The 52,439-nt window shown below is 65.0% G+C and carries 73 protein-coding genes and 1 tRNA gene (2 of these 74 running past the window's edge); 36 read left to right on the top strand and 38 right to left on the bottom strand.

Translation table 11 applies throughout. The features are described 5' to 3' along the window. The 21 genes from KF796_19350 to KF796_19250 form a co-directional block, all read right to left on the bottom strand. Positions 1 to 392 carry the 5' end (the start) of a phage tail sheath subtilisin-like domain-containing protein gene (locus KF796_19350; GenBank protein ID MBX3588794.1) on the bottom strand. Its footprint begins 1,030 nt before the window's first position, so the window shows 392 of its 1,422 coding nt (coding positions 1–392); it begins with the start codon at positions 390 to 392; its stop codon lies off the left edge, out of view. 74 nt (positions 393 to 466) lie between these two features. Next, positions 467 to 664: a DUF2635 domain-containing protein gene (locus tag KF796_19345; protein ID MBX3588793.1), complete on the bottom strand. Its 198-nt coding sequence runs from the start codon at positions 662 to 664 to the stop codon at positions 467 to 469. Between the two features lie 11 nt (positions 665 to 675). Further along, on the bottom strand, positions 676 to 1,260 hold the full coding sequence (locus KF796_19340; protein ID MBX3588792.1) for a DUF1834 family protein: 585 nt from the start codon (positions 1,258 to 1,260) through the stop codon (positions 676 to 678). Next, a complete protein-coding gene (locus tag KF796_19335) occupies positions 1,257 to 1,709 on the bottom strand; it encodes a DUF1320 domain-containing protein (GenBank protein ID MBX3588791.1) in 453 nt (150 codons plus the stop codon). The genes KF796_19340 and KF796_19335 overlap by 4 nt, the downstream gene beginning before the upstream one ends. Positions 1,710 to 1,726: 17 nt before the next feature. Further along, complete coding sequence (locus KF796_19330; GenBank protein ID MBX3588790.1) at positions 1,727 to 2,065, bottom strand: DUF2190 family protein; 339 nt, start codon at positions 2,063 to 2,065, stop codon at positions 1,727 to 1,729. A 24-nt stretch (positions 2,066 to 2,089) separates the two neighbouring features. Further along, positions 2,090 to 2,371 carry a hypothetical protein gene (locus KF796_19325; GenBank protein MBX3588789.1) on the bottom strand — a complete coding sequence of 94 codons (282 nt, stop codon included), beginning with the start codon at positions 2,369 to 2,371 and terminating at the stop codon, positions 2,090 to 2,092. Positions 2,372 to 2,478: 107 nt separating this feature from the next. Continuing rightward, positions 2,479 to 3,405, bottom strand: a complete 927-nt coding sequence (locus KF796_19320) for a hypothetical protein (protein MBX3588788.1) — start codon at positions 3,403 to 3,405, stop codon at positions 2,479 to 2,481. A 33-nt stretch (positions 3,406 to 3,438) separates the two neighbouring features. Continuing rightward, positions 3,439 to 4,620: a hypothetical protein gene (locus tag KF796_19315; GenBank protein ID MBX3588787.1), complete on the bottom strand. Its 1,182-nt coding sequence runs from the start codon at positions 4,618 to 4,620 to the stop codon at positions 3,439 to 3,441. Between the two features lie 47 nt (positions 4,621 to 4,667). After that, positions 4,668 to 5,207 carry a phage virion morphogenesis protein gene (locus KF796_19310; protein ID MBX3588786.1) on the bottom strand — a complete coding sequence of 180 codons (540 nt, stop codon included), beginning with the start codon at positions 5,205 to 5,207 and terminating at the stop codon, positions 4,668 to 4,670. A gap of 110 nt (positions 5,208 to 5,317) precedes the next feature. Further along, on the bottom strand, positions 5,318 to 6,538 hold the full coding sequence (locus KF796_19305; protein ID MBX3588785.1) for a minor capsid protein: 1,221 nt from the start codon (positions 6,536 to 6,538) through the stop codon (positions 5,318 to 5,320). Between the two features lie 220 nt (positions 6,539 to 6,758). Then, positions 6,759 to 8,291, bottom strand: coding sequence for a DUF935 family protein (locus tag KF796_19300; GenBank protein MBX3588784.1), 1,533 nt, complete (start codon positions 8,289 to 8,291; stop codon positions 6,759 to 6,761). A 193-nt stretch (positions 8,292 to 8,484) separates the two neighbouring features. Continuing rightward, a complete protein-coding gene (locus KF796_19295; GenBank protein ID MBX3588783.1) occupies positions 8,485 to 9,813 on the bottom strand; it encodes a terminase family protein in 1,329 nt (442 codons plus the stop codon). Then, entirely contained in the window at positions 9,813 to 10,013 is a 201-nt protein-coding gene (locus KF796_19290; GenBank protein ID MBX3588782.1) for a hypothetical protein, read from the bottom strand. Before KF796_19290 ends, KF796_19295 begins: the two co-directional genes overlap by 1 nt. A gap of 55 nt (positions 10,014 to 10,068) precedes the next feature. After that, on the bottom strand, positions 10,069 to 10,602 hold the full coding sequence (locus KF796_19285; GenBank protein ID MBX3588781.1) for a DUF3486 family protein: 534 nt from the start codon (positions 10,600 to 10,602) through the stop codon (positions 10,069 to 10,071). A gap of 7 nt (positions 10,603 to 10,609) precedes the next feature. Next, complete coding sequence (locus KF796_19280) at positions 10,610 to 10,921, bottom strand: hypothetical protein (protein ID MBX3588780.1); 312 nt, start codon at positions 10,919 to 10,921, stop codon at positions 10,610 to 10,612. Beyond that, entirely contained in the window at positions 10,921 to 11,265 is a 345-nt protein-coding gene (locus KF796_19275; protein ID MBX3588779.1) for a hypothetical protein, read from the bottom strand. The genes KF796_19280 and KF796_19275 overlap by 1 nt, the downstream gene beginning before the upstream one ends. A gap of 10 nt (positions 11,266 to 11,275) precedes the next feature. Further along, positions 11,276 to 11,869, bottom strand: a complete 594-nt coding sequence (locus KF796_19270; GenBank protein ID MBX3588778.1) for a hypothetical protein — start codon at positions 11,867 to 11,869, stop codon at positions 11,276 to 11,278. Continuing rightward, positions 11,866 to 12,198: a hypothetical protein gene (locus KF796_19265; GenBank protein MBX3588777.1), complete on the bottom strand. Its 333-nt coding sequence runs from the start codon at positions 12,196 to 12,198 to the stop codon at positions 11,866 to 11,868. The genes KF796_19270 and KF796_19265 overlap by 4 nt, the downstream gene beginning before the upstream one ends. A gap of 465 nt (positions 12,199 to 12,663) precedes the next feature. After that, complete coding sequence (locus KF796_19260) at positions 12,664 to 13,338, bottom strand: N-acetylmuramoyl-L-alanine amidase (protein MBX3588776.1); 675 nt, start codon at positions 13,336 to 13,338, stop codon at positions 12,664 to 12,666. Positions 13,339 to 13,703: 365 nt separating this feature from the next. Then, positions 13,704 to 14,285, bottom strand: coding sequence for a hypothetical protein (locus KF796_19255; protein MBX3588775.1), 582 nt, complete (start codon positions 14,283 to 14,285; stop codon positions 13,704 to 13,706). Then, positions 14,282 to 14,647 (bottom strand): helix-turn-helix transcriptional regulator, encoded by a 366-nt coding sequence (locus KF796_19250; GenBank protein ID MBX3588774.1) that lies wholly within the window; start codon positions 14,645 to 14,647, stop codon positions 14,282 to 14,284. The genes KF796_19255 and KF796_19250 overlap by 4 nt, the downstream gene beginning before the upstream one ends. 82 nt (positions 14,648 to 14,729) lie before the next feature. On the opposite strand from KF796_19250, the gene KF796_19245 reads away from it, so the two are divergent. The 25 genes from KF796_19245 (at position 14,730) to KF796_19125 (ending at position 27,265) form a co-directional block, all read left to right on the top strand. Further along, complete coding sequence (locus KF796_19245; protein ID MBX3588773.1) at positions 14,730 to 15,011, top strand: DNA-binding protein; 282 nt, start codon at positions 14,730 to 14,732, stop codon at positions 15,009 to 15,011. Next, positions 15,008 to 15,295, top strand: a complete 288-nt coding sequence (locus KF796_19240; GenBank protein MBX3588772.1) for a helix-turn-helix domain-containing protein — start codon at positions 15,008 to 15,010, stop codon at positions 15,293 to 15,295. The genes KF796_19245 and KF796_19240 overlap by 4 nt, the downstream gene beginning before the upstream one ends. Then, positions 15,292 to 17,409 (top strand): DDE-type integrase/transposase/recombinase, encoded by a 2,118-nt coding sequence (locus tag KF796_19235; GenBank protein MBX3588771.1) that lies wholly within the window; start codon positions 15,292 to 15,294, stop codon positions 17,407 to 17,409. Before KF796_19240 ends, KF796_19235 begins: the two co-directional genes overlap by 4 nt. Positions 17,410 to 17,486: 77 nt before the next feature. Continuing rightward, entirely contained in the window at positions 17,487 to 18,233 is a 747-nt protein-coding gene (locus KF796_19230; GenBank protein ID MBX3588770.1) for an ATP-binding protein, read from the top strand. Continuing rightward, the gene (locus tag KF796_19225) at positions 18,233 to 18,874 is read left to right on the top strand and encodes a hypothetical protein (protein MBX3588769.1); all 642 of its coding nucleotides are present in this window, start codon (positions 18,233 to 18,235) and stop codon (positions 18,872 to 18,874) included. Before KF796_19230 ends, KF796_19225 begins: the two co-directional genes overlap by 1 nt. Further along, positions 18,861 to 19,226, top strand: coding sequence for a hypothetical protein (locus KF796_19220; protein MBX3588768.1), 366 nt, complete (start codon positions 18,861 to 18,863; stop codon positions 19,224 to 19,226). Before KF796_19225 ends, KF796_19220 begins: the two co-directional genes overlap by 14 nt. Then, positions 19,223 to 19,405: a hypothetical protein gene (locus KF796_19215; protein MBX3588767.1), complete on the top strand. Its 183-nt coding sequence runs from the start codon at positions 19,223 to 19,225 to the stop codon at positions 19,403 to 19,405. Before KF796_19220 ends, KF796_19215 begins: the two co-directional genes overlap by 4 nt. Beyond that, positions 19,402 to 19,686 (top strand): hypothetical protein, encoded by a 285-nt coding sequence (locus KF796_19210; GenBank protein ID MBX3588766.1) that lies wholly within the window; start codon positions 19,402 to 19,404, stop codon positions 19,684 to 19,686. Before KF796_19215 ends, KF796_19210 begins: the two co-directional genes overlap by 4 nt. Continuing rightward, positions 19,683 to 20,123, top strand: a complete 441-nt coding sequence (locus KF796_19205) for a hypothetical protein (protein ID MBX3588765.1) — start codon at positions 19,683 to 19,685, stop codon at positions 20,121 to 20,123. Before KF796_19210 ends, KF796_19205 begins: the two co-directional genes overlap by 4 nt. After that, complete coding sequence (locus KF796_19200) at positions 20,120 to 20,749, top strand: hypothetical protein (protein MBX3588764.1); 630 nt, start codon at positions 20,120 to 20,122, stop codon at positions 20,747 to 20,749. The genes KF796_19205 and KF796_19200 overlap by 4 nt, the downstream gene beginning before the upstream one ends. After that, positions 20,746 to 21,033 carry a hypothetical protein gene (locus tag KF796_19195; protein MBX3588763.1) on the top strand — a complete coding sequence of 96 codons (288 nt, stop codon included), beginning with the start codon at positions 20,746 to 20,748 and terminating at the stop codon, positions 21,031 to 21,033. Before KF796_19200 ends, KF796_19195 begins: the two co-directional genes overlap by 4 nt. Positions 21,034 to 21,047: 14 nt before the next feature. Beyond that, the gene (locus KF796_19190) at positions 21,048 to 21,392 is read left to right on the top strand and encodes a hypothetical protein (protein MBX3588762.1); all 345 of its coding nucleotides are present in this window, start codon (positions 21,048 to 21,050) and stop codon (positions 21,390 to 21,392) included. 12 nt (positions 21,393 to 21,404) lie between these two features. Further along, positions 21,405 to 21,923, top strand: a complete 519-nt coding sequence (locus KF796_19185) for a host-nuclease inhibitor Gam family protein (protein ID MBX3588761.1) — start codon at positions 21,405 to 21,407, stop codon at positions 21,921 to 21,923. Continuing rightward, entirely contained in the window at positions 21,920 to 22,201 is a 282-nt protein-coding gene (locus tag KF796_19180) for a hypothetical protein (protein MBX3588760.1), read from the top strand. Before KF796_19185 ends, KF796_19180 begins: the two co-directional genes overlap by 4 nt. Positions 22,202 to 22,218: 17 nt before the next feature. Beyond that, the gene (locus KF796_19175) at positions 22,219 to 22,449 is read left to right on the top strand and encodes a hypothetical protein (protein ID MBX3588759.1); all 231 of its coding nucleotides are present in this window, start codon (positions 22,219 to 22,221) and stop codon (positions 22,447 to 22,449) included. A 117-nt stretch (positions 22,450 to 22,566) separates the two neighbouring features. After that, positions 22,567 to 23,106, top strand: coding sequence for a hypothetical protein (locus KF796_19170; GenBank protein ID MBX3588758.1), 540 nt, complete (start codon positions 22,567 to 22,569; stop codon positions 23,104 to 23,106). Next, positions 23,103 to 23,501: a DUF2528 family protein gene (locus tag KF796_19165; GenBank protein ID MBX3588757.1), complete on the top strand. Its 399-nt coding sequence runs from the start codon at positions 23,103 to 23,105 to the stop codon at positions 23,499 to 23,501. The genes KF796_19170 and KF796_19165 overlap by 4 nt, the downstream gene beginning before the upstream one ends. Then, on the top strand, positions 23,498 to 24,280 hold the full coding sequence (locus KF796_19160; protein ID MBX3588756.1) for a hypothetical protein: 783 nt from the start codon (positions 23,498 to 23,500) through the stop codon (positions 24,278 to 24,280). Before KF796_19165 ends, KF796_19160 begins: the two co-directional genes overlap by 4 nt. Then, on the top strand, positions 24,277 to 24,711 hold the full coding sequence (locus KF796_19155) for a hypothetical protein (protein MBX3588755.1): 435 nt from the start codon (positions 24,277 to 24,279) through the stop codon (positions 24,709 to 24,711). Before KF796_19160 ends, KF796_19155 begins: the two co-directional genes overlap by 4 nt. A 196-nt stretch (positions 24,712 to 24,907) precedes the next feature. After that, the gene (locus KF796_19150) at positions 24,908 to 25,261 is read left to right on the top strand and encodes a hypothetical protein (protein ID MBX3588754.1); all 354 of its coding nucleotides are present in this window, start codon (positions 24,908 to 24,910) and stop codon (positions 25,259 to 25,261) included. A gap of 1 nt (position 25,262) precedes the next feature. Continuing rightward, entirely contained in the window at positions 25,263 to 25,472 is a 210-nt protein-coding gene (locus KF796_19145) for a winged helix-turn-helix domain-containing protein (protein MBX3588753.1), read from the top strand. 2 nt (positions 25,473 to 25,474) lie between these two features. Beyond that, positions 25,475 to 25,864 (top strand): hypothetical protein, encoded by a 390-nt coding sequence (locus KF796_19140; GenBank protein ID MBX3588752.1) that lies wholly within the window; start codon positions 25,475 to 25,477, stop codon positions 25,862 to 25,864. Beyond that, positions 25,861 to 26,388 carry a hypothetical protein gene (locus KF796_19135; GenBank protein ID MBX3588751.1) on the top strand — a complete coding sequence of 176 codons (528 nt, stop codon included), beginning with the start codon at positions 25,861 to 25,863 and terminating at the stop codon, positions 26,386 to 26,388. Before KF796_19140 ends, KF796_19135 begins: the two co-directional genes overlap by 4 nt. Further along, the gene (locus KF796_19130; protein MBX3588750.1) at positions 26,385 to 26,819 is read left to right on the top strand and encodes a regulatory protein GemA; all 435 of its coding nucleotides are present in this window, start codon (positions 26,385 to 26,387) and stop codon (positions 26,817 to 26,819) included. The genes KF796_19135 and KF796_19130 overlap by 4 nt, the downstream gene beginning before the upstream one ends. Continuing rightward, on the top strand, positions 26,816 to 27,265 hold the full coding sequence (locus tag KF796_19125) for a hypothetical protein (protein ID MBX3588749.1): 450 nt from the start codon (positions 26,816 to 26,818) through the stop codon (positions 27,263 to 27,265). Before KF796_19130 ends, KF796_19125 begins: the two co-directional genes overlap by 4 nt. Before the next feature lie 412 nt (positions 27,266 to 27,677). Here KF796_19125 and KF796_19120 read toward each other — a convergent pair whose 3' ends face one another. Next, the gene (locus KF796_19120; protein ID MBX3588748.1) at positions 27,678 to 28,133 is read right to left on the bottom strand and encodes a DUF2177 family protein; all 456 of its coding nucleotides are present in this window, start codon (positions 28,131 to 28,133) and stop codon (positions 27,678 to 27,680) included. A gap of 99 nt (positions 28,134 to 28,232) precedes the next feature. Between KF796_19120 and greB the strand changes: the two genes are divergently transcribed. Next, positions 28,233 to 28,793: a transcription elongation factor GreB gene (greB, locus tag KF796_19115; GenBank protein MBX3588747.1), complete on the top strand. Its 561-nt coding sequence runs from the start codon at positions 28,233 to 28,235 to the stop codon at positions 28,791 to 28,793. Positions 28,794 to 28,795: 2 nt separating this feature from the next. Here the strand turns inward: greB and KF796_19110 are convergent, their stop codons facing one another. From KF796_19110 to KF796_19095, 4 genes are all read right to left on the bottom strand, one after another. After that, positions 28,796 to 31,060 carry a bifunctional (p)ppGpp synthetase/guanosine-3',5'-bis(diphosphate) 3'-pyrophosphohydrolase gene (locus KF796_19110; GenBank protein MBX3588746.1) on the bottom strand — a complete coding sequence of 755 codons (2,265 nt, stop codon included), beginning with the start codon at positions 31,058 to 31,060 and terminating at the stop codon, positions 28,796 to 28,798. Between the two features lie 100 nt (positions 31,061 to 31,160). Then, positions 31,161 to 31,364: a DNA-directed RNA polymerase subunit omega gene (gene rpoZ / locus KF796_19105; protein ID MBX3588745.1), complete on the bottom strand. Its 204-nt coding sequence runs from the start codon at positions 31,362 to 31,364 to the stop codon at positions 31,161 to 31,163. A gap of 22 nt (positions 31,365 to 31,386) precedes the next feature. Beyond that, on the bottom strand, positions 31,387 to 32,007 hold the full coding sequence (gene gmk, locus KF796_19100; GenBank protein ID MBX3588744.1) for a guanylate kinase: 621 nt from the start codon (positions 32,005 to 32,007) through the stop codon (positions 31,387 to 31,389). 17 nt (positions 32,008 to 32,024) lie between these two features. Continuing rightward, positions 32,025 to 32,948 carry a YicC family protein gene (locus KF796_19095; GenBank protein MBX3588743.1) on the bottom strand — a complete coding sequence of 308 codons (924 nt, stop codon included), beginning with the start codon at positions 32,946 to 32,948 and terminating at the stop codon, positions 32,025 to 32,027. A gap of 81 nt (positions 32,949 to 33,029) precedes the next feature. On the opposite strand from KF796_19095, the gene KF796_19090 reads away from it, so the two are divergent. The 6 genes from KF796_19090 (at position 33,030) to KF796_19065 (ending at position 39,227) form a co-directional block, all read left to right on the top strand. Beyond that, entirely contained in the window at positions 33,030 to 34,037 is a 1,008-nt protein-coding gene (locus tag KF796_19090; protein MBX3588742.1) for a serine/threonine protein kinase, read from the top strand. A 7-nt stretch (positions 34,038 to 34,044) separates the two neighbouring features. Beyond that, on the top strand, positions 34,045 to 34,947 hold the full coding sequence (locus tag KF796_19085; protein ID MBX3588741.1) for a serine/threonine-protein phosphatase: 903 nt from the start codon (positions 34,045 to 34,047) through the stop codon (positions 34,945 to 34,947). A gap of 3 nt (positions 34,948 to 34,950) precedes the next feature. Then, a complete protein-coding gene (gene rph, locus KF796_19080) occupies positions 34,951 to 35,679 on the top strand; it encodes a ribonuclease PH (GenBank protein MBX3588740.1) in 729 nt (242 codons plus the stop codon). 42 nt (positions 35,680 to 35,721) lie between these two features. After that, positions 35,722 to 36,321: an RdgB/HAM1 family non-canonical purine NTP pyrophosphatase gene (rdgB, locus tag KF796_19075; protein MBX3588739.1), complete on the top strand. Its 600-nt coding sequence runs from the start codon at positions 35,722 to 35,724 to the stop codon at positions 36,319 to 36,321. A gap of 92 nt (positions 36,322 to 36,413) precedes the next feature. Then, entirely contained in the window at positions 36,414 to 37,622 is a 1,209-nt protein-coding gene (locus tag KF796_19070; GenBank protein ID MBX3588738.1) for an oxygen-independent coproporphyrinogen III oxidase-like protein, read from the top strand. A 69-nt stretch (positions 37,623 to 37,691) separates the two neighbouring features. Then, on the top strand, positions 37,692 to 39,227 hold the full coding sequence (locus KF796_19065; protein ID MBX3588737.1) for a methyltransferase regulatory domain-containing protein: 1,536 nt from the start codon (positions 37,692 to 37,694) through the stop codon (positions 39,225 to 39,227). A 10-nt stretch (positions 39,228 to 39,237) separates the two neighbouring features. Here KF796_19065 and KF796_19060 read toward each other — a convergent pair. The 6 genes from KF796_19060 to ureE all read right to left on the bottom strand — a co-directional run bounded on the left by KF796_19060 (position 39,238) and on the right by ureE (position 43,213). Next, positions 39,238 to 39,327 (bottom strand) — tRNA-Ser (locus KF796_19060). 32 nt (positions 39,328 to 39,359) lie between these two features. Further along, the gene (locus KF796_19055; GenBank protein MBX3588736.1) at positions 39,360 to 40,730 is read right to left on the bottom strand and encodes a hypothetical protein; all 1,371 of its coding nucleotides are present in this window, start codon (positions 40,728 to 40,730) and stop codon (positions 39,360 to 39,362) included. 76 nt (positions 40,731 to 40,806) lie between these two features. After that, the gene (locus tag KF796_19050; GenBank protein ID MBX3588735.1) at positions 40,807 to 41,208 is read right to left on the bottom strand and encodes a hypothetical protein; all 402 of its coding nucleotides are present in this window, start codon (positions 41,206 to 41,208) and stop codon (positions 40,807 to 40,809) included. Positions 41,209 to 41,296: 88 nt separating this feature from the next. Further along, the gene (ureG, locus tag KF796_19045; protein MBX3588734.1) at positions 41,297 to 41,941 is read right to left on the bottom strand and encodes an urease accessory protein UreG; all 645 of its coding nucleotides are present in this window, start codon (positions 41,939 to 41,941) and stop codon (positions 41,297 to 41,299) included. Continuing rightward, positions 41,938 to 42,627 (bottom strand): urease accessory protein UreF, encoded by a 690-nt coding sequence (locus KF796_19040; protein MBX3588733.1) that lies wholly within the window; start codon positions 42,625 to 42,627, stop codon positions 41,938 to 41,940. The genes ureG and KF796_19040 overlap by 4 nt, the downstream gene beginning before the upstream one ends. Beyond that, a complete protein-coding gene (ureE, locus tag KF796_19035; protein MBX3588732.1) occupies positions 42,620 to 43,213 on the bottom strand; it encodes an urease accessory protein UreE in 594 nt (197 codons plus the stop codon). Before ureE ends, KF796_19040 begins: the two co-directional genes overlap by 8 nt. 72 nt (positions 43,214 to 43,285) lie before the next feature. Here ureE and KF796_19030 point away from each other — a divergent pair, with 72 nt between their 5' ends. Next, entirely contained in the window at positions 43,286 to 43,513 is a 228-nt protein-coding gene (locus tag KF796_19030) for an AbrB/MazE/SpoVT family DNA-binding domain-containing protein (GenBank protein MBX3588731.1), read from the top strand. Continuing rightward, positions 43,510 to 43,899 (top strand): type II toxin-antitoxin system death-on-curing family toxin, encoded by a 390-nt coding sequence (locus KF796_19025; protein MBX3588730.1) that lies wholly within the window; start codon positions 43,510 to 43,512, stop codon positions 43,897 to 43,899. Before KF796_19030 ends, KF796_19025 begins: the two co-directional genes overlap by 4 nt. Before the next feature lie 6 nt (positions 43,900 to 43,905). Here KF796_19025 and KF796_19020 read toward each other — a convergent pair whose 3' ends face one another. From KF796_19020 to KF796_19005, 4 genes are read right to left on the bottom strand one after another with little or no spacing between them, the layout of a single operon-like run. Further along, positions 43,906 to 45,732, bottom strand: a complete 1,827-nt coding sequence (locus KF796_19020) for an urease subunit alpha (protein ID MBX3588729.1) — start codon at positions 45,730 to 45,732, stop codon at positions 43,906 to 43,908. After that, complete coding sequence (locus KF796_19015; GenBank protein ID MBX3588728.1) at positions 45,732 to 46,037, bottom strand: urease subunit beta; 306 nt, start codon at positions 46,035 to 46,037, stop codon at positions 45,732 to 45,734. Before KF796_19015 ends, KF796_19020 begins: the two co-directional genes overlap by 1 nt. A 4-nt stretch (positions 46,038 to 46,041) precedes the next feature. After that, a complete protein-coding gene (locus KF796_19010) occupies positions 46,042 to 46,227 on the bottom strand; it encodes a hypothetical protein (GenBank protein ID MBX3588727.1) in 186 nt (61 codons plus the stop codon). Positions 46,228 to 46,247: 20 nt separating this feature from the next. Beyond that, entirely contained in the window at positions 46,248 to 46,550 is a 303-nt protein-coding gene (locus tag KF796_19005) for an urease subunit gamma (GenBank protein ID MBX3588726.1), read from the bottom strand. Positions 46,551 to 46,634: 84 nt separating this feature from the next. On the opposite strand from KF796_19005, the gene KF796_19000 reads away from it, so the two are divergent. After that, positions 46,635 to 50,177, top strand: coding sequence for a response regulator (locus KF796_19000; GenBank protein ID MBX3588725.1), 3,543 nt, complete (start codon positions 46,635 to 46,637; stop codon positions 50,175 to 50,177). After that, a complete protein-coding gene (locus KF796_18995; GenBank protein MBX3588724.1) occupies positions 50,174 to 51,136 on the top strand; it encodes a response regulator transcription factor in 963 nt (320 codons plus the stop codon). Before KF796_19000 ends, KF796_18995 begins: the two co-directional genes overlap by 4 nt. 12 nt (positions 51,137 to 51,148) lie before the next feature. Here KF796_18995 and KF796_18990 read toward each other — a convergent pair whose 3' ends face one another. Together KF796_18990 and KF796_18985 are read right to left on the bottom strand one after the other, a co-directional pair. After that, positions 51,149 to 52,192, bottom strand: a complete 1,044-nt coding sequence (locus tag KF796_18990) for a ferritin-like protein (protein ID MBX3588723.1) — start codon at positions 52,190 to 52,192, stop codon at positions 51,149 to 51,151. A gap of 21 nt (positions 52,193 to 52,213) precedes the next feature. Further along, positions 52,214 to 52,439 carry the 3' portion of a hypothetical protein gene (locus KF796_18985; GenBank protein MBX3588722.1) on the bottom strand. Its footprint extends 1,685 nt past the window's final position, so 226 of the gene's 1,911 nt are visible here — the last part of the coding sequence; its start codon lies beyond the right edge, outside the window; the stop codon is at positions 52,214 to 52,216.

The following is a 52,439-nucleotide window of genomic DNA, read 5'->3' as shown; positions in this document are numbered from 1 at the left end:
ACCGAGCTGTCAGCGACGGTCACGGTCACGGTGCCGGCTGCAGTAGCGGGACCCGTAAAGGTCAGAGTGCCCTCGGCGGCCACGCCGGAGCCGGCGTCAGCCAGCGCCATCACATTGATTCGTGCATAGCGGTACGCCCGGATCGCGGCACGCACCATCAAGTGCCCGATCGAGCCGCGGCCCAGGAGCGTTGCCGCTTGCTCGCTGTCAAACACCAGCGTGAGGGAGTCAGCGGGCGCGGTACCGGTTGTCAGCATCGGCGCCAGGATCAGCAGGCGCTGCGCGTTGCTGGGCAATGTCCGAACCGCCAGCTTGGCGTTGAACTCCATGTACACGCCCGGCTTGCGGATGCTCGACGGGATTTGGTCAAAACTGATATTGGGGCTTGCCATCTCAAGGTTTCCTCATTGGAGCCACAGCGCAGTGCAGTAGCCGGGTGGTGTGTAAAACGCCTTCGCTCCGGGCGTCAGCCCTTGTCGCTCTTCTTGCTGGCGGCGGAACTGGTAGGGCCCGGCGCTGCGGCGGCCACCTCCTGCAACTCGCCGGCCGCAATGCGGCGGATGTAGTAGGCGGTCGGCACGATCTCCACGGCCGCCGAGCCGATGTAGGTGCGCGGGTTCTCCTCGCGCGGAACTTGCAAACCGGGGGCAGCTTTGACAAGCATGGTCTTTTCCTTCATGGATTGGCTTGGGTGGTCATCAAGTCGCTCGCGTCGGCTGTGTTGTCGCCGGGCTTCAGCAAATAGTTCAGTCCAATCGTCACCAGCTCCCCGTCGGGAACGGCGCCGGCCTCGGGCATCGTTTCGCGCCAGCTGGTGCGATAGGTCTGGCTGTACACGTGCACGGCATCGCGGTTCACCTGGCTCTTCATCACCGCTCGTATCTCACCGGGTGTCATCGGCTGGATGGCCAGGTCCAGTGTTTGGTTGGCCAGAAGCAACTTGTTGTCTTCCAGCAGCTGGTACACGCCCACATCGCGCCCGTGCGTGTCATCCTTCAAGCGCCCGGCGTTTTCAACCAGGGCGCGCTGGGCTACCAGCACCTCGAAAGCCGCTTCCACGATGAAGCTCCTGGCGCCGGTACGCTTGATGCGTTCCACGCCGCCAAACGTCACCCAGGTGGCCGGCAATGTGCGGATCCACGCAAAGGTTTCGTCATCCAGCTGGGCTCCATAGCTTTCGCAGGCCACTTTGTACGTCCGCTCCTGGCGCAACCGCGCCAGGATCGCCAGCTCCACCTGAATCAGCGGCGCGGCGCTCACAGCACCTGCCCCAAGTCTGCAAACACCTTGCTGCCAGTGCGCACGGCGGTGCTTCCGCCTGTGGGAGCTGGCCCCCCGGCGCTGGCCAGCGCCAGGCCAGGCAGGGCGATGCTGCCATTCGCAACGCCCGCCAGCCAGCGAACCGCGTCCTTGTAACGGTCCCTGATGGACTCCGTCGCCATGATCTCGGTGCCCGTGCCCAGGTAGCGCGCGATGTCAATCACTGCATGCTTGAGCTTGGCCGGCACCGGTGCCGGCTGGCCACCAGTGGTGATCAGCGGCAGAGCGTAGCGCCGCCCCACGTGGCCGTTGGCCTCATCCTCTGCCTGGCCGAGCAAGCGGGTCAGAACATCCTGCTGCACCACGCCCGTCGCCGCGCGATCGCTCAAAGCCAGCGCTTCGCGCTCGCCGAGTTGGTCGATCAGGTCCTGGGGCGTGGCGTAGGGCATGTCGGTGCCGTTGTGTTTTACGCGGGCAGCCCGCGCAGCACGCGGATCACCTGGCCAGCGGCGCCAGCAGCGTCCAGCGCGCGACCGGCATTCACCCCCGTGTCCAGTGTGATTGCACGGCCCGTGTTATCGGTTTCCACGTTCGCATCAGCGGCGACCACGTCGCCAGCTTCCACCAGCAGAATGCCCAGCACGCCCACGCCGGCCTGCTCGCCCTGGTCATAGTCCGCGTTGGCCACGCCCAGCACCTTGGCCCCGGCCGCGGGCACGGCGCCAGCGGTAGTGACAAAGCGGCGGTTGGTCAGTGCGGCCGCAGCCAGCACGGTGGTCGTCAGAAGAGGCTGTTCAGTTTTCATGGTGCTTCCTTGGTTAATCGAGGCTTACTTCTTTTTGGCGGTCTGCGCCGGAGGGGGCGGCGCCGGGGGCTCCGGGGCCGGAGGGGGCGGCGCCGGGGGCTCCGGGGCCGGAGGGGGCGGCGCCGGGGGCTCCGGGGCCGGAGGCTGCTGCGGCTGCGCCGGAGGAGGCGGAATCTCGAGCTTGTCCGGGCCCAGGTCGTGCGCTTGCTTCATGGTCAGCATCAGCTCTTCGCCCTCTGCGAAGTATTCCCCGTCATGCAGGATGGGAGTCTTGGCCCTGAAGGCCCATTGGCGTCCTTGGTTCACGTATGGCTCCTGGTTGAAATCTGTTTTCAACAGCGTTGAACTCAGCACTGTTGGAAACAGCCCGCCGCAGTGGCGGGCTGGGGCGCGTTGCCCTGGCCTGGTGTTGCTTACGCGTTGGTGTCGCTGATGAGGTAGCCCGCGTCGGCGCCCACGATGTAGGGGCGGTAGTTGTCCGTGGCACGGACCATCTCGATCTTGCCGCCCGAGACCACGTGCTTGTCCACCAGGAGCTTGCCGTTGCGCCGCGGGGTGTAGCCATAGCTGGGCTCCATCACCTCGCGTTCCACGTCGCTCTTCTTCTTGGGCACGTAGGCCAGGATGATGTTGTCACCCCACACGTCAGTGAACACGCCGGCATCGGTGGAATAGATCGCCTCGCCCACCACGATGTTTTCGATCTCGAACAGGTCCCGCATCTGCTCCAGCCGCACCATGCCCTTCTGCACGTACTTGATCTTGTCGACCAGCACCGAGTGGAACTTCAGCGGCCGCAGCGCAGCGGCGCCAATGACCATCGTGTTCGGCCGCTTGCCAATCTTGGCCCGGACGGCTTCCTTGCCGGTCTCGATCACCGAGATCGGGTCCGAGCTCGCGTGCGTGAACTGGCTGGTGCCAGACAGCGTGATCTTGTTGCTGGCGCCATAGTTGGCCGCGTTCTGCGCCATGTCGGCGCACTTCTTTTCACGCCCGAGCTGCAGGCCCTGCATCACGACATGCGTTGCGTGCGATTCCAGCGGGAAGGCCGACTCGGCTTCTTCACGGTAATCGATCGGGTACTCGAGATCGTGCTCGTCGGTCACCAGGTCCATCGAGGTGATGCCTTCCGGGCTGATCGTGTTGCTGCGCGCGCGCAGGGCACGCTCGGTGTTATACAGCCGGAAGGCCTCCTTGCCGAAGATGGGCAGCTTGCTGCGTTCGGCATCGACCGGCACCAGCGGAAAGAGGGTCTCGGCCACATACTCGTTGTTCGAGTAGCCGATCGCCAGGTTGGTCAGCACCGGGTCAACGATGCGCAGATTGGAGAGACGTCCCATGTGAGTTGCTCCTGAAAATTGGGGTTGGGGGGATTACTTCGGTACCTTCGCAGCAGCCGTGGCGTAGTCCACGTTGTGCTTTGCGGCATAGGCCTTGATGCGGCGATCCAGATCCAGGCGATCGGCATCGACCTGCACCTTCTCGTAGCCCGGCTGATCGGCAAAGCTCACCAGCCCTTCGCCTTCACGTGCTTCACCGCGCCGCGTGGCCAGCTCCTGGAACGTCACTTGCACAGGCAGCGCTTCCAGTTGCTCGCGCAGCACACCGGCAAGCGGTTTAGCCGCATCGCCATCGCCAAAGCTGAGCAGGCCCGTGTCGGTGGGCTTGCTGAGCGCGTCCAGGGTGGCAACCAGGACATCCTTGGACCCCGCCGGCCAGCGCGCGTCGGCGACCAGCTTGTCGGCGAAGCTCACGTTGTCGTTGTGGCGCGCGTCGGCCTCGCGCTGCGCTTCGACCTGCGCTTTCTGCGCAAGCTTGGCGAGCGCTTCATCGCGCTCCTTGGTGGCTGCACCCAGCTCGGCTTGCAGCTGTTCGGGGGTCTTCATGGCGGGCTTCTCCTTTGTTGAAGCGGGGGGGTTGAGATTGGGGTCGCGGAAACTGAGCCCGTCGGCATCCTGTGCGTCGGCGCGCGTGCTGATGTCGGCAAGGTGCTGAACATCCCAGTCGGGCAGCACCCTATCGGCTACTTCTTTGCCATCCTTCTCGATCAGCCAGTCGCGCAGGCCGCGGAACATGCGCGCGATGTAGCTGCCGCTGTAGGCCGGAAGGTCTGAAAAGCTCAGCTCGGCGACAAGGACATCCCCGTCATCGTCGGCGAAGCTGTATGCGCGCAAGCCTTTGACTGCCGGCGTCGCCGCACCCAGAAACCCAACGTCCTTCAGGTAGAGCTCGCCCGGTGTAGGGTTGTTCTTGGCGCCCGGCCCGAAGAACCGCGCAGACCACTTCTTGAATTTGCCTTCTTGACGCATCTGGGCAAACGTCTTGTCCACCTGGTGTTCGTCAGCCAACAGGGCGCCATCGGCAAAGCTCAACCCCTTGACCCAGCCGAAGGCCGGAGCGTCGTGCTCAGGGTGGCCGATGATGATCGGAGCCTCGTGCAAATCCGGGTCATAGCGCTCGGCAATGCCTTGGAGCTGGGCGCCTGTGAGCCGCACAGCCGTGCCTTCCATGCTGGTGACGGGCGTGTCCTGCTTGAAGAGTTGGAAAGAGGGCATTGACGTACTTTCGCGGGTTGGTTGAATGTTCGTAAGAGTGACTCGCGTCACCCGGCGGCAGCGCGGCGATCGGCGGCCAGTACGGCGCGCAGTTGCAGCGTCTGCGCCGTCTCAATCACATCGCGCAGATCGCGCGGCGTCAGCCGCATATAAGGCCGTGCAGGGATCACGCTTCCGGGGTGGTTGACCTGGCGCACAACGATGCCGCCGAACGCCAGGGCACGCTTCGTCTTGGGCTTGATGACATGCGGCTTTGTGCGCCCCCCGAAGTTCTGGATTCGTGCATACGGCATGTTCGTGGCCACCTTTGCCACGTCGGCTGTGAAGCTTTGCGTGATGGAGCTGGCCAAGGCGCCGCTGCGCTGCAGGATCTTGCCGGGCCACTTTCCCTCCTTGAATCGGCTGAGCTTGGTCGATGGGGCCAAGTCCTTCCACTTCGGGCGGCCTTCCTGCTCAAAGTTGTCCTCGACGGCGCTCAACATGATCCCGGCGACGGCACGCATCAGCGGCCGGCGATTGGCCATCGCGCCCGCGGCCTCGCGCAAGGCCTGGATCACCGGCTTGTACGCCAGGCGTGCGTCAATCAACGAAAACTCCTAAAATGCAATGGCCAGCGTCGGAATCCTTCCGAGGCCGTGCCCACTGGCACGAGCTCTGGCGGGGCTGGATACCCCGTGCTGGCGTCCAATTCCAGGCATCAGTCATTGCGCTGCAGCCTTTCCCTGATCTCCCGTTGCGCCTTCTCTGGCGACGTGCGAAACAGGCTCAACACGTACAGCTCATCTCGGCCCTTGGTGGCTTTCAGTGCCAGGCGCCAAACCTGGTCGCCCTCGAAAAGGAATACCAGGCGGTTGTGGCCCTGCACGTGCGCATCCCCCTCATCCACGATCTCAGGGATTCGCTGATAGTCCCGCAGCACGACCTCGGGATGACGCTGCGCCTGCTTGGCTACCGTGGCTGAGCTGAGATAGGCCACCGATGTTTCGGCCTGCAATCGCGCCTGGTCGGCCGGCCGTAGAACCGCCACCGGGAAGCTCCCTTGAGTCTGGCCCGCAATGAACCTGCCAAAGGCCGGCCCCTGAACAGCCGTTTCCACATACCGGCGCGACAGCTGCGTGTCGATCGGCTCCAGGCCCGGCTGCCAGGCATTCAGACCGGGGTTGCTGGAAAAGCCAGGATCCGGCTGGAACTTGCCCCCTGGCAGGCTCGTATCCGAGTAGCGGGTGACCTGGGCGCTCCCTCCGCCACGCAGCGGCACCCGAACCTCGCGCAGCTTGCCCTCGGTGTTGCTCAGCGGAATCTTGCGCCGATCGATATCGCGCTGGCTGAAGTTGCGCACCCGGCATCGGCAGTTGTAGCCGCAAGGCGGGTAGAAGGTATTCCACCCGGGATCATCGTAGCGAAACGTCTTGCCGTTCATGGCTCGGTGTGCGGGGCGGGTGCGCCCATCCAGGATTGCCACGTACTGCCAGTACGGACGGTCTTCGGCCTGCTCGACCATCTCGGCGTAGCGGCCCGCCATGTAGGCGCTTTGCATGTTGGTTTGAAAAATCGTTTTAAGCCGGTGTGGCGTCAAGCCCTTGGCGATCTCACCCGTGCCGGCGTCCACACGACCGGCGTCCTGCAGCTGCTGCACCGTCCCCTCGCGCTGCCACCAACCCTTGCGCTGTAACAGCGGCACCAGGCCATCCTTCCACTGCTGCAGCGTTTCACCTTTGCGCAACGCCTCCTTCAGGGACTCGTGGATGTCGTTCACCACATCCAGCTTGGCCACATTTGCAACCGTGAAGGCGCGCGCGTGTTCTCCGTCCAGCCATTCGCGCCACGACCCGGTGACCTGGGCTTGTTTGGCCTGCAGGTGCGCAATCGCCCGCTCTGGCGGGAGCGTGAACGACGCACCAATGTCATCTGCGCTGATGGTCAATCCCGCACTCCCATCTTTCGCTCCACCACACGGCGCGCCAGATCTGTGTTGTGCACCTTGGCAATTTGCGCGGCAATAGGCGTAGGCTCCGTCAGGCCCATGCAATCGCACACAGGCGTGCCACCGTGAGGATCCTCGCTGCCGGCATTGATCCAGGTGCCGTCCCCCCAGGGGGGCCCCACGGGAAACCAAGGCTGGTCAATCACGAGCGTTGTCATTGGGCAGCCTCCTCTTGTACAGAATCGCGGCCAACCAGGTCGGCCACGAAATACGCCTGCTCCATCAACTGCTGCAATGCAGATGAGTCCATCTCGGGCCACGCGTCAGCAAGCGCTTGCAACACTGCGTCGGGGGTCTGGGCTTCCTCGATCGCGGCCAGCGCCGGCCCCAGCAGCTCTTTCATCGCTGCCTGGATCTGATGGCCCGGCAACTGCTCGATCGCCGCGTCCAGCGCGGCCTGGTCGGGCGGCGTGGTCGTATCGGCAAAGCTCAGCTTGTTATCCCGGGCACCTGGGTCTCCGGCTGGATCGCCGGCCGGATCCGGCTCGACCGCAGCCGCCAGATCACCTGGCTCCAGCTTGTAGGTGCGCTGGAAGTACTCGTTCGTGAAATTGGCGCCGGCCTGCTTCAGTGCCTGGTCGCGCTTGGCCTGCACCTCATCGACTTCCTCCTGCTCCCAGAAGGCGAACACCGGTGACGCCGCGCCAGGGTAGTTCACCTCCACAAAATGCCGGATCAGTTCATTGATGCCTGCCGCCACCATTTGCGCGTCGTCGTCACGCAGATCCGCCTCAACGTCCTGGGCGGCCACGGCGCTGGCTCGGTTGGCCTGCATCTCCACGCTCTGGTTGTTGCCCAGTAGCGCGATCGTGATCTCGCTGCGGCAGAACATCAGCAGCTTTTCGTACAGCTCGGCATTGGCCGTGCTGGCCACGGTGAGCAGTTCAACGCTGGCATCGTCGGGAACGACGGCCACCGCATCGCGCACCATCGCTTCCAGCTTGCTGGCCAGTTCATCAACTTCGTTGGGCTGGGCCGACCGGGGCAGCTTGCCAACTGGCCAGGGCATGCCGTATTTTTCGGTGAACGTGACCCAGAACTTCAGCCCGGCCCTCTTGAACGTCACCGGCCAGAAGCAGGCCGCCAGGTCTGGCTCGCCATAGGGGTTCTCCCAGCTGCGCTGCTTGCCCACCACCACGAACTTGCGCGCCGGCACCTCTTCACCTTGCATGGAACCCAGCGGCTTGAACCGTAGCGCGCCGGTCTCTGGGTGAAAGCCAAACCATTCGCTGGGTTTGGCGATCAGGTCCACCGGTGCTGGCACGCCGTCCACGTGGCCCCACATCACCTCGCTGACCCTGTAGCCAAAGAAAGCGCCGTCCAGCTGGTCACGCACAAGGCGCTGCAGATCCAGGCGACCCAGCATCGACTCCACCGCCTTGCGCACGCGGGCGGGACAAGCCTTGCTCAGCTCGGCATCAAGCCCACGCTCCATAGCCAGCACGGCCGCGCCGCGACGGCGCCTGTGCCCCTTGACCAGCGGGTCCACCAGCAAGTCGCGGTACACGGCCACGTCCTTGCCCATGCGCTTGAGGACCGGGTCCGGATTCGGCAGCAGCCCAAAAAACCCGCTGAAATCGCCCGCCGCCGCGCGCGTGGCGATCTGGCCGGCAAGCGGCTCAGTCTGTTGCGAGAATGAGACAAATTCCGTGGGCGAAACCCACAGTCCGTTGTTTTTGGGCTTCATGTGTGTCCTGGCGGTCGGGCCTCGGCGATGCCGATGCCAGTTAAAACCCTCCCGATACTCGCGGGCGGCATTTCTCCGGGCAGTCTGGGGGCTGGGGTGCACCCCCCCAAAAAACCGCCCGCCACGGCCGTTTTTGGGGTGGGTTGACCATGCGGTCGGGGAATCGGCCTTTTCAGGCCTCTAGTAACAAGGGTCACGACAGGTACCCCGCCAGCTGGCTGGCGACCGAGTTCGGCGTCCATATCCGCCGGCTGGCGACGAATGTCGGCCCCACGGCACCATGCGCCGCCAGGCAGGCCAGTGCCTTTGCCCAGAAGCGGTCGGCGTGCCCATTCGCGTCAGAATCGGCATCGAACCGTGGGGCGCCGGTCGGGCTGGGAATCTTGCGTACTCGGTGCAAATCGCCGCGAACCCTGTCATCTGCCATCGGGATCCGGCTCTTTCGGTCCTCAAAGCTCTGCTTGATCAGCGTGGCCAGCTGCAGCTTGTTAGGTCCCGTGAACAAAACGCCTTCCACGCGGTGCCGTCCGTAGCGCTTGCCCGCGTCCTCCACAGGCTTCTCGCCCATGCCGGTCTGGTCCATGCAATACCGAATCACGTTGTAGCGCCGCTCGACGTCGTCCTGCAGCGCGTCCATCTCGGTAAAGCTGATCCGCTTGCGCACGATCAGCTCGCGGTTCCACAGCACATCGCCGACGAGCTCGTCCACCCAGATCACGAAGTTGTCGCTGCGCGTGGCGATATCCACGCCGACATAGCAAGGGCCGCCGGCGTAGTGCTCGGGGATACCGGCATGATCGTGCTCAACGCTGTTGATCAGGTCATAGCTGAGCCAGGCGCTGGCCTCATCCAGCCACTGCAGCATGAATTCCTGCGCCCAGGCATCTTCGTCCATCAACGCCTTGCGCATCTCCTCGGCGTTGCGCGGTAGGCCATCGGCAATTGCCTGCAGGATGTCCACGACGTGAATTGACCAACCGCCATCCATGCTCGTGGCCAGGTCATAGAACTTGTTGCCCTTGCCGTTGGGCGTGCTCGTCACGCGCAGTTTCCAGCCCGCCGAGATCACCGGGAACAACGCCGTCCAGATCTTGCGGCTGTCCTTGTGGAAGGCAAACTCATCCAGGAACACATTGGCGCTGAAGCCCCGGGCAGTGTCCGGGTTCGCGGGCAACGCCGTGATCTTGTTGCCGTTCGGATAGATCAGCTGCAGTGCACGGCGGCGGATGCCGCTCTCCTCGTCATAGAAGTCGGTGTCTTCGCGGGCGATTTTCAACGCGGCGCCGTAGGCCGCGTTGTGCCGCATGATCCCTTCTTCCATAGCCTCGGCCGCCTGGCGCTCGCCGCGGCTGAGCATGACCCAGGGTGATCGCTTCTTGAGGATTTCGGCCTCGTGCACATCGTCCACGATCTCCAGAGTTGTCGTGAACGTTTTGCCGGTTTGCCGCGCGAACTTCCCCAGCTTGAACCGGCTTTTGTCCTGCAGCCAGACCCGCTGGTACGGATAGAGCAAGCCGCCCATCACCGATCCTTGACAGGCACGTGGCCGATGTGCCAACCGCCGCAGAATTTGCAGCTGTAAGCACTCATGAAGCCCTGATAGCCGCGGTTTTGGTGCAGCATGCGCAGCGCGACTTTAGCCGCCACCTCATCAGCGTGGCGGACCTTGCCCTGGCAGGACTTGCGCCGATACTGACGCCGGATTGCGCGTTTGCTGCTCACGTCTCGGCCCACTCCAACATCCCGAAGTCCGCTACGGCACTTTCTGACGCCACCATCACAGCGCCCCCTCATAAACCGCCCTGACCTTGTTCAGCATGGCCAGTGCCACTTCTTCAGTGGTGCCCGTCATCTTCTTGGCCTCTGCCTCAACCACCTTGAGCTTCTCGGCTACTTTGGCGCGAACCTCGGCGGCATAACGCCTGGTGGTCACACTACTGCGTGCCAGATCTGCGATGGAGCGGGTCAGCTTGGTCAGGTCGACAGCCTCCGGGTCCACGTCCATGACCAGCAGCAGGTTGAACAGCTTTTCCTGAGTCAGCCGGATCAGGGCCTCGCTCATGGCGCCTTCATCGTCGGGGCTCGCCTTTACGATGGCCTGCGCCTGGTCGGTTGCCACCTTCAAGGCCGCCATGCGCTGCTCGAGCACCGATCCGTGCCGGTGCACTGAGCTTTTGCTTATCTGGTGGCCCTGTCGCTGCAGCTCGGCCGCCAACTGCTCATAGTTTTGGAAGCCGTTGGTCAGCAAGGCCTGCTCGAGCCAGGTCAGCAGCTCCTTCGGCAGGTCAAGCACCTTGGATCGTTTGGGCATCGGTGCCTCACCCCTGCGTGATGCGCGGCCGGCTGATCCCAGGCTCAGCCTCGATCGTGTACTCCACGAAATCAATACCCGTGCGCGTCAGTTCCACGAACCAGCGATCCATACCGTCACGCTTGATATGAACCATCTGGCGCTCTTCCAGATAGTCCAGCTCGGTGCGCACTTCCAGGTGCGTTGCGTCCTGGTAGTTGGATTGAATGATCGTCAACAGCACCTCCGTGTATGTGCCGTAGGGGCGCGAAAGGTTGATGGCGTAGAGCAGATTCCAGCGCATCGCTTCGCGGCGAATTTTTTGCATTTGCAGATTCATCAAAGCCCCATCCCGTTCTTGTCCAGCGCGCGCTCCATGCGCAGCGCGAAGTTGTCGATGCGCGTGCCGATCGTCCCCACCTCACGCAGGAAGTCGTCGCGGCGCACGTAGTCCCTCGGCAGTTCCGCCTGGAACTTCAGGAATGCGGTTTCCAGCTTTCGCGTTGCGTCCGCCTCCTGGCGCAAGTCGGACCCAAGCCGCCCGAGCGTTTCAGTCAGTGCCCCGAACTTCTCCGACAGGCGCTTCTCCTGTTGGGCCCCTATGACCTTCACGAGCGCCCACAGCGCTGACAGAAAGGCGGTTGCGATGGCGAGCAGACCGGCCAGATTTACTTCGAGCGTCACGCGCTTCCTCCTAGGGTTGTTGATTCGTTGGGATGCGCAGGCCCGGTTCGCCGTCCGGCGTTGACGCATTGCGCGTAGACCGGCACACGGTCAGCGCGTCGTCAAGGAGGCCTGCGGCTTGGTCTCGGATGCGTTCAGCTTCGCCAGCCATCCTCTGATATCGCTCTGCGCAGCGTCCAAATAGCTCCCGCGCGGCAGTGGCTCTCGCAACGAGGGTGGCAACGCGGGCATCTGTGGCGCCCGCGGACAGATCCCGATCACGGGCGTCGAGCTTGGCGAGGGCGTCGCGCAACTGCAAAGCCAAACCACTGGCAGCAGCCAGACGGCGCGCGCGATCCGCGTCAATGCGTGCGTGCTCATCGGCAATCCTTTCTGCGTTGATACGCTGTCGGTTTTCTTCATTGCGGTAGGCTTCTTCCTGCTCACGCGCAGCGGCCAGGGTGACTTGCTTTTCTCGATCCCATTGGTCTTGCACACGTGCGGCGCCCAAGTCCATGAAGTGCTCTGTGAAGGCGTGGTAGCCGTACCAGACGGCCGCAACTACCAGGGCCACGCCTCCCAGTCGCGCCAGCATCTGCAGGCGCAGAAGAATGAGCGGGTTCAAGGCCGCAACCTCATCATTCGGGCTGCGCGCACCGCCGCGTTGGCCAGTGGCAAGGCGAAGGCCACCCAAGCGAAAATGTTTCCTGGCAACACATTGCGCAGCAGGCCCACATGCGCTTCGGCAGCTGCTAGCACCAGCACGCCGGCATTCGCCCAGAAAACACCCGATCGCCACCACGGCAAGGCACCAGGCGGGCGGATGGCCGTCGCCTCCCACCAGGAGTGCAGGTGATCGGGTAACTCGCTCCAAACTGGCAGCGGCTGGCCCTCTGAATTCAGCCCCTCGCGGCGCTGAAAGTAGTCCGAGTAGGCGCGCTCGCCGGGCGTCATGGCTGTAACCACCAGATCCAGATGCCAATCACGGCCGCCGGCACAAGGGCAGCCAGCGCCACCGCCAGGCCCGAGATCGCGCAAATGGTGAAAGCCACCAAAAGGGCGCGGCTCAACACATACTGCAATCCGCTCGCCATACGATTCAGCCTCTGTGCGAAGCGCGATGCCGAGCCCGGTTCCGCTTCTTGGCCGCCATGCGCTGCACGTGGCGATTGGTCCAGCCGGGTCTCGCCCGGCGATTGTTCGCGTGTCCGCTGTACAGGCCACCGCCATAGGCCGCCCGCACGCCAGGCCATTCAACGCCCTTGCCCGGGGGCTGAGTCGTCGCTTTGAGCAGACCGTTGGCCACGCCCCGAAAGCCGAGCGATCCAAACCCGGTCGACACAGACGCCGAGCCGCTGCTGGCGGCCATCCCTGCCATAGCCGCCAGAACCATTCCCGAAATCAGACCCGATCGACGCATCACAGCCCCCCTTCAATGAAATGTTCTGGCATCGGCGTCATGCCGGCATCAAGCCAAAGCTGCACCTCAAAGCCCGGGCAGGTCTTGATCCATTCGCCCGGCTCGATCAAGCCGTCGCCGTCCTTGTCCGGGCTCAGGTCTCGGTGGCCGCATACGCCTCCAACCATGCGATAGCCCAGGTCTGCCGTGCTGTCGCTGATGCGCTGTGGCGCCGCTGCAGGGAGGCCGTATTCGTCCAGCAGCCACTGCACAAGCTCGCGCAGGCTCGTCCACTGAGCATCCGTGTAGCGGCCCTCACGCTCAGCGCCGCCAATCAGGCACACGCCAATCGCGGTTGCATTGAAGCCCGCGGCCTGGGCAGGCACTTCGTCCACGTGGCGCCCTGTCAACACCGTGCCATCCAGGTCCACCACAAAGTGGTAGCCGATCGACGGCAACTGCGGGTTGAAACTGCGCGCGCTGTAGCGCCGGGAGAAGCCGCGCGCGGCGTGCCAGGCGTTGATCACCTGCGCGCAATTGAGCGCGCCAAGCTCTCCGGGCAAGCCTTGGCGCACAACCTTGCCATTCGGCGTCGCGCTGCAGTGGATCACCACCAGGTCAACGGAGCGACGAGTCAGGCCCGGCAGGGCACCGGGCAGTGCGTTGGAGTCGAGAAAATTGGGTGGTGTTTGCATCCCGGCGAGAATGCCGGGGACCTGCCCGCTAGTGCAGAGTGACGCAGGTCACGATGTGGCGTTTGCAATACGCCTAATGCGGCGCTCGCGCGCGCATCGGCGAACATCCTGCCGCGTCTTGGCTCGATGGGCCTCGACTGTAAGCCATTGAAGGTTGCTCACGTGATCAGCTCCGCGGGCGCACAGCGGCTCCACATGGTCCAGCTCGTAGCCTGGGCAACTGCCGCGGCGCAAGCCTGTCGAGGGGCAAGGGTGGTGCCGCTGGAATTCCAGCCGTACTGCTGCGCTGCGCTTGGCGGCCAGCACCGGCGTGCTGCAGGCCAATGCCAGCGCCAGCAGCACCCAGAGCAGCAGCCGGCCTGGTTTCACACGGACGGGTTGATCGCGGCCACAAGCCCCACCCCCGGCACTAGGGTCGAACCAAACCGAAGACCGTTGCGCTGCCGCTCCACGTCGCGCTTGTCCCGAATCGGAGAGATCAACTCCATCATCAGTTCGTTCGCGGTCTCGTCATTCATCGATGGGTCGACCGTTCGCAACAGCACCCCAAGAGCGAACATCATGTCCGCGCCGGACTTGAGCGTGCCGTCGCCGGATCCTATATAAGTGATCGATCGCACCGTCCCGTCAGATCGGTTGGTCATTGCCATCAGCGTCACATGCTTGCTCAGTGGGTACACCCACTGATCAGCCACTTCGCTTGACTTCTTCGTCGACAGATCGGCAATCTGGTAAGGCAGTTTCCGCTGGGCCGCAATGGTATTGAGCCGCTCGCGCAGCTGTACCAGTCCATATCCCATTGACATTGGCTGCGTGTCAACCGCAACGGGCACCGGCGATGCCGGGGTCGCATGCGCCTGGTAGGCACGCTGCAAAAGCACCGACGCGCCTGCGATCGCACCCGTGGCCAGCGGCCAAACGATCCAGAAAATCAATTTTTTGTTCATGCTGCCTTCCTCGCTTTCAGTTCGCCAGGCTTCAGTTCGCCAGGCGTCGGGCGTTTCTTGACCGCAACGCTCGTTTGTTCGATGGCCTTCCGACCATCCTCCGCCGCCGCCCTGTAGTTGTCCAGGAGAGCCGCCTCCCTGGCACTCAATTGCTGCATCGGCATGGGGGCATCGCCATCCACAAGCAACCAGTTCAGGTCCACGCCGCATTTCATCTGCAACTTGATCAGCAGATCCGCTGGCGGCTTTTGCTTGCCGCGCAGTACGTCCTTCACGCGCTGAGGCGTTTCGCCCAGCACCGCTGCGAATTCATCAATCGTGCTGTCTCCGATTACTGCACGGAGACGCGCCTCAAACGTCATCGGGTTGTCCCTAAATAATATTCCACTTGCAACGGTGGAAATATTCCACTATCCTTTAGCCATTCCTAACGGTTCTAAGCGAATGGTAACGCGACGTCAATCCGCAGAAAGTCACAGAAATCAGGCCCTAACCAAGCTGAGAGAGGCCGGCATTTCCATTCCCGAATGGGCCGCCGCCAACAACTTCAGCCCAGCTACCGTCAAGGCCGTTCTGTACGGGCACAGCAAAGCGCTGCGCGGCGAGGGTCACCGCGTTGCGGTTGCGCTCGGGATCAAAGCCGGGCTGGTGGTCTCCGCCAAAGGATTTACGCCGGTTCGCCGGGTGAAGCCCAGGCTCACTGCGGTTCAAAGGGTGGATTCATGAAGCCACGATATAAGCTTCATCTCGACGGCTCGATGACGCGACTCAATCAAGTTCGCAGAACTATCCATCCCGAGCAGATAAAAGCCGCAATCCGAATGAGGGGGAGCTCCCCATCGGCGCTGGCCGACTCGATGAATCGGTCGCGCATGCTGATCAGCAACGTAATCCACGGGCGTTCGGTATCCCGCCCTGTTGCCGAAAAGATCGCTCAGTTCATCGGCTCCAAGCCACATCTTCTTTGGCCCGGCAAATACACGCGCAGGTCCGGAGGGATCACCCAATGACCGCCTACGCCACAGCTGCGGAACTCGCAGCCCTGCCGGGTTTCCCCAGCTCAGAGCGGCGGGCCCGTGAAGCCGCCGCCCGCATGGGTCTTCCCAGCCGTCCTCGCGCCGGGCGCGGCGGCGGCCTCGAATACGCGGTTGACGCGTTGCCACCCCAAGCCCGTCTCGAGTGGGCTGCGCGCTACGCCGCTGCCAACGATGACAAGGCCGTTCAGGCATCCGTTCCCAGCGCCGACGAATCCCGGGTAACGTCCACCCGTTCCGCAGCCTTGGTGACAGGCTGGCAAAAGGACAGGCAGGACGAAATTGCCCGCGTGCTGGTGTTGTTCCAGCGCTTCTGGACAAGCTTTGGCGGCCCGCTCACACCAGCCCTGCACGGGTTCTGTCATGCCTGGAAGCTCGGCCGCATTCAGGCCGAGGCCGCTTCACTGGAGCGGTTCCCATCCATCTCCTTTTCCACGCTCCGGGCGTGGCATCTCGGGGTCAAGGAACGCGGGCTGGCCGCCATCACCCCAGCGGAGCACCACCGGAAGGGACAGTTCACCGCCTTGAGCGGGGAGATCGGCGCGGCCGTACTGTCCAAGCTGATTGCCCGCCCACACCTGAGCGCCCAGGCGATCTACGACGATCTTTCAGAACGGTTTGAACACCTCCCATCAGATCGCGCGTTCCGCCGTGCATTGAGGTACTGGAAGCAGCAGAACGCCCAGCTCCTGGAGGGGATGACCAATCCCGACGGCTGGCGCAACAAGTACATGAGTGCCGCGGGCAACATGCGCGAGGGCATTACCGCGCCAAATCAGCTCTGGCAAATGGACAGCACCGTGGGCGATGTGATGCTCGAAGACGGCAAGCGCCACGCCATCATCGGCGTCATCGACGTCTACACAGACCGGCGCATGTTCATCGTTGCCCGCACCAGTCGTAGCGGCGCCATCATGAGCTTGATCCGCCGCGCCATTCTCGCCTGGGGCGTGCCCCAAGCCATCAAGACCGACAACGGCAAGGACTACACAGCCCAGCAGCTGGAAAACGCCCTGTTGGGTCTTGGCATAGAGCACCCGTTGTGCGCGCCTTTTTCTCCGCACCAGAAGCCTTTCATCGAGCGGGCCATTGGCGATCTGATGCACCGACATTTCGAGCTGCTGGAAGGCTACATCGGCCACAGCGTCGCCGAGCGCAAAGGCATCGAGGCGCGCCGCTCATTCAGCGAACGCCTGTTCGACAAATCCACGCATGTCGAACTCCGGTTGCAACCTGAGCAACTGCAGGCCGGCATCGACGCTTACTGCGACAAGCTGCACAACAGCCCGCGTGAGGCGCTCGGTGACCGGACGCCCAACCAGATGGCAGCGGGCTTCCAGGCCAGCGCTGTGTCTGAGCGGGCGCTGGACGTCCTGCTCGCGCCGAGCGCCGCTGGCGGCGTCCGCACTGTGACCAAGAAGGGCATCAAGATCGACAAAGCGTGGTTCAACCACAAGTTGCTCGGCGGCATGGAGGGGCAGGAGGTCCAGGCAAAGGTGGACGAAGCCAACCTGGGCCGCTGCTGGGTATTCGACATGGCGGGCCAATACATCTGCGAAGCCCTGGATTTCAGTCGTCTCGGTATCAGCAGCGCGGAAGTTGCTGCCACACGCAAGGCACATCAGCGCCAGGTGATGAGCCTTCAAAAGCGCGACCTCATGGCCCTCACTCGCCAATTCGACAAAAACAAGGCGGTGGAAGTCATCCAGCGCCAGCGCACCGACAACGCCATCGCCGCAGCCGCCAACGTGGTCACCATGCCGCGCCAGCCACTCGAGCACACCAACCCCGTCATCTCCTCCATCGAAGCCGCCGACGCGCCGGCAGTCTCTGACCAGCAGATCCAGGCGGTGCAGGCGGCGCTTCAGCAGCGACTGTCAGCACCGGCTGAAGTGGTGCAGCTGCGCGACGAACCCCAGCACCGTTACGCACGGTGGCTGAAGCTGCAGGAACGCGTGCAGCGCGGGGAAGCCTTGCCTGCGGCCGATGCGAACTGGTTTGACGGTTACGCGCAGCGTGACGAGTGGGCGTCCATGCGCAGCTATTTCGAGAGTTTTGGATTGACGGCCGACGACGTGTTGACCGGCTGACCAAAAAGGCGAAAGCCCGGAGGCGACCAACCAGACCGGGCTTTCAAGGACTTCAACAAAGAAGAGGAACGTAGTTTATGACAACCAAGAAAGTTTTGGCAACAGCCTCGGGCGGCGAGATCGCGCCGACCAGCAACGTGGCGCTCATGCACCAGGTCATGGACACGCTGATCAAGCGTGATCCCACTCTCCCGGGCATCGGCTGCTTCTACGGGCCCAGCGGTGTGGGCAAGAGCGCCGCCTCCGCCTTTGCCGCCCATCCCCTGGGCTTCAACGGCGTCTATGTGGAATGCCGCTCCTACGAGACCATGAAGAGCCTGGTTCACAACATCATCAAGGCGCTGGGGCTCAATGTCAAAGGCTCAATCGCCGATCAGATGGACCACGTATTCGAGGCGCTGAGCCTGAGCGAGCGTCCCCTCATCATCGATGAGGCTGACCGTATCGTGGGCACCAAGCGCATCGAGCTGCTGCGCGACATCCATGATCAGTCAGGTGTGCCCGTGCTGATCGTGGGCGAGCAGGATCTGCCTGCAAAGCTGAAGCAGCACGAACACTTTGACAACCGCGTTCTGGTCTGGCAACCCGCATCGCTGTGCTCCATGTCAGATCTCGAGCTGCTGGCCAAAATGTACGCGGTCGACATCGCCATCGCGCCGGAGCTCAAAAAGCGGATCCTGAGCGAAACAGGCGGGATCACCCGGCGCGTCGCCACCACCTTGGTCAACGTCAAGAAATGGTGCGACGCAAATGGCACCACCGAAGCCCCCTCCACCGCGGGCATCACAGTCCACACAGGCGCAGCTCCTGGGAGGCTTCGCTAATGGCACGCAAGCCCATCGAACTGGAGCTTTCAGGCCTGCTCACACCGCGTGAACGGCTTTGGGCTGCAGCACGCAAGCTGCGCACGTTCACCTTGATTGAATGGCAGGACGCGACCAAGCCCGTGGTACGCATCGCCACCTGTGAGACCTACCTGCGTTGTCTGCTGAACGCCGGATATCTTGCGCCAGACTTGACCTGCACCCCGCGCAGGCGGCGGGGCTTCGCTGAGCGGCGCTACCAGATCGTCAAGGATTCCTACGATGCGCCTCGCGTCGCTCGTGACGGCCAGCGCGTTGCGCAGGGAGCCACCACGCTCGCAATGTGGCGCGCCATGCAAGTCCTCAAGGACTTCGACTGGCATGACATCCAGCGCACGGCCAGCATGCCCACCGGCTTGGGACACACCGCCTTGACCGTTCCAGAAGCCACGGCCAAGTCCTACGTCGCCGCGCTCGCTCGGGCCAGCTACTTCACCGTTGTTCAACCCGCCAAACCGGGGCGGGCAGCGCGCTATCGCCTCAAGCACAACACCGGAGCTCACGCTCCAGCGGTCACGCGGCGCAAGGTCGTTTTTGACCGCAATGATGGTCAGTTCAAGTACCAAGAAACTGCGCAGGAGTTGGTCGATGCGATCGAGTAACCAGCCTGCTGCAAAACCCCTGCCAGACGACGCCCTTCAGGCATTGCGCGCCGCCTGCGCTGGCACGCAGCAAGCCGAGGTAGCCCGCCGTCTGAAGGTCAGCGACGGAACCATCAGCAACGCCCTGCGCGGTCGCTACATCGGCAATGTCGAAAGGCTCGCTGAGCGCATCCGCGGGGAGCTGCTCAACACCACGGTCACCTGTCCGATTTTGGGCGCCATCAATGCACGCGTGTGCCAGGACGAGAGGGAAAAGCCCTTTTCTGCCGCCACCAACGGGCAGCGGGTACGGCTGTTCAAGGCGTGCCGGCGCTGCCCCAACAACCCGAAGGCTCAGGGGGCAGCCGCATGAATTGCAAACCCGACTACACCCGCCCCACGCTGGGCTGGATCAAGCGTCGCGCCCGTCGCCTGCAATCGTTCTACGGCATCGCCCGTCGGCTCGCCGTGTTCGACGCGTGGCGTGACTACATGAGCTTCGCAGGCACGCCCGTCAGCCCGCTCACTCTGATTTCCGGAGGAAAGAAATGATCTACGAAACCCCCGAGCTACAAAAAGCCTTTGAGCAGGGCGTTGCAGCAGCTGCAACCGGCCAGCGGTGGGCGGTGAATCCGTATCCCCAGAACTCATTGCGCGCCGTGACTTGGGCCAATGGTTACAACCACGCCCCGGCCAGACAGCCGGCGCCGCTGGTCTTCGCACCTGGCGTCATCGAGCGTCACGTCCCACCTGCCGCGACTACGTGGTGGCGCGTGCTTCTCGCCTTCGGCCTGGTGGCGGTGCTGGCATTCCTGGTCGGAGCCGGTCAATGAAGCTGAGCTACAGCCCAGTGCGTCCGCGCCGATCCCTCACCAGCTCGGCCAACATCGCCATCGTGCAAGTCATCAAGTCCACGTCCGAGGGGCTGACCGCCGACGGCATCCTCACTGCGATTCAGCGAGACCATCCGCAGTTCGTCGCAGAGCTGGCGGTCAAAAAGGAATTGTCCAACCGTCTCTCGCGCCTGACTACCAGTGGCCATATCGAACGCTTCCGGGTGGACAACGCTTGGGCCTGGAAGGCCATCGATCATTGCCCCCGTGTCGCATCTGCTGGCTCTGGGTACGTGGTGCCCCCGCGTCGGCTGGACGTCATGAGCGGAACTTACACCCCGCCTGTCACCGCGCTGCGCCCAGGCGCGATGGACTATGCGGCCGTTCCCAGCTTGCACATGGGGCGTCGGCGCGCATTCCGGAGTGACCTCGCATGAGCAAGCCGGAATTCTGCTGCTGGGCGTGTGGCGCGGAGTTGTCAATCGAGCAGCTCTTCGCCCACGAGCAAGATCGAAATGCGTTCGGCCGCCTTGCCGCCATCAGCATCCCATTGGGCGCTCGCGTCGTCGGCTACATCGCGCTCTTTTCACCGCCCAAAAACCGCATGACGATTGCGCGCAAGGCCAAGCTGATCGAGGAACTGCTGCCAGACCTGCAGCGCGAGCAGATCACGCGCAATGGCCGGGACTGGCCGGCCCCGCTTGCGGCCTGGTCGCTGGCGATCGATGGCATGTTCAGCTTGCGCGACCAGGGCAAGCTGACGCTGCCCCTTTCCGGCCACGGGTACTTGTACGCGGTGTTGCAGGGCATGGCCGAGAAAGTCGAGCGGTCCGACGAGGCCCAGCGCGAGCTCGACCGCCGGGCGCGCAGCACATCGGCGCGCACCACGGGCAGCCTGGATATCGGCGCCGTGCTCGACGAGCTGGGCCCGGATCTGGCGGCCACACAGCGCGCGGTGGCGGCCAGGCCGCCGGCCCCCGCGGCCACGCCTGGCACCAGCTACCTGGTGCGCCAAATGAAGGCCGCCATCAAACCCCATCAACCACCACAGGAGCAACCATGAGCGGAACCACGCCCAAGGGCTACACGCCCGAAGATTTGCGAGCCGCCAGCATGCTGACCGACCAGCTCATGGAGCTGACCGCGCAGTACCACCCAAAGGTGGGTATGTCGGCGCTTCTGTCGGCCTACATGCGCCATGCCGTCAACACTGGCACTTTGGTCGGCGCGGCCGAACACCTTGTCTCGGTCGGCGGCGGGGTGCTGATGACCAACATGCTCGCGGCCGCCTCGGCTGAAAAAGAGCACCGCGCCCAGGTCCTGCCGGCCGCCGGGCGGATTCAATAACCGAGGCGCCCGCCATGATGCAGATCACCGCCGCCGCTGTCTTGAGTGAATTGCAGCACCACATCGGCCAAGAAAAGGGCATTCACGTCCGCGAGCTGGTGCAGCGCATCACCGGCCAGATCGCGGCGACCGAGCACATGGAGCGCAAGGTGCGCGAGGTGGTCACCGAGCTGCGGATGCAGGGTGAGCACGTGTGCGGGCACCCGGCCACGGGCTACTTCATGGCGTCTGACGCCGCCGAGCTGCAGGCGACCTGCAATTTCCTCTACGCGCGCTCAATGACCGGCCTGCAGCAGGTCGCGGCCATGAAGCGCGTTTCCCTGCCCGACCTGCGCGGGCAGCTCCATCTCCCGACCTGATGAAAGGTTCTCATGACTACCATTGAAGCAATCACCAAGCGCGCGGAGGTCTACGCCTCCTTGCGCTCGCTCCTGGCCGACAAGGTCAACGCTCTTGAAGACGCGATTGCCGCGCTGCGCAAGGATCATCTGCCGGACATTCGCCGCGCCGTGGCCCGCGCTGCCGATGCGGAGGCCCAGCTGCGCGCGTTGGTCGAGCAGAACCCCGACCTCTTCGAGAAACCGCGCACCCACACCGTGGCCGGTGTCAAAGTCGGTTACGCCAAGGGAAAGGGCTCTATCAGCTTTGACGACGGGGCGGCCGTGGTGGCGCGCATCAAGCGCGTGATGCCGGAACAGGCGGAGCTGCTCATCAACACCACGGAGGCGCCGAACAAAGCGGCGCTGGCGGGCTTGTCCGTGGCCGACCTGAAACGCCTGGGCTGCAGCGTCGTCGAGGCCGGCGATCAGGTCATTGTCAAGCCCGTCGACAGCGAGGTCGACAAGCTGGTCACGGCGCTGCTCAAGGGCGCCAGCGAGGAGGCAGCATGAGCGCGCCGACCCCCGAGCAAGTCCAGGCCGAGATTGAAGAGCTGCGCCGACTCGTAGACAAGGTCCGGCCCCGCAGCTTCTTCGGCGACGACAACCGCGCGTGCATCCAGGCGCAGATCAAGGTGCTTTCCGAGCCGATCCGCACCGTCGAGGGATGCGAAGAGCTGTATGAGGGCTACGTGCTGGACGGCGCGCTCTCAGCACGTGACTGGATGGCCGGCGAGCTTTCTGACGAAGAAGAAACGCCGGCTCTCAGCTGGCAGTGCCTGGTGCAGTAATGGGCTCCATCGCGTCCATGAAGTACTCGATGGGCTACCGCTTTGGCGGAACACCCGGGCTGTGCGTCGGCTGCGCGCATCACGTCAAACAGCACGATGGTCTGCGTTGCCAGATAGGCGGCTTCTGGGTTCAAGCCGGTGCCGGCTGCAAGGAGTTTGCACCCGAGGCCTCGGGAGCCACTGACACCACGACCGGTAATGAACCGATCCCAGAGAACCTCATTCAGATCGGCCCGACCGATGTCTAACGATGTCTAAGTTTCCTCCTAATCAGGCAGCTCCGACCAGAGGCCGCTTGATCACTCGTACCCGGCCGGGCTTCGGCCTGGCTGGGTACTTTTTTTAATTCCACCGTGGAGATGTCCATGCCCGACCCCACCACCGTCGATGTCGCTGTGATGCAGCGCACCGGCACCTATCAGACCGCCGCGATCAACGGCGTGAAGGCCTCTTGCACTGCAGGGGAGAAACAAGCCGCCGAGCGGTTCGGCCAGAAGTACTTCGGACCAGCCTACACGGGCGTGCAGCTCGTGGAGGCGAGCGCCGCTTTCAAGCCGGCAGTCTGGCGCGTCAACGCCGACCCGAAGGCCTATGCCTGGTGCTATGCAACAGGGCTGATCGAGATCCACGACACGATGCCCGTCGATAAGCCAGACGGCAGCGGGCCGGTGGCCTTCGCGTCGGGGCCGCGCCGCGCGCTCGAGGAAAGCCTGAGCGTGCTCGCGCGTCACGGCCAGGGCGCTTCCAAGGGCAAGCTGATCGCGCCGGGCGTGCCCGAGGCCAAAGGCCAGAAAGACGGCATGACCGCGCTGATCCTCTGGGTCAACTGGTGCGCGATTCGCAACGGCCAGGGCCAGGCGAAGCAGCACGGCGTTGTGTATGGCCGTGAAAGGGACGTGCTGTGAACGACGTCAATGCACCACGCCGCTTCCGCGCGCGCTATGGAGACGACAACGAGATCGTGCTGGAGATCGACCCGGCAGTACTGACGCTGGAGATCGCCGCCGAGATCAATAACTTCTACGGGCCTGTTGCCGCAAAGCGGCGCCTGGAGGATCAAGCCGGTGACCTTCTGGCCGCCGTGGCCCGCTTGTTCGCCGCGTGCGCCCTTTTCTGCGCGACCGCTGATGGCGGCGCTGATTTCTCGGAAGGCGATACCAGGCAGGCGGAGGCCCTGGTCAAAGACACGCTGCAACAGGAAGCCGAGGGCTGGCCCACATACGAAAGCCTGGGAATCCGTATCGTCTCGGCGTATGTGGACGCGCCGAGCTATGAGGGTGTGACGCTGGAGGCCGTATGAATAGCGATCTGGACAGCACCAACGGCGACGGCCACCCTGGCACGTTCCAACATCGCGTGGTGAGTGCCGCCACAGCCGCGCGCCCGCAGGGCAACCTCACGTCGGGCAACCCTTTCGCGCTCGGCGCTGCAGCCGCCGCTGGCGCAGGCGGCCCGCCGGCCGCAAAGCGCGTCAACCGGAAGCCGATCAAGGCCTCAAAAGCCGTGCACACCAAGCGCAGGACGCGCGCGGGGAGCATGGCGGCGCGCGCTGTCGCCGTATTGGCGGCATGTGGGCCGCTCACCGCCGCTCAGTTGGCCGAAGGGCTGGGCGCCACGAACAAGCAGGCTGGTGATCTGGCGGTGCACGGCGTGAAGCTGGAGCGCATCGTGCGCATCAAACGGGACGATCAGACGCTCTATGGGCTTACGCCCAAGGCAGCGGAGGAGTTCAACGCCCTAGTCCAGACCGAAGAAGGACGCCGGCTGTACGGCCTAGAAAAGGTGGCCGGGCGTGAGAGCGGCTTCAAACACTGGCTCGGCAAGAAGGGCGTTGAGCGGGCCAAAAGCGGGGGCGCGAAGGCCGCGAAAGCCTCGGCCGCGGTCCAGGTGCCGACTTCCCCGGCTCGAGGCGCTGCTGCGGTCATGCCACGCGCTGGAACGTCTTTGCGGTGCGGCCTGTTCAACGACGGCACCTTTTCGATCAGCACGGATGTCGAAACCGTCACTCTGACCCGCGAGCAGGCACGCGAACTGATCGCTTATCTCGACCTAATTGGTGCAGCGCTGGAGGCCGCATGAACGCCCCGAAGCTCCAGACCCGCCCTGAGCTGCTGCGCCAGTGGCTCGACGATGTGACCGGCACGCACAGCCCCAACGACACAGTCGTGTTGACACGGCAGCAGGCGCGCATGTGGGCCGAGGACGCCCTTGCGGCCCATGAGCTGGCCGCTGCATTCGCCGTCGCCGCAAAGGCCCACCCGACGCAGCCAACCGTCCTCATCAACGGTGTGTTGCGCTTCAAGTCGAACGCCATCGTGAGGCACCTTCGCGCACATAGCAGCATTGACATGAACGACCTGGCCAAGCTTTCGTTCAGCGACGAAGACCGCCGTCAATTCGCCCAGCTCATCGGCTACAGCGTGAGCGGGTATCAAGACCTGGACTACGTCCAGCGTGATCCGCAAGGCCGCAGTGATTCGCCTGGTGCCGGCGAGTGTGAGGGCGCATGAGACGAAACATCTGCAGCGTCTGCAAGAAGCCCGTGCTGCCGGGTCAGGCCTACAACGGCGCCACAAAGGACCACTGGGACTGTGACCCGGCTCGGTCGCCGCGCGCCGCGATGGAGGATCTTGGCAAGGCCCTCGAGCGCGCTCAGCAAGCCATGAGCGGGCTGGCAGCGAGCTTGAAAAAGTCACGGGGGAAGAAGTGACCAACGACCGCATCCAGCAGCTGCTGGCCCGCCCCAACCTTGAGCAGATGCACAGCTTTATTGCGGCTCTGGCAATGCCCGGCGGCGCAATCGCCATCGCTGACGACGCAGCCTGGGAGTTGATCATCGGCGAGTGCCGCGGATACACCGACGAGGTCAATGGCTTCGTCTGGTACGAAGTCAGCCCGGCGCAGCTGCGCATCGAGCTGAGGGGCGAGGATGACCTGTTCCAGCAGGTATCCAACGCTGTGACGTACCTGGCTGCGCGCGGTCTGCTGATCTCGCACACCGACAACGCGATGTGGGTACGCCAAACAGACCCTGCGTCGCCCAAGTTTCGGAGGGCCTGAAATGAAGACGCGCATCAAGGACCTGCCTGCGGGTTACAGCTTTCAGTACGGCGAGGGCAAGCGCCCCGCCGAGTGGCATCACGTTGGCGGCAATGTAGAGCCGCTGGCCTGGGCGACCAAGACCCAGCGCGACCTGGCACGCGCGATCTTCTCCCGCCGCCGCACCGTCAATAGGGCGCTCGGCGATCTGCGTCAGAGAAAGCTGGCCTGACCATGCCCATCAAGCCTGAAAACCGCCATCGCTACCCGGCCAACTGGCCGGAGATCGTTGACCAGGTGCGGGAGCGATCAGGCGACCGCTGCGAAGGCTCGCCGGCCTTCCCGGATTGCCGGCGGCCCAACGGGTGGCTGCTCAACAAAACGACCGGCGAACTGACCAATGACGGCTCTCTGGCCGAGGCATGGCAGCTGGCTGATGGCGACAAGGTCGTTCGCATCGTCTTGACGACGGCGCACCTTGACCACGTGCCAGAGCACTGCGACCTCACGAATCTGCGCCACTGGTGCCAGCGCTGCCATCTGGCCTACGACCAGGAACACCACCTTCAAACGGCCTACATGGCTCGTAAAGCCCGGGCCCAGACTTTGGAGCTTCCGCTATGAACCAACCCGAATTCTTGCGCGTTCGCATCCTCAAGCAACTGCGCGCTGCGCAGCCCGAGTCGATGAGCATGGCCGACCTCGGCAGGGCGCTCGGTCTGGCGCCAAGGCGGGCCGACCAGCTGGTGTGGCTTCAGCTCAAGCTGCTGCGCGAGGACGGCTTCTCGGCGCGCTCGGGCGCGGTACGTAGCTACCGCCACTCGATCACGCCAGACGGAATCACGCACCTGCTCGACATCGAGGCGGGAAAGATTGCCGGAGATCTGAGCGGTCGCAATGAACGGCACCATAGCGCCCAGTTTCTGGCCGGCAAGGTTGAGCGGCAAGAGGCTCAGCGGCGGTCCGCGGCCAAGAGGCGGGAGTTCAGGGCGTGGGTCCGTGCCAACCGCGTGGAGCCGGCGCTGACCGAGGCCGACCTGTGCTGGCACCAGGCCGATGACCGCAACATCATCCGTTCAGTGGCCAGACCTGGCCAGGCGCCTGCACGGTGCATTGCTTCAGTGTTTCATCTGGGGGGATGCCTGTGAGCAAGCTTTCTCGAGATCACCGCAACACCGAGCTCGCGCAGATCCATGTCGCCAAAAAGCAGCTCACCGAAGCCGGCATCTTTCGCGGCGATGAGGACTACCGTCAGATGCTCTGGACTCAAGGCCGCGTCACGTCTGCCGCTGGCCTGGACCATGCCGGTCGACTCAAGGTGATTGATCACCTCAGAAGCCTGGGCTTCAAGCCAGCGAAGTCCAAACGGCCTGTGCCTGCGGCCGACAAGCTCAAGCAGATCAAGAAGATTCGCGCTCAACTCATCAGTCTGGGCAATCTCAAGGACCGCTACGCGGACGGGATCGCCCAGCGCATGTTCAAGGTCGACTTTTACGAGTGGTGCAACCACGAGCAGCTCCACGCCATCAGCGCAGCGCTCAGCTACGAACAGAATCGTAAAGGCGCGCCCACAAAATGAAGCGCCAGCACCATTCACCCGACCAGTTCAGCCTGTTTGATCCGACCGTCGAGCTGCGGCACCAGGACGGCGTGGACGGCTTGCCGGCGTCAGCCCAGGAACTGGTCAGCATCATCGGTCTCGACGCGACGATCGACCTGGTGAAACGGTGCGGCGGTGACGAGCTGAAGATCCCGGAGAACGTTGGCGGATCCTCTCGTGTTTGGGCGCTGCTGGTTGAAACCATCGGCGAGGGCAACGCCGGCAAATTGGTCGATCGCTACGCCGGCACGCCGCTCTACATTGCCAAGTGCGCCACAGCACTACGAGACCATCGCAATCAAGCCCTGATCGCACGGCTTCACGCAGGTGAAGATTTTGATAGCGTCCGCCGGTCGGCTGACGTGTCCCGTAGGCACCTCTGGCGCCTGCTCGCTCAAGCCCGCCCACGGCGCAGCGCCAACTAGAATGGTGCGACGACCTTCGTGATTTCTCGACGGAACCGGGCCACCTTTTAGGCCCATAAAAGCACCTCAAAAGCCCGTTTCCACACGGCTTTTTTTTCAAACATGAGCGTCCGAGTTCTGCGTAAAATTCGGGCACATGGCGTCCGAGTTCAAATTTGGCCCCAAAAGCGGCCTCTGGCACTAAATTCATTGAAATCAATGAGTTACGCAAACTCGGACGCTTGCATCAAACTCGGACGCGACCGTCCGAGTTCAGTCAGATCCAGGCCGCCCCTCCGGCAATGACAGGACCCCTGCAAATGGCCGAAATTCCCCCGTAAACAGCGTTTTCATGCCCAGGCCGACCGAGCCCCTCCTTATCGACCACCCCCCCCCAAACGGCCAGATTTCACCCGTCCGGCGCCCCGAGTACTTATCCACACCCGCCGAGCGCTAAGTCCTTGATTCTTCGACCCATTTTTGTTCTTCCCGGTTCATCCCACCACTTCCCGCATGGTTCAGGGTCATGAGTCCGGTCACAGCAGGCGCCCCATCCCATGTCCAGCAACGACAGACCCACGGGCCAGTCGCGCAGCAGCGCCAGGCAGGTCAGGTCGTAGGTGCCATAGGCCAGCAGACCCAGAAAGCCGCCCCGCAGGGCCATCTGGGCCAGCGAGAGGCTCCGCGGCGGATCGACCGCGAAAAACACGATGCCGGCGGGCAACCCCAGGTAGAAAGCCGCCGCTGGCAGCAGCCGGGGGCCCGCCGCCAGCAGGTGGCCCAGGCCTGCCTCGTACCAGCCCCCGGCGATCCCGAGCAGCCAGACCATGTCGGCGGCGAGCAAGGCTGCGGCCGCAGCCAGGTAAGTCAAGATCCAGATTCGCTTCATGCAGGGGCCTCCCCGGCACATGTTACGCGCAGCCTTTTGGCCGCGGCCGCTTCGGGCGCCTGCATGCAGCGCGGAGCCCCATCGCCTATGCTTGCTGCCATGAACAAGGCCTTTACGCGCGAGACGGAGTCGGACGACGATGACGACATCGTTGTGCCACCACTGCCCGCGGGTGGCAGGAACTACATCACGCCGCAGGGCTATGCGCGGCTGCGCGCCGAGCTGCTGGACCTGATTGACAACGAGCGCCCTAAAGTGGTGGACGTGGTGCACTGGGCCGCCGGCAATGGCGACCGGTCCGAGAACGGGGACTACCTGTATGGCAAGAAGCGCTTGCGCGAGATCGACCGGCGCATCCGTTTCCTGACCAAGCGGCTGGAGATCGCCGAAGTGACGGACCCGGCCGTCCACCATGGCAACGACCAGGTGTTTTTCGGCGCGACGGTTCGTTACGAGGACGACGAAGGCGAGGTGCGCACCGTCACCATCATGGGCATTGACGAAGCCGACAGCGCGCAAGGCCAGGTGAGCTGGATTTCACCGGTGGCGCGGGCCCTGCTCAAGGCCCGTGAAGGCGATACGGTCAGGCTTGCCACACCCGCCGGCGTGCGGGAGATCGAACTGCTCAAGGTGAGCTATCCCGCCCCGCCCGCGGCCTGAACTCAGCTGGCCGAGTTGGCCGGTCGGGTTCGCCTGGCGCGCAGGACCGATGGTGTGCGTTTGAGGTTGCGCAGCACGGCGCCCAGATGCGTGCGGTCACGCACGGCAATCACAAAGCGCAGGTCGGTGGCATCCTGGGCGGCGTCATCGCCCATGTCCACGTGGGTGATGTCGGCCTCGGCGGCTGCCAGGGCCGCGGCCACGCGGGCCAGCACACCCTTGCCATTGGCCACCGTCACGACCACGCTGGTCTCAAATGCGCGCACCGGGTCGTCCGACCATTCCACGGCAATGAAGCGTTCGCTGTCCTTGTGCTGCAGGCGCTTGGCCACGGCGCAGTCGGTCGCATGCACCACCAGGCCCTCGCCGCGCCCCAGGTAACCCACGATCTCGTCGCCCGGAATCGGCCGGCAGCACGGCGCGTACTGGACCGATGCGTTTTCGCTGCCGTCCAGGGACACCACGCCTTGCGACACGGTTTCGTGCGCCGAATACCGCTCGCGCGTGATCAGCAGGGCATCGGGCTTTTCACCGCTTTCGGCCAGCAGCGTCATGAGGCGCTTGGCCACGATGCTGGCAATGCGCTTGCCCAGCCCCAGGTCGGTCAGGAGCTCCGCCTGGGTGCGGTTGCCGGTGAAGCGCAGCAGCTTTTCCCACAGCGCGTGATGGGCTTCATCGTCGTCGGGGAGCTTCTCCATGCCTTCGGCCCGAAGCGCCTGCGTCAGCAGCTTGTAGCCCAGGTCCTGCGATTCGGCATGCGCGAGCGTCTTGAGGTGGTGGCGGATCTTGGAGCGCGCCCGTCCGGTGCGCACGAAGCCCAGCCAGGCCGGGTTGGGGGTGGACACGGGCGCGGTCACGACCTCGACGATGTCGCCGTTCTTGAGCTCGGTGCGCAGGGGCACCTGCTCGCCATTGATGCGCCCGGCGATCGTGTGGTCGCCCACATCGCTGTGGATGGCGTAGGCGAAGTCCACCAGGGTCGCGCCGCGCGGCAGCGCCATGATCTGGCTCTTGGGCGTGAACACATAGACCGCGTCGGGGAACAGGTCGATCTTGACGTGGTCCCAGAACTCGGCGGCGTCACGTGTCTCGTGCTGGATGTCCAGCAGCGATTGCAGCCACTTGGTGCCCATCCGGTCGCCGCTGGCGCCGTTCGGGTCGTTGGCCTTGTACAGCCAGTGGGCGGCCACCCCTGATTCCGCCACCACGTGCATGGCCTCGGTGCGCATCTGGAACTCCACGTTCACGCCCGAGGGACCCACCAGCGTGGTGTGCAGCGACTGGTAGCCATTGAGCTTGGGGATGGCGATGTGGTCCTTGAACCGGCCGGGCACGGGCTTGTACATCTGGTGCAGGATGCCAAGCGCGGTGTAGCAGGCCGTGACGTCGGGCACGATCACGCGAAAGCCGTAGATGTCGGTCACCTGGGCAAAGCTCAGGTGCTTCTCGTCCATTTTCCGGTAGACGGAATAAAGGGTTTTTTCCCGCCCGGCAATGCGCACCTCCATGCCAGTGGCGCCAAAGGCGGCTTCCACCTCGCGCTGCACTTTCTGGATCAGGTCGCGGCGGCGGTTGCGTGCCTTGGTCACGGCCTTGGTCAGGATCTCGTAGCGCCAGGGCCGCAGGTGCCTGAAGGCCAGGTCCTGCAGTTCCCGGTAGGTCTGGTTCAGGCCGAGTCGGTGGGCGATGGGGGCATAGATCTCGAGCGTCTCGGACGAGATGCGGGCCCATTTTTCGCGCGCCACGTCGTCCAGTGTGCGCATGTTGTGCGTGCGGTCGGCAAGCTTGATCAGGATCACGCGCACATCGCGTGCCATGGCCAGCAGCATCTTGCGGAATGACTCGGCCTGGCTTTCCTCGCGGGTGTTGAACTGCAGCTTGTCGAGCTTGGTCAGCCCGTCCACCAGTTCGGCCACGGGGGCACCAAAGCGCTCGATCAGTTCGGGCTTGGTGACACCGCAGTCTTCAATGGCGTCGTGCAGCAGCGCCGCCATCAGCGCCTGGGCGTCCAGCTTCCATTCTGCGCACTGGGCCGCCACGGCGATCGGGTGGGTGATGTAGGGCTCTCCGCTGTTGCGGATCTGCCCCAGATGGGCCTCGTCGGCAAAACGGTAAGCCTTGCGCACCTGCTCGACATCGGCCGCGTCCAGGTAGTCCAGGCCCGCCGTGAGCGCGGCAAAGCTGGCCGCCGCCGCATTGGCCGCTGCCGGGCTGGGCAAGACGGGGGGCTTGCGCTTGCCAGGGGAGGGGTGGAGCACCGCGCTCATGCCCCAAATGGTACCGCGCGCCTGCCCCAAGCGAGGCAGCCAACAAAAAAGCACCGCATCGCGGTGCTTTTTGGGGGAAGGGCGCCGGGGGTGGTGCGGTTCAGCCCGGAACCTTTTTCAGCATTTCAATGCCGATCTTGCCTTCGGCGATTTCACGCAGGGCGGTCACGCCGGGCTTGTTCTTGCTTTCGATCTTGGGGGCATGGCCCTGGCTGAGCATGCGGGCCCGGTAGGTCGCGGCCAGCACCAGCTGGAAGCGGTTGGGAATCTGCAAGAGGCAATCTTCAACGGTAATGCGGGCCATGAAATTCTCCGGTGTCTGTCAGTCAGGCGATGTCGAGGGCTTGGAAGGTGTCGGCCCGGGCCCGGCGTTGAGCCGCATATTTGAGCCTCTGGGCATGAACTATCGCTTTCAGGTCAAACAAAGCGCGTTCAAATAACTCGTTGATTATAACGAAGTCGAATTCCTTGGCCTGCGCCAGTTCAAGGGCGGCATTGCGCAGCCGCAGTTCGATCACATCGGCCGCGTCTTCACCCCGGCGCTCGAGCCGGGAGCGCAATTCGTCCCAGCTGGGCGGCAGGATGAAGATCAGCACCGCATTGGCGAACACCTTCTTGATCTGCAGGGCGCCCTGGAAGTCGATCTCGAGGATCACGTCGGCGCCCTGGGCAATGCGGTCTTCAATGGCTTTCTTGGAGGTGCCGTAGCGCTGGCCATGGACGTGAGCCCATTCCACGAAGGCCTCGCCCAGCACCATGGCATCGAATTCCTGCTGCGACACGAAGAAATACTCGCGTCCGTGCTTTTCCTGGCCGCGCGGAGGCCGGGTGGTGTGCGAGACCGAGGGCAACACCCGGGAGTCCAGCTCCATCAGGGCTTTCACGAGGCTGGACTTGCCCGCCCCGCTGGGGGCCGCGACAACAAACAGGTTTCCGGGATAGTCCATGGCGCTTCGTGCTTGCCTTATTCGATGTTCTGGACCTGCTCGCGCATCTGCTCGATCAGGACTTTCATGTCCACAGAAATCCGCGTCAGTTCCAGCGCGGCCGATTTGGAGCCTAAAGTATTCGCTTCGCGGTGCAGCTCCTGGATCAGGAAGTCCAGCCGCTTGCCGATTTCCCCGCCCTTGCCGATCAGCCGCTCGATCTCGTCCAGGTGCGAGCCCAGCCGGGTGAGTTCCTCGGCCACGTCGATCCGGATCGCGAACGCCGTGGCTTCCGTCAGCGCGCGGTCCTGGGCGGCTTCAGGCAGCGGGGCGGAAGCACTCTGGCCCAGGGCCATGGCCTCTTTCCAGCGTTCCAGGAAGCGGTTGCGTTGCTGCTCCACCAGCTGCGGCACCAGCGGGCCGGCCTGGGCGGCGAGCGTGCGCAGCTGGCCCAGATGGCCCTGGAGCATGGTGGCCAGCCTGGCACCCTCGCGTTCGCGGGAGGCCAGCAGGTCGGCAATCACGGTCTGCGCCAGCACGGGCAACTGGCCCCCCATGTCCGCCACGGCGGGCTGCTCGCCCGCTGACAGCCGGATCACATCGGCCACGCTCAGTGTCTGGGCATCAGGAAGCCAGGCACGAATCTGGTCCTGCAGCGCGTTGAGCCGCTGCAGCATGCGCGAAGACGGGTCCGCCAGCGCGCCCGAGGCGCCGCTTTCGATCGAGGCGCGCACTTCCACCTTGCCGCGCTTGAGCCGGGCCGTGAGCAGCTCACGCAGGGCCGGCTCGTGGGCGCGCAGCTCCTCGGGCAGGCGGAAGGTGAGGTCCAGAAAGCGGCTGTTGACCGAGCGAATCTCCAGTCCGAGCCGGGCCGCCGCCGAAGCCCTGGTCTCCGGGCCGGCGCTGGTCTGCGCAGCGCTGTGCTGTGCGCTTGCATAGCCGGTCATGCTGTAAACTGGCATCGAGATATATCCAGAGAGTCGGTGGGAAGCTGCGGAGAATAACCGGGTTCCTTCCGGGACGAGGACCCCTCAATCCAAATTATGTCAAAGGTCAAACCCGCACCGTTGCCGCCTGACACCGTGATAGGGGGCTATCGCGTGGTGCGAAAGCTGTCGTCTGGCGGCTTTGGTGTGGTCTATCTTGCCGTGGACAATGAGGGCCAGCAGGTCGCCGTGAAGGAGTACCTGCCGTCCTCGCTGGCCTCGCGCGCGCCCGGCGAACTGCTGCCGCAGGTGCAGCCTGAAAAGCTCTCGCTGTACCGCCTGGGCCTCAAGAGCTTCTTTGAAGAAGGCCGCTCACTCGCGCAGATCTCGCACGCCTCGGTGGTGAGCGTGCTCAATTTCTTCCGCGAGAACGAAACCGTCTACATGGTGATGAACTACCTGGAGGGCGCGACCCTTCAGGACTTCATCATCACCGCGCGTGAGCTCAAGAAGCAGAAGGTGTTCCGCGAGTCCACCATCCGCTCGCTGTTCGACGAGATCCTGCGCGGCTTGCGCATCGTGCACCAGCACAAGATGCTGCACCTGGACATCAAGCCGGCCAACATCTTCATCACCGACGACAACAAGGCCGTGATGATCGACTTTGGCGCCGCGCGCGAAGTGCTGTCCAAGGAAGGCAACTTCATCCGGCCCATGTACACGCCCGGCTTCGCCGCGCCCGAGATGTACCGGCGTGATTCGTCCATGGGGCCGTGGACCGACATTTACGCCATTGGCGCCTGCATCTATGCCTGCATGCAGGGCTACCCGCCCAACGACGCGCCCCAGCGGCTCGAGAAAGACCGGCTGGCGCTGGCGCTGTCGCGCCTGCGGGGCGTCTACTCCGACAACTTGATCGAGGTGGTGGAGTGGTGCATGTCGCTGGACCCGCTGTCGCGGCCCCAATCGGTGTTCGCGCTGCAAAAGGAGCTCAGCCGTGAAGGCGAGCGCCGCTACACCAAGCTGTCGGTGGGCGAGAAGATGCGCCTGCAGTTCGACAACATGGTGACCGATACCAAGAAGAACGTGAAACGCGCCACGGGCTTTGGAGCCAAGCTCAAGTGAGGCCCTTATGAAATTCTCGGTTTTCCAGATCAGCCGCAAGGGCGGCCGCGAAAAGAACGAAGACCGCATGGGCTATTGCTACACGCGGGAGTCGGGCCTGTTCGTGCTGGCCGATGGCATGGGCGGCCACCCCGAGGGCGAAGTGGCGGCCCAGCTGGCGCTGCAGACCATCTCGGCGCTGTACCAGAAAGAGGCGCGGCCCATCGTCAAGGACGTGACCGAGTTCCTGTCGTCGTCCCTGATGGCGGCGCACCACCAGATCATCCGCTACGCCAGCGAGAAGGGCATGCTCGACACGCCGCGCACCACGCTGGTTGCCGCCATCGTCCAGGGCAACAGCGCGATCTGGGTCCACTGCGGTGATTCGCGGCTGTATGTCGTGCGTGATGGCGAACTGCTCACGCGCACCCGCGACCACTCCTACCTCGAGCAGCAAAGCGCGGGTGTCATCCGCCTGGACCGCATCAACCGCAACATCCTGTTCACCTGCCTGGGCTCGCCCACCAAGCCCGTGTTCGACGTGACCGGCCCCGTCACGCTGCAGCAGGGCGACAAGATCCTGCTGTGCTCCGACGGCCTGTGGGGCACCTTGAAGGATGCCGACATCGTGCGTCACCTGGCCACGCAATCGGTGTCCGACGCCGTGCCCGAACTGGTCGAGATGGCCCTGCGCAATGGCGGCGAGCATTCCGACAACGTGACCGTGATCGCGCTCGAGTGGGAGACGCCCGACGCCTTCGAGTCCACGCGTGGCATCTCCACCGACAGCATCAGCGACGGGGTGTTTGCCTCGACCATCCAGGCCGGCGTGCTCGAAACCATGGTCGATGACCTGGACGACGCCGCCATCGAGCGCTCGATCGCCGAAATCAACGAAGCCATCCGGCGCTCCGCCGCCCGAAAGACCTGAACCATGAGTGAGTTTCAACGCAGCGGCGCACGCGCCGCCGACCAGCTGCGCCCGGTGCGCATCACGCGCGGCTACACCATCCACGCCGAGGGCTCGGTGCTGATCGAATTCGGCCAGACCCGCGTGCTGTGCACCGCCTCGGTCGAGGAGAAGGTGCCGGGCCACAAGAAGGGCAGCGGCGAGGGCTGGGTCACGGCCGAGTACGGCATGCTGCCGCGCGCCACCCACACCCGCGGCGACCGCGAGGCGGCGCGGGGCAAGCAGAGCGGGCGCACCCAGGAAATCCAGCGCCTGATCGGCCGCTCCATGCGCGCGGTGTTCGACCTGAAAAAGCTCGGCGAGCGCACCATCCACCTCGATTGCGACGTGTTGCAGGCCGACGGCGGCACGCGCACCGCGGCCATCACCGGCGCGTTCGTCGCGGCGCAGGACGCGGTCAACCAGCTCATGGCCCAGAGCAAGCTCGCGGCCTCGCCCATCCTCGGGCCGGTGGCGGCCATCTCGGTGGGCATCGTGCAGGGCACGCCGTTGCTGGACCTGGAATACACCGAGGACTCGGCCTGCGACACCGACATGAACGTGGTGATGACCGGCGCCGGGCACTTCGTGGAAGTGCAGGGCACGGCCGAAGGCGCCGCTTTCACCCGCGCCGAAATGGACGCGCTGCTGGCGCTGGCCGACAAGGGCATCCGCGAACTGGTGGCGCTGCAGCAGAAATCGCTACAAAATTAATAGCGCATGGTGGCCGTCCGTCCTGGACTTCAGCCTGTTTTGATGAAAATTGTTCTCGCTTCCAACAATCCGGGCAAGCTGGCCGAGCTGCAGGCCATGCTGGCGCCGCTGTCAGTGACGCTGGTGCGCCAGTCGGACCTGGGCATCCCCGAGGCCGAGGAGCCCTTTCGCACCTTTGTCGAGAACGCCCTGGCCAAGGCGCGGCACGCGTCGCGCCTGAGCGGCCTGCCTGCGCTGGCCGATGACGCCGGCCTGTGCGTGGACGCCTTTGGCGGGCTGCCGGGCGTGGACACGGCCTATTACGCCACCCAGTTCGGCTACGACAAGGGCGACGCCAACAACGTGCGCGCCCTGCTGGAGCAACTGGCCGGGCAAAGCAACCGCCGTGCGGCGCTGGTCAGCACCCTGGTGGCGCTGCGCTCGGCCGACGACCCCGAGCCCTTGATTGCCCAGGGCCGCGTGGTGGGCGAGATCGCGCCCGCGCCCGTGGGCAGCCAGGGCTTTGGCTTTGACCCGGTCATGTACATCCCCGAGTTCGGTCAGACCTTTGCGCAACTGCCGGTCGAAGTCAAAAACGCCCACAGCCACCGTGGCCGCGCCGCGCAGCAGATGCTGGCCCTGATCCGCTCGCAGTGGCTGTAAATGTGGCCCCCACGCTCGTCACTTCGTGTACTTCGCTGCCCACCGAGGGGGCCCAAGCCGCCTGAGGGCGGCCTGTCGGCGGCTTGACGCCCATGCGGGACATCCAGCACTACATGCGGCCCGGCACGCTGCAACTGCCTTCGCCGCCGCCGCTGTCTCTTTATGTGCACCTGCCCTGGTGCCTGAAGAAATGCCCTTACTGCGACTTCAATTCGCATGAACTGCGTGTGGAGTCCGGTGCCGCGCAGCCGGCCGTCCTGCCCGAGCAGCGCTACCTGGACGCGCTGGTGGCTGACCTGGACGCGGCGCTGCCGCTGGTCTGGGGCCGCACCATCCACAGCATCTTCATCGGTGGGGGCACGCCCAGCCTGTTTTCGCCGCAGGCCATCGACCGGCTGCTGGGCGACATCCGGGCCCGGCTGCGGCTGGAGCCCGACTGCGAGATCACGCTCGAGGCCAACCCCGGCACCTTCGAAAAAGACCGCTTCCGTGCCTTCCGCGGCGCCGGCGTCACGCGGCTGTCGGTGGGGGTGCAGAGCTTCAATGACGACCACCTCAAGGTACTGGGCCGGGTGCATGACCGCGAGCAGGCCATTGCGGCGGTGGAGGAAGCGGCCGCGGCCTTCGACACCTTCAACCTGGACCTCATGTACGCGCTGCCGGGGCAGACGCTGGCGCAGCTCGATGCCGACCTCGCGCAGGCGCTGGCGCTACAGCCGCCGCACCTCTCGATCTACCACCTGACCATCGAGCCCAACACCTACTTCGCCAAGTTCCCGCCGCAGGTTCCCGAGGAAGACCTGGCCTACGCCATGCTCGACCGGATCACGGAAGCAGCCGGCGCGGCGGGCCTGGCGCGCTACGAGGTGTCGGCCTATGCCAGGCCGGGCCACCGCTGCTGGCACAACCTCAATTACTGGGAGTTTGGCGACTACCTGGGCATTGGCGCCGGCGCCCACAGCAAGCTGAGCTTTGCGCACCGGGTGGTGCGCCAGGTGCGCTACCGCGAACCCCGGCTGTACATGGACAACGCGCTGGCGGGCCAGGCCCTGGCGCAGGACGACGAGGTGGGCCGGCGCGATCTGCCGTTTGAGTTCATGCTCAACGCGCTGCGGTTGCGCCAGGGGTTCGAACTGCGGCAGTTCAGCGAGCGCACCGGCTTGCCGCTCGCGGCCATCGAGCCGGCGCTCGGCGAAGCGCAGAGCAAGGGCCTGATCGAGCGCGACCTGGTCCGCGTGCGGCCGACCGAGCGCGGCTTTGACTTTCTCAGCGACCTGCAGGGCCTGTTCCTGGCCGCCTGAGCGCGGCGATTAGACTGGCGACGCATTCATGGCCCCGCGCAGCCTGCCACACCCGTCAAGGAGGAAAAAATGGACACCTGGTCAGAAGGCTACATGTCGGATGTCGACTACACCTACGGTTACTACCCCGAGCTCAACCCCGGCCGCATCCGGCTGGCGTTCCTGAACAGCGGCCTGGCCTACCCCGAGATCGGCACCGCCTGCGAACTGGGCTACGGACAGGGCCTGAGCGTGAACATGCATGCCGCCGCCTCGCAGGCGCAGTGGCATGGCACGGACTTCAACCCCTCGCAGGCCGGCTTTGCGCTGGAGCTGGCGGGCGCTTCGGGGTCGGGCGCCTGCCTGCGCGACGACGCCTTTGCCGACTACTGCACCCGCACCGACCTGCCGGACTTTGACTACATCGGCCTGCATGGCATCTGGAGCTGGGTCTCGGATGCCAACCGCTCGCTGATCGTGGACTTCGTGCGCCGCAAGCTCAAGGTCGGCGGTGTGCTGTACGTCAGCTACAACACCATGCCCGGCTGGGCCAGCAGCGCGCCGGTGCGCCGGCTGCTCACCGATTACGCGGCCACCATGAACACCGTGGGCGAGGGCCAGATCAGCCGGGTCAACTCGGCGCTGGAATTCGTGGACCGGCTCATGGGCGTCAACCCGGTCTACCTGGCCGCCAACCCGCTGGTCCAGAAAAAAATCGAGACGCTCAAAAAGCAGAACCGGAACTACCTGGCGCACGAGTACTTCAACCGCGACTGGAACCCCATGTACTTCAGCGACATGGCGCGTTGCCTCGGCCCGGCCAAGGTCAGCTTCGCGTGCTCGGCGTTTTACCTGGACCACATCGACGTGCTGGGCCTGACGCCGCCGCAGCAGGCGTTGCTGGACGGCATTCCGGACCCGGTGCTGCGCCAGACCGTGCGCGACTACCTGGTCAACCAGCAGTTCCGGCGGGACTACTGGGTCAAGGGGTCGCGGCGGCTGTCGGGCCTGGAGCAGGCCGACCTGCTGCGCGAACAGAGCGTGGTGCTGGTGGCGCCGCGCGCCGGGGTCAAGCTCAAGATCGACGGCACCGCGGGCGAAGCAAACCTGACCGAAGCCATCTACGTGCCGGTGCTGGACGCGCTGCAGGACCACCGCCCCGTGAGCCTGGCGCAACTGGAGAAAGACGTGGCCGGCAGGAACATCAGCTTCGGTCAACTGGTGCAGGCCGTGATGGTGCTGTGCGGCATGGGCAAGGTTGAGCCGGCGCAGTCGGCGGCCGCGGCCGCCCAGGCCCGCCCCTGTACCGACAGGCTGAACCAGCAACTGCTCAAAAAAGCCCGAGGCAGTGCGGACCTGTCTTACCTGGCGAGCCCGGTGACCGGCGGCGGCATCATGGTCGGGCGTGACCAGCAGCTGTTCCTCATGGCCATTGCCAGGGGCATGGACAGCACCGACGCGTGGGTGGACCTGGCCTGGCAGACACTGTCGGCGCAGGGGCAAAAACTCATCCGGGAGGGCAAGGTGCTCGAGACGCCCGACGAAAACCGCGCGGAACTCAAGGCGCGGGCACAGGCCTTTGCAGGCACCCAGCTGCCGATCTACAAGGCGCTGCAGCTGGCGTGAGGGGTGGTGCTGGCGGAGAGTGTGAGATTCGAACTCACGGATGTCTTTCAACATCGCCGGTTTTCAAGACCGGTGCATTCAACCGCTCTGCCAACTCTCCGCAGCCCCTGATTTTAACCGCCCGCGCGGGGCTCAGAGGTTCCAGATCCAGTTCTTGGGCACGTAGAAGCCCGCGCTCTTGAGCTGCGCCGCATAGCTGCGGAATTCGGCCAGGCTCTCGATGGTGCACACCGCGTGCTTGAAATAGCCGCCCACCAGGCGCTTGGGATGAAAGGCCGTGAGCGGAAAGCCGTCGCCGTACTTGTCGCCATCCTTCTTGGTGTTCATGTCGATTTCGGTGATGCCGCCCCACTTGCGGTTGCGGTGTGACTCGGCGTTGTGGTGCACCCGGCGCAGGGCCGACTGGTCGCCGGTGGCGCCCATGGCGCTGTTGAGTTCGTTGATGCAGCGCAGGATGCGCGGCGTCAGGTTGCCCATGTCCTGGTGCTCGCGGTCCTTCGAGTTGTCAAAAATCAGGTTCAGTGAATCGGACGAGAAGCCGCTGCCCTGGCGGTAATAGGCTTGGCGGTCATGGAAGTCACTCATGTTGGGCAGCCGCGTGAGCTGCTTTCCGGTGCGCGGGTCAAAGCTCGGGCCCTGGCCGCGCGGCGCCAGCGGCAGCGCGGCGTTGGCCGTGGCCCGGCCCATGGTGTGGAAGCGGGTGTCCAGCACGTTGTCCATGCCCACGCCCACGTCGAACGACAGGTCGTTGTGCACCTGGTCGTTGTCCAGGTGGATGCCGGCCTTGCGGATCACGCGCGAGGTCTTGCTGCCGTACTGGCCCCAGGTGGGGCAGACGGCCATCAGGTCATAGTCCCCCGTGAGCGGGCGGTTGTGGGCACCGACCTCGCGCGAGGTCATGACCAGGAAGGGCACAAAGTCCGTGGCCGGCTTCTCGGCCACCAGGAACGGGTTCTGCACCGGCCGCTCGACCGGCCAGACCTTGATTTCGTAGCGGCCCGTGGATTCGGTGAAACAGGCCCGAAAGCAGATGCGGGTGCTGCCCGCGCCGCTGCGGGTGGCCACCAGCAGCAGGTCGCGTGATTGCGCGATGGAGCGCACCTCATCAATGGCGTTCTTGCCGCCCTCGGGGTCGGTGCGCTGGGTGTCGATCTGCAGGCGCGACAGGGTCAGCGGCGTGGTGCCGGCAAAGTTGGAGTGCAGGCCATCGCGATTGGCCGCCGTGCCCTTGGCGGCCTTCACGGGGTCGGCGCCGACCTTGCTGTAGGTGCCGTCAAACGGCACCAGCCCGGCGTGGGGGCCCCAGTCGGAACTCTTGCCCTTGACGTGGAAGTTCTTGGTCGGGTGGCCCCAGTCGATCCAGCGTTTGCACCAGGGGCCGCTGGAACGGAAGATGATGACCTCGTCCAGCTTGTCGGCCACATGGACCGATGCCGTGATGTCGCCCATGGTCATGCCATTGGCATCGTGCGCGAACGACGCGCCATCACCCCAGACAATCATGTTCTGCCCCAACGATATTGTTGCCGCAGAACGTAACCGCAAGCCCGCGCGAAGTCAACGGGGGCTGGCGGTGGCCTCAGCAGCTCACGTTGGAATCTTTCCAGTTGGCGATCTGGACCACGGTGACGTGCTCGTCCCGGTTGCGCAACAGGTAGGGCTTGATGTCCAGATCCAGCGGGCCGCGCGACAGGCTGGCGCTGCCCACCAGCACGCAGACCTGCCAGGCCTGTTCACGGTTGCCCGCGAAGTTCACGCCGGTGACCAGGTGCGGCCCCGAGAGGAAGCGCACCCGGGAAAAATCCGCCGGATCGCGCACGGTGCGCCGCAGCTCGTTCACCACGGCCAGTTGCGCGGCAGCCGCGGCGGGCTGGGGGCCGGCCGGGACGGTGGGCGGGGCAGGCGGCACGGCGCGCGCCGTCAGCGCCGTCAGGGTCAACACGGTCAACAGGGTCAGGCAAAGCAGGGATCTGGGGTTCATGGCATGGGCCTCCATGCATCCAGAGTAGACCGGTGCCGCGGCCCGGGCTGTAGGCTGGCGCCCTGTTGACGTATCGGAGCGCGCCGGCTCAGCCGGCCTTGAGCATGCCCCGTTCCTCGATGAAAGCCGCCACCTCGGCCACCCCGGTGAGCGTCTTGAGGTTGGTCATCACATAGGGCTTGTCGCGGCGCATGCGCCGGGTGTCGGCTTCCATCACGCCCAGGTCGGCGCCCACGTGCGGGGCCAGGTCGGTCTTGTTGATCACGAACAGGTCGCTCTTGGTGATGCCGGGGCCGCCCTTGCGCGGGATCTTCTCGCCGGCGGCCACGTCGATCACGTAGATGGTCAGGTCGCTGAGCTCGGGGCTGAAGGTGGCGGCCAGGTTGTCGCCGCCGGACTCCACGAACACCACGTCGGCGTCGGGGAAATCCACCAGCATGCGGTCGATGGCCTCGAGGTTGATGGAGCAGTCCTCGCGGATGGCGGTGTGCGGGCAGCCGCCGGTCTCCACGCCCATGATGCGCTCGGCCGGCAGCGCACCGCTCACCGTCAGCAGGCGCTGGTCTTCCTTGGTGTAGATGTCGTTGGTGATGGCCACCAGGTCGTAGCGGGCGTGCATGGCCTTGCAGAGCATCTCCAGCAGGGTGGTCTTGCCCGAGCCGACCGGCCCGCCGATGCCCACGCGCAGCGGGGGGAGTTTTTTGGTGCGGTTGGCAATGTGGTGTGACGTCATGACCTGAATAACCTTGAGTACTGGGTTTCGTGCTGGGCCGACAGGATGGCCAGCATCGGGGAAAAGGCCTGCCGTTCGCTGTCGGCCAGCGCAGCCGCATGGTCCACGGCCGCCGGAATCTCGCGCGCCAGCCGCGACAGGATACGCTGGCCCGCGCTCTGGCCCAGCGGCACGGATTTGAGCGCGGCCTGCACCATGTTCTCGGCCCAGCCAAAAGCCAGTGCCAGCAGGCCATCGCGCACCGGCGCCTCGGTGGCCGCCACGGCCAGCGCAAACATCAGCGGGTAGGTGGGCGGCATCTGCGAGGCCATCTCCAGCTGCGCCACGCTCATGGTGTCGTGGTTGCGCAGCCAGTCCAGCAGGGAACGGCCCATCTGCTCGGTCTGCAGGCGCTGCTCGGCCGTTTCACGGCTTTGCAGGACCCAGTCGTTGAGTTCGTGCAGGCGGCGCTGGTCGTTCTGGCGCCATGCGGCAATGGCCTGAGCCACCGCGGCCATGTCGCCACGCGCGAGGCTCAGGTGCAACTGGTCCACCAGCCAGTCGGATGCTATGGATTCGGTAGCAACACCTGCCCGGTCCACGCCGGCTTCCAGCCCTTCGGAGTAGGAGAAGCCGCCAATCGGCAGGGCCGGAGAGGCCAGCCAGATCAATTGCAGCAGGCTGGCGGCGGGCAGGCCCTCACTCATGCAGGGGGTCAGGTGCTGGTGCCCAGGGCCTGAAGTCGCCGTCCATGCTGGCCGGTGCCTGGGCATGTGAATGGCCGTGGCCGTGGCCATGGGCGTGCCCCTGGCCCGGCGAATGAGAATGTCCCGTGCCATGGCCGCCATAGGCGCCGCCTTCGGGTTCGAATGTCGCGTCGCGGGCGTGGACGATCAGGTGCATGGCGCGCAGCATGTCGGCCAGCACGTGGTCGGGTTCGATCTTGAGGTGGTCGGGCTTGAGCTCGATCGGCACATGGCGGTTGCCCAGGTGGTAGGCCGCGCGCGTCAGGTCGAACGGCGTGCCGTGTTCGCGGCAATGGGTGATGACCAGCACGGGCTGCGGCGCGGCAATCACCCGGATCAGGGAGCCGTCCTCGGCCACCAGCACGTCGCCGCCGCGCACCGCGGTGCCGCGCGGCAAAAACACGCCGATTTGGCGGCCTTGCGAATCGGTGGCGTCAAAGCGGCTCTTTTGCCGCACATCCCAGTCGAGCTCGACGGTGGCGGCGCGTTTGAGAAGGACGGGCGCCAAGCCGTGGCCTTGCGCGAGGAGCTTGTTGACTGTCAGCATCGGAGGTCTGTGCTTGCGCGGTGGAGCAGACGGTAGATAATATAACAATTGTTATAACACGTGAGAGAAGCCATGTCCGCCCTCAAGCTCACCCAGATCGGCAATTCCGTTGGCGTCATCCTGCCCAAGGAGGTGCTGGCGCGCCTGAAGCTGGAGAAGGGCGATACGGTATTTCTGACCGAGGCGGCGAATGGCGCGATCATGATGTCGCCTTACAGCCCGGAGTTCGAGACTCAGATGGAAGCGGCAAGGCGCCTCATGAAGAAGCGGCGCAACGTATTGCGCGAACTCGCCAAATGAGCGTGTGGGTCTGGCTGAACACCGCCGTCCTGCGCGCGGTGCATGAAGAGCAGCTCGCCGAGCACGGCGGTGCGCCGGGCGTGCGCGATGCGGGGCTGTTTGAATCCGCACTGGCGCGCCCTTTGCAGCTAGCGAACTACGCTGAGCCTGATGCCGCCGCGCTGGCCGCGGCCTACGGATGCGGACTCGCGCGCAACCACCCGTTCATCGATGGCAACAAGCGCACCGCTTTCGTGGCGGTCGAACTGTTTCTCGCGCTCAATGGATTCGAGCTGCTTGCCGACGATGCTTCCTGCGTGCTCACCATGCTGCGCATGGCGGCGGGCGAGATGGCCGAGGACGCTTTTGCCGCGTGGCTTCACACCCATATCGCGCGCCAGGAGTGACATGGTTCAGAACAGGAAGTAGCGCTGCGCCATCGGCAGCAGGGTGGCCGGCTCGCAGGTCAGCAGTTGTCCGTCGGCGCGCACCGCATAGGTCTGCGCGTCGATCTCCATCTTGGGCGTGTAGCCGTTGTGGATCAGGTGCTGCTTGCGCACCTGGCGGATGTTCTTCACCGCGCTCACGGTTTTGGCCAGGCCGTAGCGTTCCTTCACGCCCGCAGCCAGGCCGGCCTGCGACAGGAAGGTGAGCGAGCCACGCGCCAGTGCGCCGCCAAAGCTGCCGAACATGGGGCGGTAGTGCACGGGCTGCGGCGTGGGGATGGAGGCATTGGGGTCGCCCATGGCCGCCATGGCAATGAAACCGCCCTTGAGAATGGTGGACGGCTTTACGCCAAAGAAGGCCGGCCGCCAGACCACCAGGTCGGCCCATTTGCCGACCTCGATGGAGCCGATCTCATGGGCCATGCCATGGGCGATGGCGGGGTTGATGGTGTACTTGGCGATGTAGCGTTTGGCGCGGAAGTTGTCGTTGCGTGACGAGGCTTCGACAAGCTCAGCCCGAACGGATCCCGCTCGCCCTGATCCCGCCAGCCCGGCGCCCGTTTCCGCTCGCCCTGAGCTTGTCGAAGGGCTCAGCCAGCCGCGCTGCACCTTCATCTTGTGCGCGGTCTGCCAGGTGCGCAGGATCACCTCCCCCACACGGCCCATGGCCTGGCTGTCGCTGCTCATCATGCTGATGGCGCCCATGTCATGCAGGATATCTTCTGCGGCGATGGTTTCCTTGCGGATGCGGCTTTCGGCAAAGGCCAGGTCCTCGGCAATGCCGGCGTCCAGGTGGTGGCAGACCATCAGCATGTCCACATGCTCGTCCAGCGTGTTCACTGTGTAGGGCATGGTGGGGTTGGTCGAACTGGGCAGGAAGTTGGCCTCGCCCACCACGCGCAGGATGTCGGGCGCGTGGCCGCCGCCCGCGCCCTCGGTGTGGAAGGCGCATAGCGCCCGGCCCTTGGTGGCAGCAATGGTGTCCTCGACAAAGCCCGACTCATTGAGCGTGTCGGAGTGGATGGCAACCTGGGTGTCGGTCTGGTCGGCCACATCCAGGCAGTTGCTGATGGCGGCGGGCGTGGTGCCCCAGTCCTCGTGCAGCTTGAGGCCCACGGCGCCAGCGTTGATCTGCTCGGTCAGGGCCTGCGGCAGGCTGGCGTTGCCCTTGCCCAGAAAACCCAGGTTCATGGGGAAGGCGTCGGCCGCCTGCAGCATGCGTTCGATGTTCCAGGCACCGGGGGTGCAGGTGGTGGCAAAGGTGCCGGTGGCCGGCCCGGTGCCGCCGCCCAGCATGGTGGTGATGCCCGAGGCCAGGGCCTCCTCGATCTGTTGCGGGCAGATGAAGTGGATGTGGCTGTCAAAGCCGCCGGCCGTGACGATGTGGCCCTCGCAGCTGATGATTTCGGTGCCCGGGCCGATCACCATGTCCACGCCGGGCTGGGTGTCCGGGTTGCCAGCTTTGCCGATGGCCGCGATGCGCCCGTCGCGCAGGCCGATGTCGGCCTTGACGATGCCCCAGTGGTCCAGGATCAGCGCGTTGGTGAGCACCGTGTCCATGGTGCCGCCAGCGAATGGACCTGATCCGGTTCCCGTGCGCGGCATTTGCGACTGCGCCATGCCGTCGCGGATGGTCTTGCCGCCACCGAACTTGACCTCTTCGCCGTAGCCGCCGGCGCGCAGGGTGTAGTCGTCTTCCACCTCGATGATGAGTTCGGTGTCGGCCAGGCGCACGCGGTCGCCGGTGGTGGGGCCGAACATTTCCGCGTAGGCGCGGCGTCCAATCGTTGCCATCAGAGCTTTCCTTGAACCAGGCCGCGAAAACCATAGACCTTGCGCTCGCCGGCCAGGTCCACCAGTTCCACCGTGCGCTGCTGGCCGGGCTCGAAGCGCACGGCGGTGCCGGAAGCGATGTTCAGCCGCATGCCGCGCGCCGCGTCGCGGTCAAAACCCAGCGCGCCGTTGGTCTCGGCAAAGTGGTAATGCGAGCCGACCTGGATGGGCCGGTCGGCGGTGTTCTGCACCACCACGGTCAGCGTGCGCCGGCCCGGGTTGAGCACATGCTCGCCGTCGTCGGTGAAGAGTTCGCCGGGGGTCATGGGCTTACTTCCCGCGGCCGCCAAACCACAGGGCCAGTGCCACGAACGCCCCGGCGGCCAGAAAGCCCCAGACATCGGTGGAATGCCAGTGGGCCCCGCTCAAACCGTGGCCTTCGTGGGCAAAAGTGCCTGTAGTCCAGGCCAGCAGGGCGCCAGCAGCTATGAATTTGGGAGCAAAAGACAGGGCCATGGTGTGATCTTTCGGGGCGTTCAAACGATGGGTTGGTGCACGGTGACCAGCTTCGTGCCGTCGGGGAAGGTGGCTTCCACCTGGATGTCGGGAATCATGTCGGCAATGCCGTCCATCACGTCGGCGCGGGTCAGCACGGCCCGGCCATCGCTCATGAGCTGGGCCACGCTTTTGCCGTCGCGCGCGCCCTCCATCACGGCCGCGGAAATCAGGGCCACGGCTTCGGGGTAGTTGAGCTTGAGGCCGCGCGCCAGCCGCCGTTCGGCGAGCAGGGCGGCGGTGAAGATCAACAGCTTGTCTTTTTCGCGGGGGGTCAGTTCCATGGCCGGGCTGTCAGAGTCTGCGAATCATTATCTTGCAAAGCCCGTGCCGCGCCATACGCCACACGGCCCATGGACAGGGTGGCAATGGCACGGAAACTGCACTTTGCACCTGTGAGCCAGACCATTCCCATCCTTCCGGTGTCCGATGCCCCGCCGTCCGGGGCCGACCATGACGCGCCCCAGCGGGTCATGAAGGTGCGGCGTGACTACAACAGCTGGGTGGCCAGCGAGACCCTGGAAGACTATGCACTGCGCTACACGCCGCAGCGCTTTCGCAAATGGTCGGAGTGGCGGGTGGCCAACACGGCTTTTGGCGCTGCCTCGTTCCTGATCCTGGAGGCCGTGGGGGCCACGCTGCTGGTGCAGTACGGGTTCATGAACGCGTTCTGGGCCATCCTGACCACTGGCGTGATCATCTTCCTCGCGGGCCTGCCCATCAGCGTCTATGCCGCGCGCTACGGGGTGGACATGGACCTGCTCACGCGCGGCGCGGGCTTTGGCTACATCGGCTCCACCATCACCTCGCTGATCTATGCCTCGTTCACCTTCATCTTTTTTGCGCTCGAGGCGGCCGTCATGGCCTATGCGCTGGACCTCGCGCTGGGCATCCCGCCCAGATGGGGGTACCTGATCTGCGCGCTGGTCGTGATTCCGCTGGTCACCCACGGGGTCTCGGTCATCAGCCGGTTGCAGGTCTGGACCCAGCCGCTGTGGCTGGTGATGTTGGTGGTGCCCTTTGTTTATGTGCTGATGCGCGATCCTGGTGCGTTTGCAGGTGTAACGCACTACAGAGGTGAGAAAGGGTTCGCCTCTGGCTTTGATTTGCACCTGTTTGGGGCGGCCCTGACCGTGGGGATTGCCCTGATCACCCAAATGGGGGAGCAGGCAGACTATCTGCGCTTCATGCCGGCGCACACCCCGGCCCGGCGCCGCCGCTGGTGGTTCGGTGTGCTCGCGGGCGGGCCGGGCTGGGTGATCCTGGGGGTGATCAAGATGCTGGGCGGCGCGTTGCTGGCCTACCTCGCCATCACCCACATGGTGCCAGTGGACCGGGCCGTGGACCCCAACCAGATGTACCTGGCGGCCTATGAGTACGTGTTTCCACGCTACGGCTGGGCGGTGGCGGCCACGGCGCTGTTCGTGGTGATCTCTCAGCTCAAGATCAATGTGACCAACGCCTACGCGGGTTCGCTGGCCTGGAGCAACTTCTTCTCGCGCGTGACCCACAGCCACCCGGGGCGCGTGGTGTGGGTGGTGTTCAACACGCTGATTGCCTTCATGCTGATGGAGATGAACGTGTTCCAGGCGCTGGGCGACGTGCTGGGCCTGTACTCCAACATTGCCATCGCCTGGATCATGGCCGTGGTGGCCGACCTCGTGGTCAACAAGCCGGTGGGGCTGTCACCCAAAGGCATCGAGTTCAAGCGCGCCTACCTGTATGACATCAACCCCGTGGGCGTCGGTGCCATGGCCTTGGCCTCGGCCCTTTCCGTGACCGCCCACCTGGGGTTTTTCGGGCCGCTCGCCCAGGCTTTTTCGGCCGTCATTGCCATGGCCACGGCGTTTGTCGCGGCGCCGCTGATCGCCTGGGCCACCCAGGGGCGCTATTACATTGCGCGGCAGCCTGAAACCACGGCGGGCGACGCCACCTACCAGCGCCTGAGCCTGCGCCGCTGCGTCATCTGTGAGCGCGAATACGAGGGCCCCGACATGGCCCATTGCCCGGCCTACCAGGGGCCCATCTGCTCGCTGTGCTGCACGCTGGACGCGCGTTGCGGCGACCTGTGCAAGCCACACGCGAGCCTGTCGGCCCAGTGGTCCGGCGCGCTGCGCTGGCTGATGCCGCGGCGCATCTGGCCTTACCTGGACACGGGCCTGGGCCACTTCCTGCTGCTGATGCTGCTGATCGTGCCGCTGCTGGCCATGCTGTTTGGCCTGCTGTACCACCAGGAGTTGCGGACCCTGGTCTCGCTGCCCGGCGGTGTGTTGCTGACCGACGGCACCTTGCGCTCGGGCTTTCTCAAGGCCTACATGGCGCTGCTGGTGATCGCCGGCATCGTGGCCTGGTGGCTGGTGCTGGCCCACAAGAGCCGGCAGGTGGCGCAGGAAGAATCCAACCGGCAGACCCACCTGCTGATGCGCGAGATCGAATCCCACAAGCAGACCGACGAGGCGCTGCAGAACGCACGCCTGCTGGCCGAGGGCGCCAAGCGCGCCGCCGAGCAGGCCAACCAGGCCAAGAGCCGCTACATCAGCGCCATCAGCCACGAGCTGCGCACGCCGCTGAACAGCATCCTGGGCTATGCACAGCTGATGGGCGAGGACGCCAGCGTGCCGGCCCACCGCAAGCAGGCCGTGAACGTGATCAAGCGCGGGGGCGAGCACCTGCTCTCGCTGATCGAGGGCACGCTGGACATTGCGCGCATCGAAAGCGGCAAACTCACGCTGGCGGTCAAGCCCATGCTGTTTGCCGACTGCGTGCGCGAGATGGCCGGCATGTTCGAGCTGCAGGCCTCCGACAAGGGCCTGGCGTTCCGGTTCGAGCCCGAGGGCGCCTTGCCCGAGGTGGTGCGGGCCGACGAGAAGCGGGTGCGCCAGATCCTCATCAACCTGCTGGGCAATGCCATCAAGTTCACGGCCGTGGGCCAGGTCACCTTCCGGCTGCGCTATGCCCGCGAGATGGCCACGCTGGAGATCGAGGACACCGGCCCCGGCCTGACCGCGGAGGAACTGGCCCAGATCTTCGAGCCGTTTGCGCGGGGCGAGGCGCGGTCCAGCCATGCCGCGCCCGGTGCCGGTCTGGGGCTGACGATTGCCAAGATGCTGACCGACCTGATGGGCGGCGAGCTCAGCGCCACCGGCGTGCCCGGCAAGGGCTCGGTGTTTCGCGTCAAGCTGTTCCTGCCCGAGGTGCACAACGCAGGCCCGGCGGCCGTGCCCGCCGTGGCCCTGGCGCCGCGGCCGCGCGCCGGCTACGAAGGCCCGCGCCGCAAGGTGCTGGTGGTGGACAACGAGGAGGCCGACCGCACGCTGCTGGCCCATGTGCTGGAGCCGCTGGGCTTTGAGCTGCGGTCCGCCGCGAGCGGCCACGACTGCCTGGACCTGCTGGCCGCGGGCTACCGGCCCGACGCGATCCTGATGGACCTGGCCATGCCCGGCATTGACGGCTGGGAGACCATCCGCCGGTTGCGGCGCATCGACCCTGCCCATGCCCGCATCGCCATCGTCTCGGCCAATGCCTTTGACAAGGGCCTGGACAACGATGTGGGCATCCGGCCCGAGGACTTCATCCTCAAGCCCGTGCGCCACAGCGAATTGCTGGACTGGCTGGAGCGGCAGCTGGGGCTGCAGTGGCTGGAGGCGCCCCGGGTGGATGCCCCGGCACCCGCGGCCGCGCCGGTTGCGCAGGTCTGGCCGCCGCGCGCGCAGGTGGCGGCGCTGCAGGAGGTGGTGCAGCTGGGGTACTACCGCGGCATCATGAACCTGCTGGACGGCATCGAGCAGGCGCAACCCGAATGCGTGCCGGTGGTGGCGCAGTTGCGGGCACTCGCGCGACAATTCCAGTTTGAAGCCATGGGCCGCCTGCTGGCGCCCGTGCTGCAGGAACCCACCGCCACGCCACCATGAACCCCCATTCGCTGGATCACACCCTGGACCGCGCCAACAGCGATGTGGTGCTGATCGTGGACGACGTGCCCGACAACCTGTCGGTGCTGCATGATGCGCTCGACGAGTCCGGCTACACCGTGCTGGTGGCCACGGGCGGGGAGGCCGCGCTGCAGCGCGCCACGCAGGCCCTGCCCGACATCGTGCTGCTGGACGCCATGATGCCCGGCATGGACGGCTTTGAGGTGGCCAAGCGGCTCAAGGCCGCGCCGCAGACGGCGCACATCCCCATCATCTTCATGACCGGCCTGACCGAGACCGAGCACCTGGTCGCCGCGCTGGAAGCCGGCGGCGTGGACTACGTCACCAAGCCCATCAAGCCCAAGGAAGTGCTGGCCCGCATGAACGTGCACATGCAGGGCGCGCGCCAGGCGCGGCAGACCCGCAATGCGCTGGACGCCTTTGGCTATGCCAGCATCACGGTGCGGGCGAGCGACGGCAAGCTCATGTGGCAGACCCCGCTGGCGCGCGAACTGCTGCTGCGCTACTACGGCACCGTGGCGCCACAGGCGCCCCAGCCGGTGGTGGACTGGCTGCGGCGCCACCTCAGGGAGGCCGAGGCCCAGATCGAGCCACCGCGCCTGAGCGCCGAGCAGGGCGCGCGCCGGCTCACCTTCCGCCTGCACCAGCAGACTGGCGACGACGACTGGCTGATCGTGATGCGCGAGGTGTCGGACACGGCCGTGGTGGAGTCCATGAGCCTGGCCTTCAAGCTCACGGCCAAGGAGGCCGAGGTGCTGTACTGGGTGGTCAAGGGCAAGATCAACCGCGACATCGGCGACATCCTCGGCTCCAGCCCGGCCACGGTCAAGAAACACCTGGAGCGCGTGTTTGCCAAGCTGGGGGTCGAGACCCGCACTGCCGCTGCCGGCATGGCCCTGAACCGCATCCGGCAATTGCACCCGCAGTTCGAGGGCTGAACGCGCGGGACATCAGGGGTTGACGGGCTGGTACTCGAAACTCGGCCCGGTCAGCACCGCCGGATTGGGAATGCCGGCCATCATGGCCTTGGCCTGGCCCTTGAGCGACATCATCAGGCCGATGGCCACATCCATCTGGCTCTGCGTGGCCTGCCCGCTGAACAGGGCGTTGAGCGAGAGCAGCAAGCTGGTGTAGGTGTAGTTGAAATTGTCATTGGCAAAGGCCTGGGCCGAGCCCGACGGGTACCCCTCGCGGCTGGGGTTGGTGGGCACGGCATGGACTCCCGCGGCGTCAAACGGCACCGCGGCCCCGGTGTAGGCGTATTGGGCGTCGGGCGGTCCGGGCTGCGGGGTTTTGACCAGGAGGTGGCCTTTCTGGATCTGCATGAACCGGTAGTAGTGGGCGTAGCCCGAGCCCACCACTTCCTCAGGCGAGGTGGTCGTGCCCTCGCCCTGCTCGATGATGGTGCTGATGGCCTGCTGGGCGCTGGCCACATCGGTGACCACGATGGACTCGGGCATCAGGTCTGGCCCCACCTGGTTGCGGGGTGGGTCCACGAAAGCCCCGTTGCCCAGTGCTGCAATGGCGTCGGAGATGGCGGTGTAGAACTGGCCAATGGTGATGGGCGCGCCCGGTGCCGCGGCGAGGGCCTTGAATTCGATCGGGTCCTCGGGTTGCTCGATGTCCAGGAAGGCCTGCAACTGCGTCATGGAAAACGGTGCCAGATTGACGATGAGGCCGCTTTCCACGCCACCGGGCAGCGGTCCGGGAAAGGTGGGAATGAAGCCGGGCGAGCCGACCTGCGAGGTCCCGCCAAGCGCGTTGAGCACGTTGGACGCCAGCGTCATGTGCAGCATCTCCTCGACCACCACCGACTGGATGATGGCCGCAATCTCGGGGTTGGCGCCAGTGTCGAGCGAATACAGCGCGTACAGGTACACGGGAATGGTGGCGTGCTCCAGCTCCACGGCTTGCTGCAGCGCGGCGCAGACGGCCTGGACGGCGGGAGTCGGGCCCTGCAGACCCTGGATCAGTGAGCGTTGAAGGCGGATCATGGTGTGAGTCTCCGGAAACGGTTACTGCAGGATCAGGCGGCGGGCGGCCGCCGAGGCCTTGCCACCCTTGAACGCCGCGCCAGCGGCTGGCGTGGTGTCCCCGGCGGTCGCCATTGGGGCGGTGGCAACCGGCGCTGGCCCCGCCGCTGCGGCGCGCGGCGCCGGCGGGGTGCCGGGCAGGGGGTTCTTGAGCCACGACAGAATGGCCTTGCGCTTGGCCGGCGACAGGTCGCGCGTGACCGGCATG

The sequence above is a fragment of the Ramlibacter sp. genome, from assembly GCA_019635435.1.
GTDB lineage: Bacteria > Pseudomonadota > Gammaproteobacteria > Burkholderiales > Burkholderiaceae_C > JAHBZM01.
Note: the sequence above shows the minus strand (reverse complement) of the source record. Positions and strands in the feature narration are given on the sequence as shown.

Coding starts and splice junctions, on each gene's coding strand:
- ureG (MBX3588734.1), bottom strand. CDS start 41,941: ATGACGTCACACCACATTGCCAACCGCACCAAAAAACTCCCCCCGCTG.
- KF796_19250 (MBX3588774.1), bottom strand. CDS start 14,647: ATGACGTTTGAGGCGCGTCTCCGTGCAGTAATCGGAGACAGCACGATT.
- KF796_19215 (MBX3588767.1), top strand. CDS start 19,223: ATGAATTGCAAACCCGACTACACCCGCCCCACGCTGGGCTGGATCAAG.
- KF796_19010 (MBX3588727.1), bottom strand. CDS start 46,227: ATGGCCCTGTCTTTTGCTCCCAAATTCATAGCTGCTGGCGCCCTGCTG.
- KF796_19175 (MBX3588759.1), top strand. CDS start 22,219: ATGAAGTACTCGATGGGCTACCGCTTTGGCGGAACACCCGGGCTGTGC.
- KF796_19050 (MBX3588735.1), bottom strand. CDS start 41,208: ATGAACCCCAGATCCCTGCTTTGCCTGACCCTGTTGACCGTGTTGACC.
- KF796_19260 (MBX3588776.1), bottom strand. CDS start 13,338: ATGCAAACACCACCCAATTTTCTCGACTCCAACGCACTGCCCGGTGCC.
- KF796_19220 (MBX3588768.1), top strand. CDS start 18,861: ATGCGATCGAGTAACCAGCCTGCTGCAAAACCCCTGCCAGACGACGCC.
- KF796_19155 (MBX3588755.1), top strand. CDS start 24,277: ATGAACGCCCCGAAGCTCCAGACCCGCCCTGAGCTGCTGCGCCAGTGG.
- KF796_19345 (MBX3588793.1), bottom strand. CDS start 664: ATGCTTGTCAAAGCTGCCCCCGGTTTGCAAGTTCCGCGCGAGGAGAAC.
- KF796_19120 (MBX3588748.1), bottom strand. CDS start 28,133: ATGAAGCGAATCTGGATCTTGACTTACCTGGCTGCGGCCGCAGCCTTG.
- KF796_18995 (MBX3588724.1), top strand. CDS start 50,174: ATGAACCCCCATTCGCTGGATCACACCCTGGACCGCGCCAACAGCGAT.
- KF796_19140 (MBX3588752.1), top strand. CDS start 25,475: ATGCCCATCAAGCCTGAAAACCGCCATCGCTACCCGGCCAACTGGCCG.
- KF796_19285 (MBX3588781.1), bottom strand. CDS start 10,602: ATGCCCAAACGATCCAAGGTGCTTGACCTGCCGAAGGAGCTGCTGACC.
- KF796_19160 (MBX3588756.1), top strand. CDS start 23,498: ATGAATAGCGATCTGGACAGCACCAACGGCGACGGCCACCCTGGCACG.
- KF796_19040 (MBX3588733.1), bottom strand. CDS start 42,627: ATGAGTGAGGGCCTGCCCGCCGCCAGCCTGCTGCAATTGATCTGGCTG.
- KF796_19235 (MBX3588771.1), top strand. CDS start 15,292: ATGACCGCCTACGCCACAGCTGCGGAACTCGCAGCCCTGCCGGGTTTC.
- KF796_19005 (MBX3588726.1), bottom strand. CDS start 46,550: ATGGAACTGACCCCCCGCGAAAAAGACAAGCTGTTGATCTTCACCGCC.
- KF796_19230 (MBX3588770.1), top strand. CDS start 17,487: ATGACAACCAAGAAAGTTTTGGCAACAGCCTCGGGCGGCGAGATCGCG.
- KF796_19000 (MBX3588725.1), top strand. CDS start 46,635: ATGGCACGGAAACTGCACTTTGCACCTGTGAGCCAGACCATTCCCATC.
- KF796_19135 (MBX3588751.1), top strand. CDS start 25,861: ATGAACCAACCCGAATTCTTGCGCGTTCGCATCCTCAAGCAACTGCGC.
- KF796_19070 (MBX3588738.1), top strand. CDS start 36,414: ATGCGGGACATCCAGCACTACATGCGGCCCGGCACGCTGCAACTGCCT.
- KF796_19200 (MBX3588764.1), top strand. CDS start 20,120: ATGAGCAAGCCGGAATTCTGCTGCTGGGCGTGTGGCGCGGAGTTGTCA.
- KF796_19320 (MBX3588788.1), bottom strand. CDS start 3,405: ATGGGACGTCTCTCCAATCTGCGCATCGTTGACCCGGTGCTGACCAAC.
- KF796_19015 (MBX3588728.1), bottom strand. CDS start 46,037: ATGACCCCCGGCGAACTCTTCACCGACGACGGCGAGCATGTGCTCAAC.
- KF796_19240 (MBX3588772.1), top strand. CDS start 15,008: ATGAAGCCACGATATAAGCTTCATCTCGACGGCTCGATGACGCGACTC.
- rph (MBX3588740.1), top strand. CDS start 34,951: ATGAGTGAGTTTCAACGCAGCGGCGCACGCGCCGCCGACCAGCTGCGC.
- KF796_19280 (MBX3588780.1), bottom strand. CDS start 10,921: ATGAATCTGCAAATGCAAAAAATTCGCCGCGAAGCGATGCGCTGGAAT.
- KF796_19330 (MBX3588790.1), bottom strand. CDS start 2,065: ATGAAAACTGAACAGCCTCTTCTGACGACCACCGTGCTGGCTGCGGCC.
- KF796_19095 (MBX3588743.1), bottom strand. CDS start 32,948: ATGCCAGTTTACAGCATGACCGGCTATGCAAGCGCACAGCACAGCGCT.
- KF796_19180 (MBX3588760.1), top strand. CDS start 21,920: ATGAGCGCGCCGACCCCCGAGCAAGTCCAGGCCGAGATTGAAGAGCTG.
- KF796_19055 (MBX3588736.1), bottom strand. CDS start 40,730: ATGATTGTCTGGGGTGATGGCGCGTCGTTCGCGCACGATGCCAATGGC.
- KF796_19255 (MBX3588775.1), bottom strand. CDS start 14,285: ATGAACAAAAAATTGATTTTCTGGATCGTTTGGCCGCTGGCCACGGGT.
- KF796_19300 (MBX3588784.1), bottom strand. CDS start 8,291: ATGAAGCCCAAAAACAACGGACTGTGGGTTTCGCCCACGGAATTTGTC.
- KF796_19145 (MBX3588753.1), top strand. CDS start 25,263: ATGAAGACGCGCATCAAGGACCTGCCTGCGGGTTACAGCTTTCAGTAC.
- KF796_19170 (MBX3588758.1), top strand. CDS start 22,567: ATGCCCGACCCCACCACCGTCGATGTCGCTGTGATGCAGCGCACCGGC.
- KF796_18990 (MBX3588723.1), bottom strand. CDS start 52,192: ATGATCCGCCTTCAACGCTCACTGATCCAGGGTCTGCAGGGCCCGACT.
- KF796_19225 (MBX3588769.1), top strand. CDS start 18,233: ATGGCACGCAAGCCCATCGAACTGGAGCTTTCAGGCCTGCTCACACCG.
- KF796_19020 (MBX3588729.1), bottom strand. CDS start 45,732: ATGGCAACGATTGGACGCCGCGCCTACGCGGAAATGTTCGGCCCCACC.
- KF796_19265 (MBX3588777.1), bottom strand. CDS start 12,198: ATGACGCCCGGCGAGCGCGCCTACTCGGACTACTTTCAGCGCCGCGAG.
- rpoZ (MBX3588745.1), bottom strand. CDS start 31,364: ATGGCCCGCATTACCGTTGAAGATTGCCTCTTGCAGATTCCCAACCGC.
- rdgB (MBX3588739.1), top strand. CDS start 35,722: ATGAAAATTGTTCTCGCTTCCAACAATCCGGGCAAGCTGGCCGAGCTG.
- KF796_19085 (MBX3588741.1), top strand. CDS start 34,045: ATGAAATTCTCGGTTTTCCAGATCAGCCGCAAGGGCGGCCGCGAAAAG.
- ureE (MBX3588732.1), bottom strand. CDS start 43,213: ATGCTGACAGTCAACAAGCTCCTCGCGCAAGGCCACGGCTTGGCGCCC.
- KF796_19190 (MBX3588762.1), top strand. CDS start 21,048: ATGATGCAGATCACCGCCGCCGCTGTCTTGAGTGAATTGCAGCACCAC.
- KF796_19315 (MBX3588787.1), bottom strand. CDS start 4,620: ATGCCCTCTTTCCAACTCTTCAAGCAGGACACGCCCGTCACCAGCATG.
- KF796_19210 (MBX3588766.1), top strand. CDS start 19,402: ATGATCTACGAAACCCCCGAGCTACAAAAAGCCTTTGAGCAGGGCGTT.
- KF796_19125 (MBX3588749.1), top strand. CDS start 26,816: ATGAAGCGCCAGCACCATTCACCCGACCAGTTCAGCCTGTTTGATCCG.
- KF796_19295 (MBX3588783.1), bottom strand. CDS start 9,813: ATGGGCGGCTTGCTCTATCCGTACCAGCGGGTCTGGCTGCAGGACAAA.
- KF796_19065 (MBX3588737.1), top strand. CDS start 37,692: ATGGACACCTGGTCAGAAGGCTACATGTCGGATGTCGACTACACCTAC.
- KF796_19195 (MBX3588763.1), top strand. CDS start 20,746: ATGAGCGGAACCACGCCCAAGGGCTACACGCCCGAAGATTTGCGAGCC.
- gmk (MBX3588744.1), bottom strand. CDS start 32,007: ATGGACTATCCCGGAAACCTGTTTGTTGTCGCGGCCCCCAGCGGGGCG.
- KF796_19185 (MBX3588761.1), top strand. CDS start 21,405: ATGACTACCATTGAAGCAATCACCAAGCGCGCGGAGGTCTACGCCTCC.
- KF796_19335 (MBX3588791.1), bottom strand. CDS start 1,709: ATGCCCTACGCCACGCCCCAGGACCTGATCGACCAACTCGGCGAGCGC.
- greB (MBX3588747.1), top strand. CDS start 28,233: ATGAACAAGGCCTTTACGCGCGAGACGGAGTCGGACGACGATGACGAC.
- KF796_19205 (MBX3588765.1), top strand. CDS start 19,683: ATGAAGCTGAGCTACAGCCCAGTGCGTCCGCGCCGATCCCTCACCAGC.
- KF796_19245 (MBX3588773.1), top strand. CDS start 14,730: ATGGTAACGCGACGTCAATCCGCAGAAAGTCACAGAAATCAGGCCCTA.
- KF796_19025 (MBX3588730.1), top strand. CDS start 43,510: ATGAGCGTGTGGGTCTGGCTGAACACCGCCGTCCTGCGCGCGGTGCAT.
- KF796_19110 (MBX3588746.1), bottom strand. CDS start 31,060: ATGAGCGCGGTGCTCCACCCCTCCCCTGGCAAGCGCAAGCCCCCCGTC.
- KF796_19030 (MBX3588731.1), top strand. CDS start 43,286: ATGTCCGCCCTCAAGCTCACCCAGATCGGCAATTCCGTTGGCGTCATC.
- KF796_19090 (MBX3588742.1), top strand. CDS start 33,030: ATGTCAAAGGTCAAACCCGCACCGTTGCCGCCTGACACCGTGATAGGG.